Source organism: Pseudomonas sp. 1152_12, assembly GCF_052850675.1.
In genome coordinates this window covers 281,428-336,838 of sequence record NZ_VXCW01000005.1, presented here as the reverse complement: position 1 = coordinate 336,838, position 55,411 = coordinate 281,428, and the positions used below count along the sequence as shown (strand labels likewise).

Genomic DNA, 55,411 nt, shown 5'->3' with positions numbered 1-55,411 from the left:
CCCACCCTTCGATCTCACCTCCAGCGGCCGTGATTATGAGGGCCTAACCGCCGATTACGCAGGGCTGCTGGCCAAAGCCCTGGCCTTGCCGATCAAAGTGCTTCGCTACCCCTCGCGAGAGGCATCGATACGGGCCCTTGAGAGGGGCGAAATTGACCTGCTAGGCACTTCCAACGGCTTTGAGGCCGGCAACCCGAACCTCATCTTGTCGCAACCCTACGCAGTGGATCAACCCGTAATGGTGACCCGCGAGGGCGAAACGCGCAGCCTGAGCGACGGCCTGGCCGGGCTTCGCTTGAGCCTGTTCGACCACTACCTGCCGCTCGACGAAGTGGAAAAATCATACCCGCAAGCGGAAATACAAACCTACCCCTCGTTTCAAAACGCCTTGAATGCAGTGGCTTTCGAACAGGCGGACGTGTTTCTCGGCGATACCATCTCCACCCATTACATGATCAACAAGGGCTACCTGAAGAATATACGTATGGCCAACTTCGGCAAGCATGAAGCCTTTGGCTTCAGCTTTGCGCTGCGTCAGGACGAACACACACTCCTGAGTATCGTCGACGCAGTGCTTGCCGCCGTGCCCATGAATGAGCGAGACAGTATCGCCAAGCGCTGGAGCGCCGGCAGCGACATCTTGTTGACCGATAAAAAACTGCAACTGAGCCAACGCGAAGAGCGCTGGCTGACAGACCACCCGGTGGTGAAAGTCGTAGTCAATGAGACGCTCGCGCCGCTGACGTTTTTCGATGCCGAAGGCAACTTTCGCGGCATTACTGCAGACTTGCTGGAACTGATTCGCCTGCGTACCGGGTTGCGATTCGAGATCCAGCGCAATCGCGAAGTCAACGCGATGATCGAACAACTCGTCACCGGCAAAGCCGATATCATCGGTGCCATCGTTCCCAGCGCCGAGAGGGAAACTCAACTGAGTTTCAGTCGTCCCTACCTGGAAAACTCCTATGTCCTGCTGACGCGCAAAGAGCCCAACGCGCCGTCGAACCTGGAACAAATGGCAGGCATGCGCCTGGCTATCACCGTGGGCAACCCACTGGAAAAAATCCTGCGCCAGGATTTCCCATTGGTTCGCCTGGTGGAAGTCAGTGACACCTTCAAGGCCTCAGAACTGCTGGCGCAGGGAAATGTGGAAGGCGCGGTGAATTCGCTGGTAATCGCCAACTACTTTCTCTCCTCCCTGGTGTTTCAGGACAAGCTGCAAATCAGTTCCAGCATCGGCACCCTGCCCGCCACTTTCGCCCTGGCGACACCACGCCGCGCCGTCGAACTGAGTTCAATACTCGACAAGGCGCTATTGAGCATTGCTCCTGATGAAATAGGCGTGATCAACAGTCGCTGGCGCGGCTACACCGCCGCCTCCGACAGCTACTGGCGCAATTACCACCAACTGATCGCGCAAATCATCATCGGCACGGGGCTATTGCTGCTGATTTCACTGACCTGGAACGCCTACATGCGCCGCCAGATCAAGCACCGAAAAATGGCCGAGCGTGCCCTTAACGATCAGTTCGAATTCATGCGTGCACTGGTCAATGAAACGCCGCACCCGATCTATGTGCGTGACCGAAAGGGCCTGTTACAGACCTGCAACGACAGTTACCTGCAAGTCTTCGGGGTCAAGCGCGAAGAGGTGATTGGCAAGAGTGTGATCCAGATGGACATGGCCTTGGAGCCGGAAGCGGCGCAGTACCACGCCGACTACCAACGCGTGGTGGCCGAAGGTAACCCGTTGATCCTCGATCGCACCCTGCACATCCAAGGAAAACAACTGACGATCTACCATTGGATTCTTCCCTATCGCGATTCGGTCGGCGAAGTTCAGGGCATTATCGGTGGCTGGATCGACATCAGTGAGCGACGCCAACTGTTCGACGAGTTGCGTACAGCCAAAGAGCGCGCCGATGAAGCCAATCGGGCCAAAAGCACCTTTCTCGCCACCATGAGTCATGAAATCCGTACACCGATGAATGCCGTGATCGGCATGTTGGAGTTGACCCTCAAGCGCGCCGACCAAGGCCATCTGGATCGTCCGGCTATCGAAGTCGCCTACAACTCGGCCAAGGACCTCCTGGAGTTGATCGGCGACATCCTGGATATCGCACGCATCGAATCCGGCCGTTTGAGCCTGGCCCCGGAGCGGGTAAATCTGCGCGAGGTGATCGAGTCGGTGGTTCGCGTCTTCGATGGCCTCGCCCGTCAGAAAACCCTCAGTCTGTTGCTTGAGTTTGATCCCGTGATCGACGATACGGCCGTGCTGATCGACCCATTGCGCTTCAAGCAGGTACTGTCCAACCTGATCAGCAACGCCATCAAGTTCACTGAACAGGGGCAGGTGAAGATCAAGGTGAACGTGCAAGCCACCGAAGTGCCGCAGGAAATCCAGATGAAACTGGTGGTCGAGGATACTGGCATCGGCATCAGCCGAGACGACCAATTGCGGCTGTTCGAGCCCTTTGCCCAGGCCGACAACTCCGGGCATCTGGCCAGGAGCGGAGCGGGCCTGGGCCTGGTTATCTGCCGCAGCCTGTGCGCGATGATGGGCGGGCAACTGAGCTTGAGCAGCGTGCCAATGGTCGGCACCCAGGTACACGTCAACCTGAAGATGACACTCCTGCAACCGATCGAAGCGGTGGACGAACTCAAGTCGCAGGCGCCCGCTGCCGCGCCGGTACTCAACGTACTGGTGGTGGACGACCACCCGGCGAACCGTTTGTTGATGTGCCAGCAACTGGGTTACCTGGGGCATCAGTTCACGGCGGCCCAACACGGTGCTGCCGGGTTTCAGGCCTGGCGCCAGGAGCGCTTCGATTTGGTGATAGCCGACTGCAACATGCCCGTCATGAATGGCTACGAGTTGAGCCGTTCGATCCGTGAATATGAGCAACGAGAACAACTGGCGCCTTGTGTGATACTCGGGTTCACCGCCAACGCCCAACCCGAGGAGAAACTTCGCTGTGAACAAGCGGGCATGAACGATTGCCTGTTCAAACCCATCAGCCTCACGGCACTGGAACAGCAATTAGGGCATATCAAGCATCAACCTGCGGACCAGCAAGTGGACCTTGACTGCCTGGACGCGCTGACCGGTGGCGATCCGCAATTGAGCCAACGCTTGCTGAAAGAACTGTTGAGCAGCAGCCGCCAGGACCGAAAGGAACTGGTCGCCCTGCTAACCCGACAGGCTTCGCCGCACGATATTATCGAGCAAGCCCATAAGATCAAGGGCGCCGCTCGCATCGTTCAGGCAAGCTCACTGACGACGCAATGCGAGGCACTGGAGCAAGCCTGTACCCACAGCGATGATCGCACCTTGATCGCAACTTACGTGAAGTCCTTGGAAAAGCTCATGCTCGAACTGGAGAGGACGCTGCATGTGCAGCTCCACAAGCTGGATAGCCAGTAACCGAGGCTCGCCCCCTCCTCGCCGATCAGCAGTCGCTCAAGCGCAGGAAGATCGCCGCCAACTGTTCGATACCCGCCTGGTCCTGAAGGCTGAAACGGGCCAGCGACGGGCTGTCCAGGTCAAGCACGCCGATCAATACACCATCCTTGACCAGCGGCACTACCAGTTCGCTGTTGGACGCGCTGTCACAGGCAATATGACCGGGGAACGCGTGAACATCGTCCACTCGCTGGGTTTGCCTCGAGGCCGCAGCCGCGCCGCATACGCCACGACCAAACGGAATACGCACACAGGCGATCTGGCCCTGGAACGGGCCAAGCACCAGCTCTTCATTGCGATTGAGGTAGAAGCCTGCCCAGTTCAAGTCGTCGAGCTGGTTGTACAAAAATGCAGAGAATTGCGCGCTGTTAGCAATGAAATCACGCTCATCAGCCAGCAGCGACTCCAATTGCGCACAGAGCATGGCATAGCCATCCAGGCCGGTGCCGGCCTGTTGCAAATCGATCATGGTTGACGCTCCAACAATTTAAGACCCACCCAGTAACGGGCGAATTGATACGCGCATCGGCCGTTGCGGTTGCCACGCCCGGTGGCCCAGCGTACGGCAAGGATATCGAGGGCTTCATCACGCTGCCATTGCAGACCGGCTTTGTTGGCCAGCTCGCCGATCCAGTGTTCGACCACATCCAGAAAGTGTTCCTGGCTGAACGGATAGAACGACAGCCACAGGCCAAAACGGTCGGACAGGGCAATCTTGTCTTCCACCGCCTCACTGGGGTGCAGCTCACCATCCACGCGTTTCCAGTTGTCGTTGTCACTCTGGTTTTCCGGTACCAAGTGGCGGCGGTTGGAGGTGGCATACAGCAACACATTTTCCGGCGCCTGTTCCAGCGAGCCGTCCAGAACGCTCTTGAGCACGCGGTAGTCGCCCTCGCCAGCTTCAAAAGACAGGTCGTCGCAGAACAGGATAAAACGCTGAGGCAGTTTGAGCAGTTGTTCGACCACGCGCGGCAGGTCGGCAAGGTGATCGCGCTCGATTTCAATCAGGCGCAAACCGGCCTTGGCGTGCTGGGCCAGCAAAGCGCGCACCATCGACGATTTGCCCGTGCCACGTGAGCCCCACAGCAGCGCATGGTTGGCCGGCAGACCATCGAGAAACTGTTGAGTATTGCGCGCCAGTTGTTCACGTTGCTTGTCTACACCGATGAGGTCGGACAAGCGCATGTCTAGGCTGACTTCCAGCGGCAGCAAAAAGCCACTGCGGCCTTCGCGTTGCCAACGGGCAGCCAGGCAATGGTTCCAGTCGATGGCTTGGCGCGGCGCAGGCAACAAGGGTTCCAAGCGCGCCAATACCGCATCGGCCCGCTCAAGAAAGGCATTCAATCGAGAGTCCACGATTATTCCTCTGGCAACTTCTTGCAAAAGATGGCGTATTGGCAACCCTGCGGCAGACCGCATTAGGCTGCGTAAAAAAACGATTCATGCCGGCCAAGCCAGAGCCTGTGGATGTTCAGCTATGCTTGCCGGGCGAAGGGAAACGTGAAGTGGTTCAACACCCGATGGATATCAAGTTCGCCCACCGCTTGTCTTATAAACAAGCTCGATTGACTGTGCTGGTCGGTTTCGTCTTGGGAACCTTGCTCAGTCTGATCCAAATCGGCATTGATTATGCCAGCGAAGACGCATCCATCAACCGTGAAATACGCTCACTGATCGAAATCAGCCATAACCCTGCTTCACGTATTGCCTACAACATCGACGCCGAACTCGCCCAGGAACTGACCCTGGGCCTGCTTCACTCCCCGGCGATCATCCGTGCGCAATTGCTCGATAACAATGGTGCAGTCCTGGCCGACGTCCACCGCCCGCGCAAGGAGAGTACCTATCGGCCTATCAGCGATTTTCTGTTCGGCGCCAACCGCCAGTTTGAAGACCGGCTATTCCTCAGCCACATGCCTAACGATTCCCTCGGCGTCCTGCGCCTGGACGTGGACACCTACGCCTTTGGCAGCCGTTTCCTGCACCGCGCAGAGATAACGCTGCTTAACGGGTTTGCCCGCAGCCTGCTGCTGACGGGTATCCTGCTGGGCCTGTTCTACGTGATGCTGACTCAACCGCTGGTGCGCATTATCCGGGCGCTGAGCACCAGCAAGCAGGCCCGTCTGGATTGCCCGCCGGGGCACGAAAATGATGAAATCGGCGTGCTGGTCAGTGTCGCCAACCAGCAATTTGAAAACATGGAGACCGAGATCGAACAACGGCGCCACGCCGAGGACCGCCTCACCGAATACCTGGGCCAACTGGAAGATATCGTCTCGGCGCGAACGCTCGAACTCAAAGCCAGCAACCAGCGCTTGAGCCAATCCAACGATGAACTGGAAGCGGCAAAGTTGACCGCTTTGGGCATGGCCCAGGCGCGGGCCGCGTTCCTGGCCAATATGAGCCACGAAATCCGTACACCGCTCAACGGCTTGCTGGGCATGATCGCGCTGTCGCTGGACAGCTCCCTGAACGCCGAACAACGCCAGCAGCTGTCCATCGCCCATGATTCGGGCAAAGTGTTGGTGGAGTTGCTCAACGATATCCTCGACCTGTCGAAATTCGACGCTGGCCAGCTTGAGCTGGAGCACATCCCGTTCGACCTGGGTTCATTGGTGGAAGACACTGCCAACCTGTTGTCCCAGAACGCCGCACCCAGCGTGGAGTTGACCTGCTTGATCGATCCGCTCTTTCCCGCCCAGGTAATAGGCGACCCGACGCGGGTACGGCAGATCGTCAGCAACCTGCTCTCCAATGCGTTGAAGTTCACCCGCTTCGGGCGCGTGGATGTGCGCCTCAGCGCCCTGGCTGACCGGGTCAAAATCGAAGTCTGTGACACCGGCATCGGCATTGCCCAAGACGCGCAGGTCAAGATATTCCAGCCGTTCACGCAGGCAGGCGCGGGTATCACCCGCCAGTTTGGCGGCACGGGACTGGGGCTGGCGTTAACACACAACCTGTGTGACGCAATGAAAGGCCGCTTGAGCATCAGCTCGGAAGTCGGGTTTGGCAGCCAGTTCTGTGTCGATCTGCCGCTGCCCGCACATTTGCCCGCCGCCCGGCAGGCGCCTTTGGCGGGTGAGGTTATTGCCATTACCAGCGCTGGCAGCGGCCTGACGGAATTGCTCACCACCTTACTGCCCCATTGGGGGCTGACACCGCGTGTGTATTCCCAGGACGATGACCTCAGCGGGCAAATGCCCGACCTGCTGATCACCGATTGCCCTGAGTGCCTGTTCCGCTTGCGCCCGGCGATTACCGCGCCAATTCTGGTGGTCACCGCTTATGGCAACTTCATGCCCAGCGAAGAGGTTGCGGCCCTGGCGCCGTTGCAGCAACAGGCCCGCCCGTTGAGCCGCAACGCGCTGTACCAGATCCTGCAACGCAATTTGCGCAGCGACGCGCCACTAATCCTCGACCCGATCCAACTGGAAACCGCGCCCTTTGCGCATCGCGCGCACATCCTGCTGGTGGAGGACAACCCGGTCAATCAGTTGGTGGCCAAGGGCATGCTCAGCAAACTCGGCTGCGACGTGATTGTGGCCGCCCATGGTGGCGAAGCACTCAAGTTCCTCGAGGAACAGCGCTTCGACATGGTGTTGATGGACTGCAATATGCCGGTGATGAACGGCTATGAGGCCAGCCGGCAAATCCGTCGCAGCGGACGCTGGCCGGACTTACCTATCGTCGCCTTGACCGCCAACGCCCTGTCAGAGGAGCGCGAACGTTGCCGGGCCGCAGGAATGGATGATTACCTGGCCAAGCCGTTTCGCCGCGAAGAACTCAAGGCACTGCTGGACCTGTGGGTGCCGCAGACGACAAGCCTTTGATCTGCGCCAGCAACTGGTCCAGGCCTTCACGCAACGCGTCGGCCTGATTCAGGTCGATGCCACTGTCGCACAAGAGGCGAGTCTTCAAGCCACGGGTCTGGTCGCGCAAATGCACACCGGCCTGGGTCAGGCTCAGGTGCACTTCCCGCTCATCCCGCACACTGCGCTGGCGGCATACCCATGTGAGCTGCTCAAGGCGTTTGAGCAGCGGTGTCAGCGTGCCGGAATCGAGCATCAGCCGCTCCCCCAATGCCTTGACCGTCGGTTGCGGCGCAGATACGTCGTGCCACTCCCACAACACCAGCATTACCACGTATTGCGGATACGTCAGGCCCAATTGATCGAGCATCGGCTTATAGGCACGCGTCACCGCGCGGGACGCTGCGTAGAGTTTGAAACACAGCTGATCGTCCAGGGCCAGGGAGACGGTAGGCATCTCGATCATTTGAGCAGGGCTTCGATCTCTTGAGTCAGGTCCTGGGGTTTAGTGGTCGGGGCATAACGTTTGACCACCTGCCCATCACGACCGATCAGGAACTTGGTGAAATTCCACTTGATACCCTTGGAACCCAGCACGCCAGGAGCCTGTTTTTTCAACTGTACGAACAATGGGTGGGCATCGCTGCCGTTGACGTCGATCTTCTTGAACAGCGGGAAGCTGACGCCGAAATTCAGCTCGCAGAACTCCGAAATCGCCCCTTCGTTGCCTGGCTCTTGTTTACCGAACTGGTTGCAGGGGAAACCCAGCACCACCAGGCCCTGGTCTTTGTACTGTTGCCAGAGTTGTTCGAGGCCTTTGTACTGCGGGGTGAAGCCACATTTGCTGGCAGTGTTGACTACCAAAATGGCCTTACCGGCGAAATCAGCCAAGGTCTTTTGCTCACCCTTGATGGTAGTGCACGGGATGCTCAGCAGGTTGTCGCTCATGGCAGTGTCTCGAATGAGGTGTAAGAGGCTGAAAGATAGTAGGCAATTCAATTGTGTGCAATTTAATTGATCGAATTGATGATGCGCACTCGGTTCAAATGTGGGAGCCGGGCTTGCCTGCGATGCAGGCAAGCCAGCCACACAAGTCCACATTGGGTAGGCGTTGCCTGCCCTAGCGCGCGACGAGGTCTAAACACACCGAGTTGATGCAATAGCGCAGGCCCGTCGGCGGCGGCCCATCCGGGAATACATGCCCCAGGTGCGCGTCGCATTTGGCGCAAGTCACTTCGGTGCGGATCATGCCGTGGCTGACGTCACGGATTTCGACCATCGCGCTATCGGCAATCGGCGCGTAGAAACTCGGCCAGCCGCAGCCGGAATCGAATTTGGTTTTGGAATCGAACAGTGGTTTATTGCAGCAGATGCAGTGGTACACACCGTCGGTTTTGGTCTCGTTGTACTTGCCGCTGAACGGTCGCTCGGTGCCCTTGAGACGGCACACGTTGTACTGCTCCGGGTCGAGCATCGCCTTCCATTCATCAACGGTTTTCTGCAACTTATCCATCAATCCACCTCGGCAACTGAAAAAGCCTGATCTGTATCTTTTCCATGGATCAGGCGGCACGTATGATTGCGCCTCTTCAAAACGCCAGTCTGGCACCCGTGCTAACGGCATTCAAACCTATTTATGGGTGCAGGCCTCGCAGGATTCGCAGTACGGTAGTCTCCACGCCGTCTGGATCGTTCATTTTCAGGATCACATCGCCATGCAGGTCAGCAAATCGAACAAGCTCGCCAACGTCTGCTACGACATTCGCGGACCAGTGCTCAAGCACGCCAAGCGCCTGGAAGAGGAAGGCCATCGCATCCTCAAGCTGAACATTGGCAACCCGGCGCCGTTTGGTTTCGAAGCGCCGGACGAAATCCTTCAGGACGTGATCCGTAACCTGCCGACTGCCCAGGGCTACAGTGACTCAAAAGGCCTGTTCAGCGCGCGTAAAGCGGTGATGCAGTACTACCAGCAGAAGCAGGTGGAAGGCGTCGGTATCGAAGACATCTACCTGGGCAATGGCGTGTCCGAGCTGATCGTGATGTCCATGCAGGCCTTGCTCAACAATGGCGACGAGGTGCTGGTGCCAGCGCCTGACTACCCGCTGTGGACCGCCGCCGTAACCCTGGCTGGTGGCCACCCGGTGCACTACCTGTGCGACGAAGGCGCCGACTGGTTCCCGGACCTGGCCGACATCAAGGCCAAGATCACTCCGAACACCAAGGCCTTGGTGATCATCAACCCGAACAACCCGACCGGCGCCGTTTACTCCAAGGAAGTGCTGCTGGGCATGCTTGAACTGGCGCGCCAGCACAACCTGGTGGTGTTCTCCGACGAGATCTACGATAAGATCCTCTACGATGACGCCGTGCACATCTGCACGGGCTCCCTGGCGCCGGACTTGCTGTGCCTGACGTTCAATGGCTTGTCCAAGTCCTACCGCGTGGCGGGTTTCCGCTCGGGCTGGATCGCCATCTCAGGGCCTAAGCACAACGCCCAGAGCTACATCGAAGGCATCGACATGCTGGCCAATATGCGCCTGTGTGCCAACGTGCCGAGCCAGCACGCGATCCAGACCGCTCTCGGCGGCTACCAGAGCATTAACGACCTGATCTTGCCCCAAGGCCGCCTTCTGGAACAGCGCAACCGCACTTGGGAGCTGCTCAACGCGATCCCGGGGGTCAGCTGCGTGAAACCCATGGGTGCACTGTATGCCTTCCCTCGAATCGACCCGAAAGTCTGCCCGATCCTCAACGACGAGAAGTTCGTGCTCGACCTGCTGCTGTCGGAAAAGCTGCTGGTGGTGCAGGGCACGGCGTTCAACTGGCCGTGGCCGGATCACTTCCGCGTGGTGACGTTGCCGCGGGTGGATGACCTGGACATGGCCATTGGTCGCATCGGCAACTTCCTCAAGTCCTATCGCCAGTAACGCACATGTCACTGTACGACCGACGTTAGGTCGTACAGTGAGTATCTGGCAACACTTCTCTGCGCTACAGCCCCTCTTCCCTCGTCGCTGCACACCACGGACCGGTCAGCCCCCGCAATTATGGGAGACTAAGGCCTGAACGCAGTGATCGCAGCATACTTTACAGGTGGGAAAATCCTTTCAAGGCTCTACATTCACGCTGTAGGACACAGTTTGAAATAGTCGCTCGGTTGAATCACCCCAGGCCGCACCTTATATACCCCGCAGTACGCAACATATTAAGCATGAGGAGAACTCTACAACCATGATGCGCATCCTGCTGTTCTTGGCCACTAACCTGGCGGTCGTGCTGATTGCCAGCATCACCCTGAGCCTTTTCGGCTTCAACGGGTTCATGGCGGCCAACGGGGTTGATCTGAACCTCAGTCAGCTGCTGGTCTTCTGTGCAGTCTTTGGTTTTGCCGGTTCGATCTTCTCGCTATTCATCTCCAAGTGGATGGCGAAGATGAGCACCAGCACCCAGGTCATTACCCAGCCACGCACCCGGCATGAGCAATGGTTGCTGCAAACTGTTGAACAGCTGTCTCGCGAGGCCGGTATCAAGATGCCTGAGGTCGGGATCTTCCCGGCCTATGAAGCCAACGCCTTTGCCACCGGCTGGAACAAGAACGACGCGCTCGTTGCGGTAAGCCAGGGCATGCTGGAACGCTTCTCCTACGACGAAGTGAAGGCGGTACTGGCCCATGAGATCGGCCACGTGGCCAACGGTGACATGGTCACCCTGGCGCTGGTACAAGGCGTGGTGAACACCTTCGTGATGTTCTTCGCGCGGATCATCGGCAACTTCGTCGACAAGGTGATCTTCAAAAACGAAGGCGGCCGCGGTATCGCCTACTTCGTGGCGACCATTTTCGCTGAAGTGGTACTGGGCTTCCTGGCCAGCGCGATCACCATGTGGTTCTCGCGTAAACGTGAATTCCGCGCAGACGAAGCCGGTGCTCGCCTGGCCGGTACCGGGGCAATGATTGCCGCGCTGCAACACCTGCGCTCCGAGCAGGGCCTGCCGGTGCACATGCCGGACAGCCTGACGGCGTTTGGTATCAACGGTGGCATCAAGCAAGGCTTTGCACGCATGTTCATGAGCCACCCGCCGCTGGAAGAGCGTATCGACGCATTGCGTCGCCGGGGCTGATAACGGGGAGTGACACTGGAAGGGGCGAACTGATCGCCCCTTTTTTGTGGGTGCTTGAATCGCCATCGCGGACAAGCCCTCCACAAGGACCTGCTCAGGTTCACATAACCTGTGAACGACGCAGTCGCTTAAGAGACGGGCTCGCCTGCGATGGCGTTAGCAGTGTCAGTACTTTGTCAGTTGGTACACACGCTCTTCCAGCCGCGTGACACCGTCCTGCACAAACTTCCAGCTCTCACCCAGGATGTCTTGCTCCTCCACTACCTGTGCAACCCAGTGCGAACCCAGCAACACCTCCACTTCATCATCAGTCACCGCAAAGGGCGGGCCGGCCTTTTGTGCCTGGTCGTAGTCGACAGTGATCAGCAAACCCTGGCAGCCCGGGCGTAACAAGCCATCGAGATGCCCGATGTATTGCGCCCGCATCAACGGCGGCAACGCGATCAATGCCGCGCGATCGTACAGCGCCGAGCAATCGGCCAGCGCCTCGGCGTCCAATGCAAAAAAGTCACCGCACCACACCTCGATCAAGTCTGCCTGGTACACCATGAAGGCACCGCGCCGGCTGATCCTGGGCACGAGCCCTTGCTCACTGAAAAATGCCTCAACCGCCTGCTCAGAGAGCTCTACACCCAACACGCGATACCCGGAACTGGCCAACCACATCAAATCCAGGCTTTTTCCACACAACGGTACTAGCACCTTCGCCCCGTCAGCCAAGCCTAGCCTTGGCCAGTGGCGCTGAAGGTAGGGGTTGACCTCGGGCAGATGAAAACCGATCTGGTTGCGCGCCCAGCGCTCTTGCCAAAACGTTGGCTCCATGGAATCACCCTAAGAATTCGATCAAAAGACGCTAAAACTTATATTAGATTTAGATCAATGATCTGATTGAAGATGAGCTTATGTTAACGCTCAGGACCCCACTTATGCTCCCCAGCCTGTTCATCTCCCATGGTTCGCCCATGCTCGCCCTGCAACCCGGCGCCAGCGGCCCGGCGCTCAAGCGCCTGGCCGCAGAACTGCCACGCCCCAAAGCGATTGTGGTGGTGTCGGCGCATTGGGAAAGCCACGAATTACTCGTCAGCGGCAGCGCCGCCCCGCAAACCTGGCACGACTTCGGCGGCTTCCCGCGCGAACTGTTTGCGGTGCAATACCCCGCACCGGGCAACCCGCAGTTAGCCGCTGAAATTGTCGAATTGCTCAACGCCGATGGCTTGAATGCGCGAATTGATGATCGACGCCCCTTCGACCACGGCACTTGGGTGCCGCTGTCGCTGATGTACCCAGCGGCAGATATCCCCGTGGTCCAAGTTTCCTTGCCCAGCCGTCTGGGCCCTGCCCTGCAGACCCGGGTCGGGCACGCACTCGCCAGCCTGCGCGAGCAAGGCGTGCTGTTGATCGGCTCCGGCAGCATCACCCATAACCTGGGCGAGCTGAACTGGCAGGCCGGACCTGAGAGCATCGAGCCTTGGGCACGGGATTTTCGTGACTGGGTGGTGGATAAACTCGCCGCTAACGATGAAACGGCCTTGCACGATTACCGTCACCAGGCGCCCCATGCGGTGCGCAGCCATCCCAGTGACGAGCATCTGCTGCCGCTGTACTTTGCGCGCGGCGCTGGTGGCGAATTCAGCGTGGCGCACCAGGGCTTCACCCTGGGCGCGCTAGGCATGGACATCTACCGCTTCGGCTGATGGAGATCTACAGGTGGGAGCTGGCTTGCCTGCGATAGCGGTGTATCAGTGAAAGACACGCTTACTGATGTACCTATGGCTATCGCAGGCAAACCAACTCCCCCATTTGATTGAGTGCGGCAAATGTCAGGCAAAAAAATCCCCGAACCAGTCGGGGATTTTTTACGTGCGATCAATCAGCCCAAGGGCGGATCAATCTTCGCGGTAGCGACGCAGTTTCAACTGCTTACCGGCAACGCGAGTGTCTTTCAGCTTGGCCAGCAGTTTTTCCAGACCGTCTTCCGGCAGCTCCACCAGGGAGAAGCTGTCACGGACCTGGATGCGACCGATGGCTTCACGTGCCAGGCCACCCTCATTGAGGATAGCGCCCAGCAAGTTCTTGGCAGCGATACCATCACGCGCGCCCAGCGCGGTACGGCAACGAGCACGACCTTCAGCCAATGGCACCGGAGCACGACGCTCACGATCACCGCGGTCAGGACGGTCGCCGGTACGTTCTGGACGATCACCGCGTGGCGCGTTGTTCGGCACCAGAGGACGCTCTTTCTCAATCGCAGCCAGGGTCAGAGCCTGACCATTGGTAGCCTTGCGCAGCAGAGCTGCAGCCAGGGCACGCGGGGTGCAACCGATATCGGCAGTCAGGCGGTCCAGCAGGTCGCCGTGGGTCGATTCAGCGTCAGCCACCAGCGGCGACAAGCTGTTGGTCAGTTTCTTGATGCGCGCATCGAGAACGGCCTGTGCATCCGGTAGGCGGACTTCGGCAACTTTCTGACCGGTTACACGCTCGATCACCTGCAGCATGCGGCGCTCACGAGGAGTCACCAGCAGCAGTGCACGACCTTCGCGACCGGCACGGCCGGTACGGCCGATACGGTGAACGTAGGACTCTGGGTCGTACGGCATGTCAACGTTGAACACGTGAGTGATACGTGGAACGTCGAGGCCACGGGCAGCAACGTCGGTCGCCACAACGATGTCCAGACGGCCATCCTTGAGGGAGTCGATGACGCGCTCGCGTTGGTTCTGGGCGATGTCACCGTTTAGCGCAGCGGCTTTGTAGCCTTTGGCTTCCAGGGCACTGGCCAGGTCCAGGGTCGCTTGCTTGGTGCGCACGAACATGATCAGGGCGTCGAAGTCTTCGACTTCCAGCAGGCTCAATACAGCCGAGGTCTTCTGGTCAGCGTGAACCAACAGGTGAGCCTGTTCGATCGCGGTAACGGTCTGAGTCTTGGTCTGGATCTTCACGTGTTGCGGATCGCGCAGGTGGCGCTCGGCAATAGCACGGATCGACTGTGGCAGGGTCGCCGAGAACAACACGGTCTGACGGGTTGCTGGCAGCGCCTTGAAGATGACTTCCAGGTCGTCCATGAAGCCCAGCTTGAGCATTTCGTCAGCTTCGTCCAGAACCAAATGGTTCACGGTCGACAGGACTTTCTCGTCACGACGCAGGTGGTCGCACAGACGGCCCGGGGTGGCGACAACGATTTGTGCGCCGTTACGGATTGCTTTCAGTTGTGGGCCCATAGGCGCGCCGCCGTAAACGGCCACAACGGTTACGCCTGGCATTTGCTTGGCGTAGGTTTCAAAAGCGGTTGCTACTTGCAGCGCCAACTCACGGGTTGGCGCCAGGATCAGGGCTTGCGGCTCGCGCTTGGCAGGATCGATGCAGTGCAGGATAGGCAGGGCAAACGCGGCGGTTTTACCGGTACCGGTTTGCGCCTGGCCAATCATGTCTTGGCCGGCCATGATGATCGGGATCGATTGCTGCTGAATAGCCGAAGGTTCTTCGTAGCCGGTCGCGATGACGGCAGCAAGAATGTTCGGATTAAGATTAAAAGCGGCGAAGCCGCCGGTTTCCTGGGTCATGGGTCTGCCTCTAAGTGCATCCGCAAAGACCCATGCTCCAAAGCTGCGCATGCCGTGTTGAGACTCAAGAGTCGCCCTGGCTGCTTTGTCGGCGGGGATTTGCGAAAACGAATGAATGAAAAAGATTCGTCAAGGAAGAGTCCGCTGTACGGACGTGCAGCCGAAGCTGACTTCGGGGAATTGCGCTACCTAAACGCGGCCCGGTTAAAGGCCGGCGCGCACTATACCGGAAATACCTGAAAAAGGGAGCTTTTTTTATCTGAAACTGCCGATAAACCGCGCTGCGTCACAGGCTTTGCGGATACCCGCGCCAGGGTCTATTTTTCAAAGGCCCGGCCCTGTTGGTCAGAAGGCTTAATCGGTTCACCTGTCGAATAAGACCTTTAGTCTGAAACCTAACCCAAGCCCTGAGGGCGCACCCGATGAATCAAGCCAGCAGCAGTCGCGTTAGCCGTGAATTACAGGACCATGTCTTGCTGTTAGGCCTGGACCGAGTAGCCAAGCGCAATGCCTTTGACCTGGACTTGCTCAATGAACTGAGCCTGGCCTATGGCGAATTTGATCGACATGACGAGGCACGGGTGGCCGTGGTGTTTGCCCACGGCGACCACTTTACCGCCGGGCTGGACCTGGCGAATGTCAGCGGCGTGATGTCGGGCGGCTGGCAACCGCCTTTGGGTGGCTGCGATCCGTGGGGCGTGTTTGCTGGCCCCAGGGTCAGCAAACCGGTGATCGTCGCGGCCAAAGGTTACTGCCTGACCATCGGTATCGAGTTGATGCTCGCGGCGGATATCAATATCTGTGCGAGCAACACGCGTTTTGCGCAGATGGAAGTACAGCGTGGGATCTTTCCGTTCGGCGGCGCGACACTACGCTTTCAGCAGGTCGCCGGCTGGGGCAATGCAATGCGCTGGCTGCTCACCGGCGATGAGTTCGACGCCCATGAAGCGCTACGCCTGGGGCTGGTGCAGGAAGTGATGGCCAGCGAAGACTTGCTGCCCCGCGCCATCGAACTGGCTAACCGCATCGCGCGCCAAGCACCGCTTGGCGTGCAGGCGACGTTGATGTCGGCGCGCCAGGCGCGCATGGAGGGCGAGACCGTCGCGGCGGCAGGGTTGCAGACATTGGTGGAGAAGCTACTCAACAGCGAAGATGCCAAAGAGGGTGTGCGGGCGATGATTGAGAAGCGCCCGGGGGTGTTCAAAGGTATTTGAACACCCCCGCGATGGCGCCAGTGGAGACCACTAAGTCGCTGGCCGAATAGCCTTGATCAACGCCTGCAACGAATACCCCAACCGCGGCGCCAGCGCTTCGGCACGGGACGAGAGCGCTGGCAGGTCCAATTCCTGATCAAGCTCCGAAGGCACCAGCAGAATCACATTGCCTTCCTTCACCGGCAGCTCCCAGTAATGCCGGTGATACAAGCCGCGCAATAACGCCGCCCCCAGCGGCTTGCCATCGTCGGTGGCCCACTGGTTGATCACCAGCCACCCGCCGGGGTTGAGCTTTTTCTGGCAGTTCTCCAGGAAGGTCCAGGCCAGGTGGCCGACGCCGGGGCCGACATCCGTATACAGGTCGACGAAAATCAGGTCGGCCGGCTCAGCGGTTTCGAGCAGTTGTAGCGCGTCGCCAATGCGGATGTACAGGCGCGGATCGTCATCCAGCCCCAGATACTCAATGGCCAGGCGCGGCACATCCGGGCGCAGCTCAATGGCTTCGACATCTTCCAGCGGCAGGAACTTGAGGCACGCCTGGGTCAGCGTACCGGCGCCCAGCCCAAGAAACAGCGCGCTCTCCGGCTGCTGATGGCACAACGCACCAATCAACATGGCGCGAGTGTAGTCATACTCCAGCCAGCTCGGGTCGGCGGTAAATACGCAGCTTTGCTCGATGGCGTCGCCAAACTCGAGAAAGCGGTAATCGGCCACTTCGAGCACACGGATCATGCCGAAATCATCATGGACTTCGGCCAGCAGGCGCTCGACACGCTCCTCGCTCATCACTACTCCTAAAGGGTTTACCGCACGGCAAAGGCGCGATTGTCGGCCAACCGGCGGCAACAGGTCACGCACTAATTGCTGATAACATTGGCGCCCGACCGTCAATCAACCAATCGAGTGCATGATGAGCCAACCCTGGAGCCCCGACAGCTGGCGCGCCCTGCCGATCCAGCAACAACCCCAGTACCCGGACGCTGCACACTTGCTGCAAGTGGAGCAGAACCTGGCCAGCTACCCGCCGCTGGTGTTTGCTGGGGAAGCCCGCGAGTTGCGCCGTCAGTTTGCCGAAGTGACCCAAGGCCGCGCGTTCCTGTTGCAGGGCGGCGATTGTGCCGAGAGCTTTGCCGAGTTCTCTGCGGCAAAAATCCGCGACACCTTCAAAGTGCTGCTGCAGATGGCGATCGTCATGACCTTCGCCGCCGGCTGCCCGGTGGTGAAAGTCGGGCGTATGGCCGGTCAGTTCGCCAAGCCACGCTCGGCCAATGATGAAACCATCGACGGCATCACCCTGCCGGCCTACCGTGGCGACATCGTCAACGGCATCGGTTTCGACGAGAAAAGCCGCGTGCCGGACCCGGACCGCCTGCTGCAGTCCTATCACCAGTCCACCGCCACGCTCAATTTGCTGCGCGCGTTTGCCCAAGGCGGTTTCGCCGACCTGCACCAAGTGCATAAGTGGAACCTGGACTTCATCGCCAACTCCGCGCTGGCCGAAAAGTACAGCCAACTGGCCGACCGCATTGATGAAACCCTGGCGTTTATGCGCGCCTGCGGCATGGACAGCTCGCCGCAACTGCGCGAAACCAGCTTCTTCACCGCCCACGAAGCGCTGCTGCTCAACTACGAGCAAGCCTTTGTGCGCCGCGACAGCTTGACCAACGATTACTACGACTGCTCCGCGCACATGCTCTGGATTGGCGACCGTACCCGTCAGCTGGACGGCGCCCACGTTGAATTCCTGCGCGGAGTGAACAACCCGATCGGCGTCAAGGTCGGCCCGAGCATGAACCCCGACGACCTGATCCGCCTGATCGACATCCTCAACCCGGACAACGACCCCGGCCGCCTCAACCTGATCGCGCGCATGGGCGCCGGCAAGGTCGGCGACCACCTGCCCAACCTGATCCGCGCCGTGCAGCGCGAGGGCAAGCAGGTGCTGTGGAGCAGCGACCCGATGCATGGCAACACCATCAAGGCCAGCAGCGGCTACAAGACCCGCGACTTTGCGCAGATTCTTGGCGAAGTGAAGGAGTTCTTCCAGGTACACCAGGCCGAGGGCAGCTATGCCGGCGGGATTCATATCGAGATGACCGGGCAGAACGTCACCGAATGCATCGGCGGCGCGCGGCCGATCACCGAAGACGGCTTGTCGGACCGCTACCACACGCACTGCGACCCAAGGATGAATGCCGATCAATCGTTGGAGTTGGCGTTTCTGATTGCCGAGACCTTAAAACAAGTTAAACGCTGAGTCTTTAGTTACCAGGGCTGACTCCATCGGGGGCTTGCTCCCGATGACGCCCTAGAGGCCACCATCCAAGTTGAGCATTGCGACTCTTAACCGGGCCGCACTCGGCCGTTGGCAATTGAGCTGGACCTGTTCCAGCCCAAGCCAAGTGGCCATTTGCAATAGGCTCAAGGCCAACGCCTGCATCCCTTCCTCATCCAGCCCCGGTTCTTCTTCGTGCACCGCGTGCACCGCCAGACGCCCGTTGGCGCGTTCGGCGCGCAGGTCGACGCGGGCGGCGATCCGCTCATTGTGCAAAAACGGCAGCACGTAATAGCCGTAAACCCGCTTGTCTTGCGGGGTGTATATCTCCAATCGGTAACGAAAATCGAACAGCCGCTCGGTGCGGCTGCGCTCCCAGATCAGTGAATCGAACGGCGACAGCAACGCACTGGCCGGGACCTTGCGCGGTACTTTCGGCTCGGGCAGGCAGTACGCCGGTTGTCTCCAGCCCTGCACCTGGCAGGTCAGCAACTGCCCATCTTCAACCAACTCGGCCAAGCGGCTGCGACTGTCGGCGGGGTCCAGGCGGAAATAATCGCGCAGGTCCTTTTCGGTGCCGACGCCTAAAGCGGTTGCGCTATGTAATAACAAGCCGCGCTGGGCCTCGGCTTCGCTCAAGGCGGTTTGCTGAAGAATGTCGCCGGGGATGACCCGCTCGGGCAAATCATACAGGCGCTCAAACCCGCGCCGCCCCGCGACCGTGACCAGTCCCGCAGCGAACAGCCATTCCAGCGCGTGCTTTTCATCACTCCAGTCCCACCACGGGCCGGCGCGCTCCTCACGGGTCGACAAGCTACCCGCGCCCAGCGCGCCCTGTTGCTCAACGGCGCGCAGTACACGCTGAAGGGTGGCCTGCTGCTCACGTCCGAAACGCGCCATCTGCGAATAGATCCCCTGCCCCAGCTTGGCCCGCTCCATGCGCCAGCGTATCAACGGGTACAGCGCCATGGGCAGCAACGAGGCCTCATGGCCCCAGTATTCAAATAGCGAGCGCCGTCGCCCCTGGCTCCAAGCCGCTTGCTCAAGAATCAACGGGGAATAATTGCCCAAGCGGGAAAACAGCGGCAGGTAATGCGAGCGCACCACCGCATTGACTGAGTCGATCTGCAACACACCCAACCGCTCAATCAAACGATTGAGGTGCGCGGCCTTGACCAGTGCCGGCGCCCGGCGCCCGGAAAAACCCTGTGCTGCCAGCGCCAGACGTCGAGCGTGCTTGAGTGAAAAAGACAGGTTGGCGGACATGGTTTTCTCCGTGTGGGCTCGCCAACCACCCTACTGCATCCTGGGTCACTTTCGCAGCGGGTCTTGCCAGAAATGCAGGTGGCGATCCTGCTCCACGTCGCCGCGATTGAGCCCGATGTCCTTGAGTGCATCGTCGCTCAAGCTCGCCAGTACCTGGCGCTCATGATGCAGCGCCTGCCAACGGGCAACCACCTGAAACAGCCCGAAAAAGGGACGTTTCGCCATCAACACAAAACCTTTCTGACCTTTCATCTTCTCGCCCTCCAGTGGGGATGACGAGAGTGTGGGCCTGGCCTTATGATCAATCCAACGAATGTTTCTTATGCAATACATCTCGGAGATTGATCTATTGTCCGGCTACCCAAGCATCGACACTGAAGTGCTGCGCACCTTCGTCGCCATCGCCGACCAAGGCGGCTTCACCCGCGCCGGCGAGCTGGTCAATCGCACGCAATCGGCGGTGAGCATGCAGATGAAGCGCCTGGAAGAAGACGTACTGCAGCGCAAGCTGTTCGAGCGCGACGGCCGCCAGGTGCGGCTGACGCCCGAAGGCCAGGTGTTGCTCGGTTATGCGCGGCGTATCCTCAAGCTGCACAGTGAGGTGTTCAACACGCTGCGCGAACCACACATGGTCGGGTTGGTGCGCATCGGCACACCGGACGACTACGTGATGCGTTATCTGCCGGGCATTCTCAAGCGGTTTTCCAAGGCCTACCCACTGATCCAGATTGAAATGCACTGCGAGTCTTCCACGGTACTGATGCAGCGCCGGGACCTCGCCTTGACAGTGATCAGCCGTGAACCCGGCAGTGAAATCGGCGAACTGTTGCGCACTGATCGTATGGTGTGGGTAGCCTCGTCGTGTTTCTGCGTGGACGAGCATGAAGCCTTGCCTCTGGCTATTTCCGGCGCAGACTGCCTGTACACCCATTGGGCGCGGACGGCTCTGGAAGCGGCCGGACGCGATTATCGCCTGGCTTATCACAGCTCCAACGTGGCGGCGATTCAGGCGGTGGTCAACGCTGGCCTTGCAGTCATGATCAGCATGGAAAGCCTGGTCACTGAAGACCTGCGAATACTCGGCAGCGGCGAGGGCTTTCCGGCGTTGCCGTCGATGAGCCTGCGGCTACTGCGTAACCCTTCCATGAACTCGCCCATCACCGACTGCCTGGCGGAGTACATCCTCGAGGGCTTCAAACTTTAAAGGTCAGCATCAGCGCACACACCGCCAGAAAGCCGCAGAACAGGCCACGCAATATCCGCTCCGGCAGCGCGTGGGCGACTTTCACGCCCCAACTGATACTCAGCAGGCCACCGACCGCCATCGGCACACCGATCCTCCAATCCACCTCGTGGTGCCAGGCATAAGTCACGAGGGTCACACTGGTGCTGGGCAGCGCCAACGCCAGCGACAAGCCTTGGGCGACCACTTGGGAGGTGCCGAACAAGCTGGTCAGCACCGGCGTGGCAACCACCGCGCCGCCCACCCCAAACAAACCGCCCATGGAACCCGAGGCGGCGCCAAGCACGCCGAGCCATGGCCACGAATAGCGCATCTGCGCAGTCGGCGGCGCATTGCGGGTGAACAGACGCAGTAGGTTGTACGCCGAGAGCGTCAGCAAGAACGCGATAAACCCTAAGCGCATGGCGCCGGCATCCAGGCCGACCGCCCAGATCGAACCGAGCCAGGCAAAGCTGAAACCCATGACGCCCAGCGGCAACGCGTGGCGCAACTCGATACGGTTGCGCTGGTGGTAGCGCCACAAGGCGAGCATCACGTTGGGCACCACCATCACCAACGCGGTGCCTTGGGCGAGCTGCTGATCGAGGCCGAACAACACACCAAGCACTGGGATGGCTATCAGCCCGCCACCAATGCCGAACAGGCCACCCACCGTGCCCAGGGCCGCGCCCAATATCAGGTACATCGCCAAATCCAACACCGCGCGTCACTCCAGAGGCCCAAGCGTTACATGCTACGCAGTCGCCCCTGGCACGGAAACGCACAGCAACGCACAATGGCTTTGCCAATCTCGCATAAGCGCACCTATGAACCCGAATACCCTGACCGATCAACTGAGCCTGTTTCTAGACGTGCTGGAGACCGGCAGCTTTTCCGCAGCCGCCCGCCGTCACCCGCTGACCCCCTCGGCAGTGGCTCGGCGTATCGACAGCCTGGAAAGCTCGGTAGGCAGCCGCTTGTTCCAGCGCAGCACCCACGCCGTGGTGCCCACACCGGCAGGCTTGGCATTTGCCGAGCGGGCGCGGCGGATTGTCAGTGAGTTGCAATTGGCCCGAGCCGAGGCGGTGTCGCTGAGCCATGCACCGGAGGGCCTGATTCGCGTGGACGCGCCAGCAGCGTTTGGCCGACGGCATCTGGCGCCGGTGATCGCCGACTTTCTGAATGTGTACCCGGGACTGGATGTGCACCTGCATTTGATCGACAGCTTCGTCGACATGCAGGGCGCGCACTTGGGCAAGGTCGACCTGGTGCTGCGCGCCGGGCATATCGTCGACACCCGGCTGATCGCCACACCCTTGGCCAGCATCGTGCGCATCGCCTGCGCCAGCCCGGCTTACTTGAAAAGCCGTGGCACGCCGACTCATCCACGCGAGCTGAGCGAACACGACGGCCTCGACTGGGACGGCCTGGCGCCGATGTTCGCCTGGCGCTTTGAGCTGGATGGGCGCCGCGCCACCTATCGCCCGCAGCGCATTCGCATGAGTGCCAATAACGCCGAAGCGCTGCTCTCGGGCGCTCTCGCCGGGCTGGGCATTGCCCACCTGCCCACTTGGCTGGCCAGTGAATACCTAGTGCGCGGCGAACTGCTGCCGCTGTTTTGCGAAAACGGCCTGCCCAGCCCGGAAACCGCTGGCATCTATGCGCTGCGCCTGGAACAACAGGCGAACGCGCGCAGCCGGTTGTTGCTGGAATACCTCAAGTCACGCTTCAGCCCCGTGCCACCGTGGGATCTGGCATTGCAAAGCGGCTTGGTCTGACTCTGCAGACAGAATTATCTGGCGCATTAAAGGTTTGACCGCTAGATTCCAGCCCAGACACGCTTTTTCGAGGCACCGCCATGAGCAAAAACCCCGCCCCGTGCGAAAACCTGATGCTGGACAACCAGCTGTGTTTCGCCCTGCACTCCACGTCACTGCTGATGACCAAGGTCTACAAACCACAGCTGCAAGCACTCGGCCTGACCTACCCGCAGTACTTGGCCATGATGGTGCTGTGGGAAGAAGATGGCTTGACCGTCGGTGAAATCAGCAGCCGCCTGCTGACCGATCCGGGTTCACTGACGCCGCTGCTCAAGCGCCTGGAAGCCGAAGGCCTGCTCAGCCGCACCCGCAGCCGCGAAGATGAACGCGTGGTGGTGGTGGAATTGACCCAGGCCGGCCGTACCCTGCAGGAAAAAGCCATGGGCATTCCCCAGTGCATCCTCGGCGCCAGCGGGCTGGCGCTGGAGCAGTTGCGCAAGTTGCAGTCAGATTTGATCGCCTTGCGCAGTCATTTGCAGGCTGCTGTCTGACGCAGTAGACCGCCAGCATCTATCTAAATTGGGGGAGTGGGCTTGCTCCCTCATTTGGTTTGGCCGCACCTCAAAAACAATCCGTAAATTTATCTTGCGCGCAAAACATTAGAGCTATACATTCACCTCACCAACTACTTAGTGCGCAAATATTTAGCGATAAATAAAAGGACCAACACCATGCAAACTCTCTACACCGCAGTAGCCACCGCCACCGGCGGCCGTGATGGTCGCGCTGTTTCCAGCGACAACATCCTCGACGTCAAACTCTCCACCCCTAAAGAACTCGGCGGTGCCGGCGGCCAAGCCACCAACCCGGAGCAGTTATTCGCTGCCGGTTACTCGGCCTGCTTTATCGGCGCCCTGAAGTTCGTCGCCAGCCAGACCAAACGCAACATACCGGATGACACTTCGATCACTGCTCACGTCGGCATCGGTCAAATCCCCGGTGGTTTCGGCTTGGATATCGACTTGCACGTAAGCCTGCCGGGCCTGGCCCAGGACGACGCGCAAAGCCTGGTCGACGCCGCTCACCAAGTTTGCCCGTACTCTAACGCCACCCGCGGCAACGTCGATGTACGCCTGCACGTGACCGTCTGATTAACAGACGCCCACAAAAACACCCCGTGAAAGCGTAGCCCTCACAGGGTGTTAGGGGTGACCATCTCATTAGCCCGACGCTAGGTCGGGCTTTCTCGTATCGGCGGGGCCAGAATTACTTCTTGGCACGACCCTTGTACGAACCACCTTCGCGGGTGTCGATCTCGATCATGTCGTCGATTTCGATGAAATCGGCCACTTGCAGTTCGGTACCGTTAGCCAGCTTGGCAGGCTTCATCACCTTGCCCGAAGTGTCGCCGCGAGCGGAACCTTCGGTGTAGGCAACCTTACGCACGATGGTGGTTGGCAGTTCTACGGAAACCAGGCGCTCTTCAAAGAAGATCGCTTCGCAGACGTCCTCCATACCTTCTTCAACGAACGGCAGAACGGCTTCGATATCTTCAGCGTTCAGCTCGTACATGGTGTAGTCGGAGGTGTCCATGAACGTGTAGGTGTCGCCGCTGATGAAGGACAGGGTCGCTTCTTTGCGGTCGAGGATCACGTCGTCCAGTTTGTCATCGGCGCTGTAGACGATCTCGGTCTTGTAACCGGTCAGCAGGTTCTTCAGCTTGGTCTTCATGATTGCGCTGTTACGACCAGACTTGGTGAACTCAGCTTTCTGAACCAGCCAAGGGTCGTTTTCGAGACGGATCACTGTACCGGGTTTCAGTTCTTTACCAGTTTTCATTGCGTATATCCGAAATTTGGATGGGGTTTACAAAAATCAAGGTCGCGTATCATATCCAACTTTCATAAAACTGTACCAGCGCCGTCGCAAGATCGGCTTGCAAGCCTTGTTCCAGACACCACGTTTCGGCATGCGCGGTCACCTCCGGCCAGTGCTCCAGCAGCATTTTCCACGGCTGTACCATATCGCCATCAGCGTTCCAGGCTTGCCAAAGTGCGACCAGTGCCGCTTTGGCCGCTGGCGATAACGCGGCGGTGTACAGCGCCAGGAAGGCATCGAGCTTGTCCAGATGGATGTCTTCGTCCTGGCGATAGATGTGCCACAGCAACGGCCGCCCGGCCCACTGGGCGCGCACGAACGAGTCTTCGCCGCGCACGGCGTTGAAGTCGCAGCACCACAGCAAGCGATCATATTGTTTCTGGCGCACGAAAGGCAGCACCTGGACGGTCAGGGCGTCGCGCTGGTGAACATCGCCCGCCGCCAAGCCATCAACGCCGAGCCAACGCTGAACGTCACCGAGGATTCGGCCTTCCGGCACCAACAGATGAGTGGCACGCCCGTCCGTCGCCAACACGTCCAGCCAACCGGCAAGTGCGGTGTTTTCGTAGGCAAACAGCGACATCAACCGCGTACCGGCTGCCGGAAATACGCCCAGTGTTTGCAGGAAGTGTTGCTGCGCAGCGCCATCCTGTTGAAACGCCTGACGCTCTTCCAGTAAGCCAGCCTCACGTAACAAGCCGCCCGTACCGGGGCGAAAGCCGGGAAAGAAGAAGTACTTCTGCACGCCCTTGAACTTCACCGACGGCAAGCGGTGGCACCCCACCACCCAGTCTTCGGCGCTGAGGTAATCCAGGTTCATCCACAACGGTGTGCGTTCGCACGCGGCCATGGCTTCCATGTATGCGGGCGGCAACTGGCAGGCAAACGCGGCGATTACTACGTCAGCAGAGGAACTTTCGCACCACTGTGCCGGCCAGTGACGCACCTCGACGCCCTCCTGCCACTGCTGGTCACGCTGCACCTCGATCTCTGGGCACATGCGCTCGAAGGCCCGCAGGTCATCGACCCACAAGCGCACTTCACACGCGTGCTCCATCACCAATTGCCGGGCCAGACGCCAGGTCACGCCAATGTCGCCGTAGTTGTCGACGACGCTGCAAAAAATATCCCAGCGGGCTTTCATTCCGGGCTCCAACGCTCAAAGGCTCGATTGTCCGCATAAATGCGCCGATGCAGAAGGCTTGATCGCGATTATTCTGCACAGTAGCTGTGCGACAATCGCCACCATGTCGCAAATGCCTGCCAGGAGGCCACTATGGCTGATCGTTCGTTGTCGCTGTTCAAGCTCAGTGTTGCTGTAGCGTTCGGCCTATGGCTAGGGTTTATCGCCATTGTGCTAACCACTTGGCTGGCGTCGCGCTACCTGTTCCCGCAAAGCCTGGCGCCGGTTGCTCAAGCCGTTCAGCAATTGGGCCAACCGGCCGTTGTTGCGCCGCAGCCGCCGAACCGCATGTTCGAGCAATACCAGGAAAACCTTCGCAAGCAGGAACAGCAACAGACCGTGGACCAGGCGCGCAACAACGCGCGCAACCTGTCCAACCCTAAATGCCAGTTCTGGCTGCAACAGGACCAGAACGCGCCCAATGAAAAGAGCAAGGCGAATGTCCTGCAATTCTGTGATTGATGACCATGAATAAGTACGCCGTCCTCCAGTTGATTCTGGACAAACTCAGCGTCGACCTCGACATCGCCCAACGTGCTGCGCAGACCGCTTACGAAACCGCGACCCACGAAGAAAACATCGCCGAAAACAAATACGACACACTCGGGCTGGAAGCTTCCTACCTTGCGGCCGGGCAAGCCAAGCGTGTCGAGGAAATCAAACAATCGCTGGTGCTGTGTCAGAACCTGCAACTACGTGCCTACGATGATCAGCGCGGCATAGAAGTCGGCGCGCTGCTGGGCCTGGAAGACGAGAACAGTCGCCAGCAATGGTTGTTTTTGGCGCCCGATGCGGCAGGCTTGAAAGTTGACGTGGTGGGGCAACCGGTGACCGTCATCACCCCGCGCTCGCCTCTGGGCAAAAGCCTGCTGGGCAAGTTCGAAGGGGATGAGGTGGAGATTCTGGTGGCGGGCGCTCGGCAACACTTTACGGTTACCGAGGCCCGATAAGCCACTCAGTGGACGGGCAATTCTACGCCGTCGAACAGCTCTTCCAGTTCCTGCTTGTTATGGCACTGGATCGCCTTGGCCATGACTTCGCGGGTCAGGTGCGGCGCGAATTTCTCGATGAAGTCGCACATGAAACCGCGCAGGAACGTGCCCCGGCGGAAGCCGATCTTGGTCACGCTGGACTCAAACAGCTCGCTGGCGTCGAGTACCACCAGGTCTTTATCGAGATTAGTGTCGACCGCCATCTTGGCGACAATCCCCACGCCCAAGCCCAGGCGCACATAAGTTTTGATGACGTCGGCGTCAGCGGCGGTGAACACTACTTTCGGTGTGAGACCGCGATGGCTGAAGGCTTCGTCGAGCTTGGAACGGCCGGTAAAACCAAACACGTACGTCACGATCGGGTATTCCGCCAGGGCTTCCAAGGTGAGCTTCGGCAACTTGGCCAGTGGGTGACCTTGGGGCACGACGACGCAACGGTTCCAGCGGTAGCACGGCATCATCACCAGGTCGCCAAACAGCTCCAAGGCTTCGGTGGCGATGGCGAAATCGACGGTGCCGTCTGCGGCCATCTCAGCGATCTGCATCGGCGAACCTTGGTGCATGTGCAGGGCGACGTCCGGGTATTGCTTGATGAAGTCGCGGATCACCGGCGGCAAGGCATAACGCGCTTGGGTGTGTGTGGTGGCGATCGACAGGGTGCCCTTTTTCTCGTTGGAGAATTCCTGGGCGATCTGCTTGATGCTCTCGACTTTACGCAGGATCTCGCCGGCGGTGGTGATAATGCGTTCGCCGGCCGGGGTGACGCGGGTCAGGTGCTTGCCGCTGCGCGCGAACACCTCAACGCCCAGCTCGTCTTCGAGTAGGCGGATTTGCTTGCTGATACCGGGTTGCGAGGTGTAAAGGCTTTGAGCGGTAGCGGAAACGTTGAGGTCGTGGTGCGCCACTTCCCAGATGTAGCGCAGTTGTTGAAGCTTCATATGTGTCCCTCAAAGCAGATAGACGCCACGGGTATCAGCGACGATATATAACTATATTAAAGGTTAGACAGATAAATCTAGAACTTTTTATCGTTTTTACCGATCAGTTGTCCTCACCGCGTCGACGTTGCAACGAAGGCACCATATAAACCGGCACTGTCGCCAGTTGCAGCACCCTCGCCGCCGTACGCCCAAGCGGTGTGGCCGCAGCGGTTGCGTGGCTATGACTACCTACGATCAACAGGTCGACGGGAAGCTTACGCAGTTGGTCGAGAATCACCTCGCACGGGTCCCCCTGGATCACCCGCACCGAACGAATCAATTTCAAGTCTTGCTCCTGCTCCCCTAACTCCTCGCGAAAACTGTCCAGCACGCGCTGCTCGATGGTCGCCATCACCGTGCTCAGCCCCTGGCTTTGCCATTCACTTAAGGCCTTCTCATCAAGGTAGCTCTGCAACACCGATTCGGCGAACAGCCCCATCGGCTCGACCACATGAATCACATACAAATCCGCCTTGAACGTTCGGGCCAGTGCCAGCGCATGTTGCATGACATAGGGCGCATACAGACCGAGGTCCGTGGCGTACAGCATCGAACGAATCATAAAACCTCCTGGACGGCCAGGATGGCGGGGATTGAATGAGCTTAGCAGCGCCTACGGGACTTCGACTTAGCTCTCGGTGTGGATTTTCAACTCATGACTGATGCCATGGGGCACATGCCCGGTGGCGACCACCTCCCTGGCTTTCTCGCAACGACCGGCCTGGTCATCGAAAAACACATCAGCGCCGAACGACTCCAGAAACGTGGATGTATCCAGGCCTGCGAGGAACAGCGATTCATCCAGGCGGATGTCCCACTCGGGCACGGCACGGGTCACCCGCTCGTGGGACGGCGCGTGCCGCCCGACAGAATGGTCGCCGCAGCAAAACCAGCGCACTGCGCACGTCTTGCGCATGGGGCGATAGAAACAGATGGCAACCAAACGCCGCCAGATAAGGATCAAGTCGAACAGTACCCGCGACGAAATCGCCAGCACCAGCTTGTCGCCCAATCCCCTCGCCACGGTGTTTCCCCCGAATCAGCGGTTGCGCCGATCAATAAAACTCAAGGCTTGGTACAGCGCCTGCATACGTGGCAATTCACAGCCCGCCGCCTTCGCAGCGGCCAATGGTCGGGCGTAAATCGCCGCCAGCTCCAGCGGGCGTTTGTGCACATGGTCGTGGAACATGCTGGGCAGATAGTCGTCCATGGTTTCGGTCATGGCGAACATCTGCTCGGCGTAGCTGGCAGGAATTTCATGGCCACAGGCGTGGGCGCCCTTCACCACTTCCGCCATCAATGCCTGGATCAACTCGCGGCTGGATTCATCGGCCATCATTGCCGTGGTACCGGCGCCCAACAACACTGAAAGGCCGTTATACGGCACATTCCACACCAACTTGTGCCAACGGGCCAGGTGCACGCTGGCCATGGCCTGGGAGTCAATGCCGGCCCGGTGAAACAGTGTCGCGCCCTCTTCGACAATCGCCTGCCGGCGCGCCTCATCGTTGGCCGCCATGCCACTGTGATAGCCAAGATTGACCCGGCCCAAGGCTTGATGCTCAACGACGCCCGGTGCGGAGCGGTGCACGCCGATGTAGCACAGGCCACCCAGCAAGTGCAGCGACGGCGGCAAGTGCGCGCGCAGGCTGTCTTCGACGTCAAGGCCGTTTTGCAACAGCACCACTTTAGCGTCCGGCGCGGCGACCTGGGCGAGGGTCGGCGCGAGGTCCACGTTGCCGGTGGATTTAGTGCCTACCAGCAACCAATCGCACACCGGCATATCAGCGGCGCGGGCATAGGCCTGCACCGGGTGCAGGTGCAAGGTGCCATGCAGCGTGCTGTTGAGGTGCAGACCGTGCTCGTTGACCGCTGCGTATTCGCTGCGCAACAGGAAGTGCACATCGAACCCGGCACGCGCCAGCATCATGCCGTAGAACCCACCGATGGCACCGGTGCCGATAATGCCAATGCGTGGGGCGGGGGATGCAACTGTGGTCATGGCAAATCCTCGGGTGTGCGGGTGAGTGCGTCATTCACCGCTTCGGTAAGGTCGGCAAGCGTAAGATGCGTCTGTAATCGCCCAAGGAACTGACCCTCGCACACGAGGAACAACGCGGGCAAATGAAAGATCTGGTAGCGCTCGACCGCACCGCCGTTGTGCCCGGCATCCACCCAGCACACGCGGTCTACCGGCAAGCGCCAACCTGGCAGTTGCTGGCGTGCCCAGCGGCAACTGGAACAGCCGACACTGGTGAACACCAAAAGCGAAATACCTGGCAATCCCAGCAGTTGCTGGTCAATATCCAGGTCGGTCAATTCCAGTTCCTTCACTATACTGCTGCCACTGCCGTCAACTGGACGGTGCTCGGAGTCCGTGTACATGGGTCGTTTTTTACCTCACCCTGATGATGTCGCTGTCGAGTTAATCCAACGTCCCGCTCCTGCCATTCCCCGCCAACGCCTGCACACTATCGGCCTAGGCGGCGTCGCCTGCAATTGCCCGCGTGCGTGGCGCCAGGGTACGGCCGTTGATTTACGCATTCCGTCCCTGGGCGCCAGCGCCCGTTATCCAGGCTATGTAGCCTGGTGCCGCAAAGTCGAGAACAGCTATCGCATCGGTATTTCTTTTACCGATGAACACGCCTTGTTCGGTGCGCGCATGGGCGAGCAAGTGTGCCAGATCGAACGCTACTGCCGCCTGCACGAACACGCTGAGCCGACGCCTACGCAACTCGAAGCCATGGCCCGCGAGTGGGTCTCGCGCCATGCTGGCGAATTCTCCCACGAGGCTTTTGTGGCGCCGGCGCTGGATTAAACCCGGCTTTGCCCATTGTCGCGGGCCCGTATTACGCGCTAAGGTTCCTCCCCCCTGTATTCAAATCATGCTGTGCCCGCCGCACGGGGATGGCTGGCGGCCGGCACCCGTGACCCTGGCGAGTAACACGATGGCTGATTTACCGATCAATGACCTAAACGTCGAATCCAACGAGACCCTGATCACTCCTGATCAGCTCAAGCGCGAAATCCCCCTGAGTGATGCTGCCCTGCAGACCGTGACCAAGGGCCGCGAAGTTATCCGTGACATTCTCGACGGCACCGACCACCGCCTCTTTGTGGTGATCGGCCCTTGCTCGATCCACGACCTAAAAGCTGCCCACGAATACGCCGAGCGCCTCAAGGTGCTGGCGGCGGAAGTGTCGGACACCTTGTACCTGGTGATGCGCGTCTATTTCGAGAAACCGCGCACCACCGTCGGCTGGAAAGGCTTGATCAACGACCCGTACCTGGACGACTCGTTCAAGATTCAGGACGGTTTGCACATCGGTCGTCAGTTGCTGCTGGACCTGGCAGAAATGGGCCTGCCCACCGCCACCGAAGCCCTCGACCCGATCTCCCCGCAGTACCTGCAGGACCTGATCAGCTGGTCGGCCATCGGCGCGCGCACCACCGAGTCCCAGACCCACCGCGAAATGGCGTCCGGCCTGTCTTCGGCCGTAGGCTTCAAGAACGGCACCGATGGCGGCCTGACGGTCGCGATCAACGCGCTGCAGTCGGTGTCCAGCCCGCACCGTTTCCTGGGTATCAACCAGGAAGGTGGCGTGTCCATCGTCACCACCAAGGGTAACGCCTATGGTCACGTGGTGTTACGCGGCGGCAACGGCAAGCCCAACTATGATTCGGTCAGCGTTGCGCTGTGTGAGCAGGCACTGAACAAGGCCAAGATCAAGCCGAACATCATGGTCGACTGCAGCCACGCCAACTCCAACAAGGACCCGGCCCTGCAGCCGCTGGTGATGGAGAACGTCGCCAACCAGATCCTCGAAGGCAACCAGTCGATTATCGGCCTGATGGTCGAGAGCCATCTGAATTGGGGCTGCCAGGCGATTCCGAAAGACCTGGCCGACTTGCAGTATGGCGTGTCGATCACCGATGCCTGCATCGACTGGTCCGCCACCGAAACCACCCTGCGCAGCATGCACACCAAGCTCAAGGACGTATTGCCGAAACGCAAACGCACCTGACCTCAAACTGCGCACACAAAAACGCCGGGCTTAGCCCGGCGTTTTTCGTGGTGCAGCCGATACGTTACAGCTTGGCGGCATGGCGCTGGTGGCGCTCCATGTAGCGCTCTACGTAAGAGCACGAAGGGATCACCGTATACCCGGCCTGTTCGGCGAACTTCAACGCTTCTTCGGTCAACGCCGCAGCAATGCCGCGACCGCGCAACGCATTGGGCACAAAGGTGCGATAGATATCCAGTGTCTGTTTACCGAGGTCCATATAGGTCAGATAGGCACGATGACCGTCCACATTGGTCTCGAACTGATGACCTGCCTGGTCATGGTGGATGGACAACGCCTCGCTCATCACTACTCCTCGCGGGTCTTGGATTTCGACCCCTACCTTACCGATGTTTTTCCGGCGAAGGAACATCTACGCCACCCCGTGCCGGTTTCGACAACGAGAAAACCTATAGCGCTCACAACCAGCACGTAGGGAATAGTAGGCACCAATCCTGCGATTGCTCAAGGCGCACTCGCTATTCCCGCCGCTGGAGGTTACAGAAAGGGCATCGATCACTCTGCGATCAATGCCTGAACATTGCCGGCAATTGAAGCTTGAGACGAACTGCCGCTCTTAAAGTCACCTCTACATGCGCAAAAGATGCAGGGTGAGGTAAAGGCCAAGTAAAAAAAGTGTCAACCTCGATATATAAATTTTTACCCGTTTCCCTGGCTTGACACATGCGGGCCGGACCTTTCAGCACGGATCCAGTTCCCGGCAAAATGAAAAAAACTGGACAGTTTTTATACAATCCTCCAAAGGATTAGCCAAAATAGATACGGCACAAGAATTTTTTTTGCTTCTTGCGCTACGTCAGTTTACTTACTACAAGTAATGAGTAGTATGTACGCCGGCTATCAGCTCACCCTGAGAAAGTAGCCATTTAATAGAAAGTCCTTGAAGGGGAACACGATGAACAACGTTCTGAAATTCTCTGCTCTGGCTCTGGCCGCAGTTCTGGCTACCGGTTGCAGCAGCGTCTCCAAAGAAACCGAAGCTCGTCTGACTGCAACTGAAGACGCAGCAGCTCGCTCCCAGGCTCGTGCAGACGAAGCCTACCGTAAAGCTGATGAAGCTCTGGCTGCTGCTCAAAAAGCACAACAGACTGCTGACGAAGCTAACGAGCGCGCTCTGCGCATGCTTGAAAAAGCAAGCCGCAAGTAATAATCCCTCGGGGTTGTTATCAAGCCGATCCATTCTTGGGTCGGCTTTTTTATTGCCTGCAATTGCGCCCTGAAAACCAAGCAATAAAAAGCCCGCCACAGCGCAAGGCCGAAGCGGGCGTTTGAGTCACAGGCTTATTGCTGCAGATCGACCGGTGCGCTGGACGCAACCGGTGCATTACCACCCGGCACACCAATCTCCGTGGGCAGACCATCTTCGGCCGCGACCACGTCACGCACCTGATCCCAGTTCACCCGCAGGTTGTTGGCCAGGTCTTCGCGTTTGAGCAGGGCGTTGATGACCGCAGTGTGCTTGTCGACCACTGACGGTGTGCCGTCGTCGTTCAACGGCGTATGCGCTTCGAGGTAGACCCTGCCGCCACTGCTGCCGAACTTGTAGGCATCGTTGATGATGCGCACCGACGTGCCGACCGGCACCATGTCGGCCATTTCCAGCACATTGTTGTTGAACATGCGGAAGCAGCCATGGCTTGTACGTGTGCCGATACCAAATTTCATATTGGAACCGTGGATCAAGTAACCCGGCGTGCCCAAGATGAACTTGAACGGCCCCAGCGGGTTGTCCGGCCCGGCTGGCACTACGTTAGGCAGTGGATCGCCATTGGCAGCGTGCTCGGCCTTGATCGACGCGGGAGGTGTCCAGGTCGGGTTGGGAATCTTGCCGGTGATGGTAGTGTGCGCAACTGGCGAGCCCCAGCCTTCACGGCCAATACCCAACGGAAACGTGTAAACCACATTCTGGCCTTTGGGATAGTAGTAGAGCCGGTATTCCGCCAGGTTGATCACAATGCCTTCGCGCGGGCCGGGAGGTAGGATAAACCGTGTGGGCAGCACAATGTCGGTGCCTGCGCCGGGCAACCAGGCATCAACGCCCGGGTTGGCCGCAACCATCTCCGAATAGCCCAGGTCATAAGTGGTGCCCAGGTCAGCAAAGGTGTCTTCGTATTTGGCCTTGATCACCTGGACCTGACCCACAATGTCTTCACCCGGCGGTGGCAGGGGCAACTGCAAGGCTGATGCCGACCCAGCTGCACAGAGGGCAGCGAGAGACAGCCAGCAGGTAACGACGGAAAGGCGCGACAACATCCGGAAAATCCTTCGCAGAACGACGGGTAGGAAAAAACTGATTGTATACGTGAAGCGAGCGTCAAGCATCCACCCGCCCAGCGACTACTCGAAGCGCAGTTCCGGCCAGATCAGCGGCGTGCCGCGCTTTTGCGATTCAAGAATGGCACGGCACAGCGGGCACAGCCGCTGGTCCTGGAAGATCGAGCGATCCACCGACGACCAGCGCGGTTGCGCAGGCAGCAAGGTGCCGCAGAGCGTACGGTCGATGGAGCCACCCAGCTCCAGTTGACGCGCGACCAGATGCACCCGGACTTCCTGGCAGGCGAACAGATCCAGCTGCTCGTCAGGCTCGATCAGTTGGTAGTTGAACAGGGACCAGGCAGGGCGCGACATCGGGGGCTCCAGATCGGGGGGGCGCCACCTTAGCCGAAAGCCTGCCGGTAGAAAAGCGTCATAGCAGCGGTTTTAGCGTCGGCCAGACATTTTCCAGCAACTTGCCTTGCGCGCCGACCGCCGGGTGAAGCTGATCCGCCTGCATCAGTTCCGGGTGGCCACCGACTCCCTCAAGAAAAAACGGCACCCACGGGATACTTTTCTCCTTGGCTAAGGCCCCGTACACCTCGGCAAATGCCGTGGTGTATTTCGGCCCGTAATTAGGTGGCAACTGCATGCCCAACAGCAGCACCTTGGCACCACCGGCCTTGGACTGGTCAATCATCGATGCAAGATTTTGTTTCAATTGGGCCGGCGGCTGACCGCGCAGGCCATCATTGCCGCCCAACTCAAGGATCACGACGTCTGGCTTATGCTCTGCAAGTGCCGCAGGCAGGCGCGCCAAGCCTCCAGCACTGGTGTCACCGCTGATGGAAGCGTTGACCACCTTATCGTCGAAACCTTCGCTCTTGAGCCGTTGTTCCAACAACGCTACCCACCCTTTGCTGGTATCCAGTCCGAAACCGGCACTGATACTATCGCCAACGATCAGGACTGTACCCGCCGCTGCGTTCTGGGCCATGCACATCAAGGCCAGGCCAGCACTCAAAAACCACATTCGCATCGGATTCTCCATGGGCGCAAGCATTCTCACCGCGCGAAACCTTAGCAAAGTGGTTCCCAGCGCGGAAGGTGAACTGACTATCCTGCACGAACTGAGCCTGGAACTGAACAAAGGCGATAGCCTGGCTATCGTCGGCAGCTCCGGTTCCGGCAAATCCACCCTCCTCGGCCTGCTGGCCGGCCTCGACCTGCCCAGCAGCGGCGAAGTCACCCTCGCCGGGCAAGCCTTGAGCACCCTCGACGAAGACCAGCGCGCGCGCATTCGCGCCGAGCACGTGGGGTTTGTCTTTCAATCTTTCCAACTGCTCGACAGCCTCAACGCCCTGGAAAACGTCATGCTGCCGCTGGAGCTGGACGGCCGCAAAGACGCCCGCGAGCGCGCCAGGCACCTGCTGGAACGCGTGGGCTTGGGCCAAAGGCTGACCCATTCGCCACGCCAGCTATCCGGCGGTGAGCAACAACGGGTCGCCATCGCCCGGGCATTTGCCGCCGAGCCGGACGTGCTGTTCGCCGATGAACCCACCGGCAACCTCGACAGCCACACCGGTGAGCGCATCAGCGACCTACTGTTCGAACTCAATAAAGAGAGCGGCACGACCCTGGTGCTGGTGACCCATGACGAGCGCCTGGCCCACCGTTGCCGACGCCTGATCCGCCTTGAAGCTGGCCTGATGGTCGCGCCCCTGGAGCCTTGATGGCACATTTGCCGCTGTTGCGTCTGTTCAGCCTTGCCATGCGTCAACTGCTGCGCGACGCCCGCGCCGGCGAGTTGCGCGTATTGTTCTTCGCCCTGGTGGTGGCCGTGGCAGCCAGCACTGCCATCGGCTATTTTGGCGCGCGCCTCAACAGCGCCATGCTATTGCGTGCCACCGAGTTTCTCGGTGCCGACCTGGTACTCGAAGGCAGCTCGCCGGCCCGGCCCGAGCAAATCAAATCCGGGACCGAATTGGGCCTGGATCACGCACGCATCGTCGAGTTCTCCAGCGTTATCGCCACGGATAACGGCATCCAACTCTCCAGTATCAAGGCGGTCAACGCGCAATACCCGCTGCGTGGCGAGCTGAAAAGTGCCGCAGATCCCTTCGGTACCGAAACCCCCGGAGGTGGCCCCAAACCCGGCGAAGCCTGGGTAGAAGCACGGTTGCTGACGGCGCTGAATCTGAAGGTCGGCGACAGCATTGATGTCGGCATGAAGTCCCTGCATCTGACGCGCATATTGACGTATGAGCCCGACCGCGCTGGCAACTTCTACAGCCTCACGCCAAGGGTGATGATCAACCTGGCGGACCTGGACGCTACCGGCGTGGTTCAGCCCGGCAGCCGCGTGAGCTACCGCGAATTGTGGCGTGCGCCCCAAGGCAGTACGGCGCTGCAAACCTATCGCGAGCTGATCAAACCGGGGCTCGCCGCCAACCAGCGCTTGCAGGATTCGCGTGACGGCAACCAGCAAATCGGCGGAGCACTGGGTAAGGCCGAACGCTACCTGAACATGGCCAGCCTCGTCGCAGTGTTACTCGCCGGGGTGGCCGTGGCACTGTCGGCCAACCGCTTTGCCAGCCGCCGTTTCGACGCCAGTGCACTCCTTCGCTGCCTCGGTTTGTCACGCCGCGAAGCGATGTTGCTGTTCAGCCTGCAACTAAGCGCGCTGGGCCTGGTAGCAAGCCTGGCCGGCGCCCTGCTCGGCTGGCTGGCGCAATTTGGCCTGTTCTATTTCCTGCGTGACTTGCTACCGGCAGACGTGCCACCCGGTGGGTTGCTGCCGGCGGTTGCTGGCATCGGCACCGGCCTGGTCGCCCTTGCAGGCTTCGCCCTGCCGCCGTTGGCGGCGCTGGGCCGGGTGCCACCGTTGCGCGTATTACGTCGCGACCTGCTACCGATCCCTTCCAGTACCTGGATGGTTTACGGCGCGGCACTGTTCGCGCTCGGCCTAATCATGTGGCGACTGAGCCTCGACCTGGTACTGACCTTCGCGTTACTGGGCGGCGGTGTAGTGGCTGCGCTGATCCTCGGCGGCTTGCTGCTGTTGTTGCTGCAAAGCCTGCGGCGCTTATTGGCGCGCGCTACCCTGCCCTGGCGCCTGGGCTTGGGCCAGTTGCTGCGTCATCCACTGGCAGCGGCTGGGCAGTCCCTGGCGTTTGGTTTGATCCTGCTGTCCATGGGCTTGATCGCCCTGCTGCGCGGCGAATTACTCGACACCTGGCAAAACCAGCTGCCCAAGGACGCTCCCAACTACTTCGCCCTGAACATCCTGCCAGCCGACAAGGAGGCCTTTGGCGCCCGACTGCTGGACGTGCAAGCACAAGCGGCGCCGCTGTACCCGGTGGTGCCGGGCCGCCTGATCAGCATCAATGGCGAGCCGGTGCAGCAGATCGTCAGTAAAGACTCCAGCGGTGACCGTGCCGTGCAGCGTGACTTAAGCCTGACGTGGGCTGCCGACCTGCCGCCGGGTAACGTGCTGACCGCAGGTTCGTGGTGGTCGCAGCAACCGAGCGATGACATCCCGGGAGTGTCGGTGGAAGCCAAAGTCGCTGAAAGCTTGAAGCTCAAGCTCAACGATCATCTGGTGTTCACCGTGGGCGGGGAGAACCGCGAAGCGCGCGTCACCAGCCTGCGGACGATCAACTGGGATAACTTCCAGCCCAACTTCTTCATGATCTTCCAACCCGGAACCTTGAAAGACCTGCCCGCGACCTATCTGACCAGCTTCTACCTGGCGCCCGGCCATGATCAGCAGATCGTCGACCTGTCCCGAGCGTTTCCGGCGGTGACCATCCTGCAGGTCGAGGCCTTGCTGGAACAACTGCGCAGTATCCTCGCCCAAGTGACCCTGGCGGTGGAATACGTGTTGTTGTTCGTATTGGCTGCCGGGATGGCGGTGCTATTTTCCGGCTTGCAGGCCACCCTGGACGAACGGATTCGCCAAGGTGCGCTGTTACGTGCGCTGGGTGCAGAACGCAAGTTGCTGGTCAAGGCGCGGCGCATCGAGTTTGGCTTGCTGGGCGCGGTCAGCGGCCTGCTGGCAGCACTGGGCACGGAACTGGTGACATGGGTGCTGTACCGCTATGCGTTTGACCTGGCCTGGCACCCCCACCCGTGGCTGTTACTGTTGCCGGTGATCGGTGCCGTGCTGATCGGCGGTGCCGGAGTATTCGGTACGCGCCGTGCGCTGAATGCCAGCCCGTTGACGGTGTTACGCGAAGGCTGAAACAACCGATGGTCAGCTCGCGTTAACGTGCCGGCCATCGTCTACCTTACATACTCGATACCAGTAATCCACCAGCACACTTCGCCGGTCGGAGTCTGCACGATGGCCTCATCGTCAACTTCCTTACGCAGCAGAGCCCGCGCCATCGGTGAATCGATGGAGATATAGTCCATGCGCTCATAAATTTCGTCATAGCCGACGATACGGAAACGCTTGGTTTCGCCCTGCTCGTTTTCGATATCGACCCACGCGCCGAAGAACACCTTCCCTTCCTGCTCCGGCATGTATTCCACTACCCGCATGTCTTCCAGACGCTTGCGCAAATAGCGCACCCGCCGATCAATCTCACGCAGCAGCTTCTTGTTGTATTGGTAATCCGCGTTCTCGCTGCGATCCCCCAGGGAAGCCGCCCAGGTCACCTTGCGGGTGGTGTCCGGGCGTTTTTCACGCCACAGGTAATCCAGCTCTTTCTTCAGCGCTTCATGACCTTCTTTGGTAATCAGCTTGGTACTCAAACGCTTGCATCCCCAGGCAATGTCCAATGGTGCCGATATGCCGCGGCTTCATGCCTTGGCGTCGGCTGGCGGGGGTTGATGATAAATGAACCTAGGAAAGTAGCCAGGTCGCAGCACACACTGATTCACGCCGGGTTATCCAAGGTCTGATCCAGCTCAAGGAGCATACCCTGCAGGCGCTGGCGCATACTCGACACCTGCGACATCGCCGCCGTCAACTTTTCGGCCTTCTGGCTGACCTCCATTCGATGATTATGCAACTGCGTATCGCGTTGCTCCAACTCACGGCTCTTCTGGTCCAGTTCCCCCTGAGCCTCCTGCAGTCGAGCCTGCCACTGCTCAAGCTCCTCCTCCCGCTCAATGACCACGCGTTTCTGTTGCGTCAGCTCTTGGGCAACCTTGGCGAGGCTGGTCAGTGTGCTGTCAACTTCCAGCAGCGATGCATGCTCCATCGGCGCGGGACGCTTCGGCATCACGGGCTCACCAGGCTCAAATTGGGCTTGAGCGGGCGGCGCGCTGAACTCGGCCGGCTCCATCACCTGCGCAACCTCGTCTATCTGCGTCGCCTGCTCGATTGCAATGGAAGGGTCCGACGGTTCCTCAACGATAGGCTCTGGAGCAGGCTGCTCAGCCGGCCGGAGTGGGTTCGAGATTTTAGGCGGCGAGACCGATTGCGACGAGAAGCGAATGGACGGCACGATCAACGACGCACTTTCTATAGCGGGCAATGCGGACGCAGACATGCCCAAGGTGATCACCTTCATCACCAAGGCCTTCTTGATGATCATTGAATGATGATCCTCCGGCCTTGCGGGCGGCAACTTGCAGCCTTTTAAATCAATGAAATGAAAGGGAATCGAAGTATCGATAACTGCGCCGGTCTTAGTGCCGGAAGCCGCCGCTGTCATCAGAATTTGCTTAAAGACTTGCATGGCTATTTGCAAGTCGTCCTTGGATTCAACACTGCCCAGGAAATACCGTTCGAGCTTCTTGCGTAACGCGGCGATATAGACCCTGGAGTTACCGGGTTCGGTCTCCTCATCCAGGCTGTAGACAAGAAAGTTGGAATCGGTTTGCGCAACAGCAAACCCGCAGAGCAGTGCACCGTTGACCGGAGCGTCCTGACCGCTGTGTTCAAGAGCAAGGGTGCGTAAAAGCATCATGGTATTCAGGCCTCATTCAAAAAAGTAAACCTTACATAAAGATCGGATAACACCCGATTATTAATAAGCTTCGGAAACAACGCAATTGTTTCAGCAAGTAAGGCACCTCGACGTAGGAACTATCTGATAAACATGTCCCCACGTTCCCAATTCAAATGATTGAACGTAACCTTTCAGCACTCAACCGTTGATGACGGGCATATTTTCATACGCTCTGCAAAACTTATTCGGTAAAAAAATGCTCGAGATAAGCAGCCTGACAAAGTACCAGGGCAAAAGAACAGTAATCACCGATCTCTCATTTTTCGCCCAACGCCAGGAATGCATAGGCCTTTTCGGAGAGGATGGTGCAGGTAAAACAACCCTGCTGAATTTGATAGCCGGGTTGATGACTCCCTCTGGCGGGCGTATCAGCATCCAAGGGTTCGATACGCAAACCCATGCACTTCAAGCGCGCAAAGCACTCGGCTATCAACTCCAGGGGGGCCTGAGCCATCACGCGATGTCCGTCAAGGGCGTGCTCAATTTCATGGCGGCCATTCGAGGTTTCAGCGGGGCGGAAAAACGCAGCCGAGTAGATCGGGCAGCCATGCGCCTGGAACTGTCACGTGTGCTCAACGCCCCCATCGATACGCTCTCCCTCGGTTTGAAGCGCAAAGTCGCTATCGCCCAGGCGATTTTGCATACCCCCAGCCTGCTTCTGCTGGATGAACCGACTGAAGGGCTGGCGACAAATCAATTACTAAAGTTCAGGACGCTTATCCAATCCCTGACCGAAGAAATGACCGTGATCATTGCGTCCCGGCACTGCAACGAGCTGTCCAGTATTTGTACGCGCGCGCTGGTTATCGCCGGCGGTCGCCTGATGGCTGACACCCCACTACCCGACTTACAGCGCCACTCCCGGCATTTCCGGGCCGTCACTCTGGCGGCAGAAACACCTCTGGATTTACTTGCATTGGCCGTATTACCCGGCGTTGCGGGAATTGAAGAAGACCGGCATGCACCTGGCACGGTAACGGTTCTCGCCATGCCGGGGCACAACATTTATCCCGCTATAAACGCACTTATTGCCAGCCGTGGCTGGAACATAACTTCACTGAATCTGGAGCCTGGGCGACTGAACGAAGTTGTTCATCATCTGAGCCAAGAGGTATCGCTTTGAAACTGCTGCCCGTCATTTTTAAACGCCAGCTCACCAGTTACGCCTGCACGCCAAGCACGTACCTGAGTGTTGCTGCTTTTCTGGTGCTGTGCGCCACCCTCGGGGTGTATACAAGCCAGTGGCTGGAACGCGACAGCGGCAACTTACAGGTCTTTTTCCAATTACATCCTTGGCTCTACTTACTGCTGATTCCAACGTTATCCACGCAACTATGGTCGGACGAGCGTACTGCCAGCCTACGCGACGTCATGAACACGCTGCCCATTACCACTTTCGAGCGTGTCATCGGTAAATTCCTGGCCGCATGGGTCGTATGCGGTATCGCACTCGCCTTGACTTTTCCTACAGTGATTGTCGCTAACTACTTGGGCCCTGCGGACAATCTCGTTATCACTTCACAGTTGCTGGCCAGCGGGTTACTGGCGGGCAGCTATCTATCTGTCGGCTGCTTCGTTTGCGCGCTGACGCACCGGCGAGTGGTTATTTTTCTATTAACGCTGGGCCTGCTGCTTATCGCCAGTGCGCTTTCCTCAGTTCTGGATTCACTTGAACATCAGGCACCTATCTGGGTAATCGACAGTTTGATGGCGCTCAACCCTATCTCACGCTTCAGCGCTATCGACAACGGTAAACTGACACTGCACGACAGTCTGTTTTTTATTAGCATCATCTTTGCCTTTCTGTCGGCAACGACCGTTACCCTCAATTACAAAACCAGTTGAGAAGGAAGCAACGTATGCGATCCGTCCTTCGTACGGGTATGACACTCGTGGTCATCCTGTTACTTTTCCTGGCATTCAATCTGACTTGGGTAAATAACCTCCCCGATATGCGCTGGGATCTCTCACAACAGAAAGTTCACACGTTATCGCCCTCGGCACGGCAATTACTCACGACACTTGAGCATCCACTGGATCTGTATTACTTCAACTCGAACAATGACCCGAAGAAAAGCCAGGCACTAAAACGCTATGGTGAGCGTGTGGAAGACCTGCTGAAAGAGTACGAAAAAGCCGCCAAAGGCATGATTAACCTGCACGTGGTTGATCCAGCACCTTACTCAGAAGAGGCCTACAAAGCCGGTTTATTCGGTCTTGACGACGCGCACGGATTTCTCGGTCTCATAGGTGCCCGTGCAGGCCAGGCGGCACAACGTATCGACGTATTTCGCCTCGAGGATGAGCCATTGCTTGAGTATGAAATCAGCCACCTTATTTACACCTTGATGCACCCCGAGCGCCCCACTGTCGGCCTTCTATCCGGGCTCACACTGGATAAGTCTGCCGGGCAGGTGTTGGAGCACATGCAGCGCAATTTCAACCTTGTTGAACTGGCGCCGAACACCGAACACATCCCTCCATCGATCGGAACGCTGATGGTGGTGCACCCACGCGCATTGCCCGAGGCGGCTCTGTACGCGATTGAACAGTTTGTATTGGGCGGCGCCAAACTGATGATGTTTATCGACCCTATGAGCGAGATGGAGACGAGCGCTGCGCCGGTAGACTCCAAGCTGGAGGAGCTGCTGACCGCATGGGGCATACAGATGCCGACGGACAAGCTACTGGTCGATAATCTCTACGCCTCATCGGCGTCGTTCGGCCCTGGGGAGCCGACCGTACTGCATCCAGCCCGCTTGAACCTGCCACGGCAGGCAATGACGGAGAATGACATCAGCGCCTGGAAACTGAACTCAGTGATCGTCTCGAGCAGCGGCGCACTCTCGCGGATAAGAAAAAGCCGGACGACGCTCACCCCGCTGCTGCAAAGCTCCAGGCAATCTGCGCTGTTGGCCAGCCAGCGTTTTGCAGCCGCGACCGCGTTCGATTCACTGATCGACGAAACGTCCACTCCCGGGCAACGCCAGGTGATCGCCGCTCGCCTTGATGGGCCGGTCTATTCGGCATTTCCCGACGGCATAAAAGGGCAAACAGGCGATTTGCAAAAAGCTGCAAATATCCAGGTGGTCGTGGTCGCCGACACGGACTTACTGATGGACACCGTCATCAATTCTGCGTCCAACAGCAACCTGCCATTCGTGTTGAATACCCTGGAGAACCTGGCGGCTCCCGATGTTCTCGCGAGCATTCGCCCTCGTGCGATGGGAGGCCAACCGATGAACCCGCTGGAGTACATGCGCGAGAACGCAGCACAGACCTACACGCAAAAGTCAGCTGAACTTGAACGACGGCTTGAGCGAACGGAACAGGAGTGGCAGCGATTGAATCCGCCAAGCGCAGGCTTAGGCACCCAGACGGTAAATAGCAATACCCAGTTGCAAGCGCTCAACAAGGAACGCCTGCGATTGCCCATGGAGCTGCATGCACTCAAAGTCGAGGCTTACAAGCAGGTGCATCAAGCGGAACTCCACCTGAAGCTGCTCATCATTGCTTCGGTGCCGCTGCTGTTATGCCTGATCGCCGGGGCAGTATTCCTGTACCAGTGCCGACGTCGATCACCCACCAGCGCCTTACTTCGCTGATTAATTAGCCACAATAGGTCAACGGCGAGCAATCAACCCTTGCCGGGCAATACGCGTCAGTTGGCGGATCACCTCATCGGCGTCACCGGCACTGGGCGCCTGGATAACCGCCAGATCAAAGCTGTTACTGGCAAAGCGGGCCAGGGATTCGCCATCTTCGACAAATTGGATCAGGAACGCCGAAGGCCGCCCGGTGCGACGTGGCCAGCCGTCCAGATAACGCAATAACGTCGGCTGGTGTTTGCCGCCCAGGAGAATTTTCGGATTGCGTTGAGTCAGGTCCGCAGTGATCGGGGCCAGGCGTATGAGGGGGTGTAGTGCATTCATCGTGTCGTGTCTCTGCCTCAAAAGTCTGCGGGCAGGTGAGAGGCAACACCGAACCAGCGCTTTAGCGGTATTTCGAAGCCCGACTCTGATGAGTACACGCGTCTGTCGGGCTGCATTGAGACCCAGTGGCGCCCCGCAATTAGCTGTTTAAATCGGCGCATGAGCAGCATCCTAGAGAGGCCAGTGGGGCAGTGTCAAGAATCCCGAGCAACGAAAAAGCCCGCTCATGGCGGGCTTTTTCTGAGTTTTATCTGCGTATCAGCGGGCGATGGCACGGTCGACAGACAGTTTGCCCGCCCCTTCCAACATTACCGCCAGCGAGCCGCCAAGCAAGGCCAGTGCGAATTCATAACCGTTGTTGGCCATGAAAAGACCGTTATGGATATGCACCGAGAAGATTGCCACCAGCGACAGGAAGGTCAGCCCCAATGCGGCCGGACGCGCCAGCAAACCGATGATCAGTGCCAGGCCGGCGAAGAATTCCGTACCGCCAGACAACACCGCCATCAGCGTGCCCGGCGTCAGGCCGAGGCTTTCCATGTACTGCGCAGTACCCGCCAGACCGTAGCCGCCAAACCAGCCAAAGAGTTTTTGCGAACCGTGGGCAGCGAAGATGATGCCGACAAAAATTCGCAGGACAGTCAGACCGTAACCGGCGCGGGTGGACAGAACTCGGTTAATCAGTGGGCTCATGCTGCTAATCCTTTTCAAAGTAGGGGTGGGTTGGCCGCTATATTAATCGGATAAGATAATGATAAAAGCGTAAAAAATGCCTAATACCTATCGATAAAAACGATTATTTCCGTGAGGCAATTTTTGCCGTTACCGGCTCCAGCGACGCTCGCTCTCGATCGAACGCCAAGTAGTACTTGTTCACGCTATTAACATAGCTGACGCCGCCCATTCCCACCTGCTCCATGGCAATACGTTCAACCTGGAAGAACCACTGATTGGGGTTGAGGCCCCGACGACGAGCCTCTGCGCGCATACCTTGCACCCGCTCCGGCCCCATGTTGTAAGCCGCAAGCACGAAGGCCATGCGTTCACGCTCGTTGAGTTTGGGGCTGGAGAAGAATTTGCGGCGGATCATCGCCAGGTAGCGGGCGCCTGCCTGCACATTACTGTCGAGGCTCTCGATATTGTTGACACCCACTCGCTGCGCCGCCGATGGCGTGATCTGCATCAGCCCCGTAGGGCCGCCACTGTTGCGCGCGCCCGGGTCAAGCGCTGACTCCTTGAACGCCAGCGCCGCCAGGTTCAACCAGTCCATGCCTTGCTCACGGGCATGCTTTTGCAAGACCGGGCGCAGTTTTTCCAGGCGCCGGCGGTCAGCACGTGCCAACGGGTTGCGGACCTGATAGAGGCGTCGGTAGATACGCTGGAATGCCACGTCCTGATCGGAGGGCGTGTGATACGTCTTGAGGAAACGATCAATACTGGCTCGTAGCATCGAGGCGTCCTGGCGCACGAACCAATACTCATCGCTTGGCTCACTGATCGCCACCTGCCGATCAAAACGCAACTTAGGCAGGATTTTCGACCAGCGCTCGGCAATCGGTTTCTCGACGATGGTGAGGTGAAAGATCCCTGCTTGAACCATCTCCAGCACATCTTCCACGGCCAACGTCGGATCGACCCATTCCACCTTCACCGGCGGCCGCTTGTGCAAGGCCAGTTGCTGGTTGACCTGGTTTATCGCATCCGCTGCCGCACTGCCGGTGGTCAGCGCCAGGGTGCGCCCGGACAGTTGCTCCAGCTTGGTAAAGCGCCGCTCGCCCTTGACGCCCACCAGCCAAAGCGGCACATCGCTGGCTATTGGGTCACTGGTGCTGATCTTGTGCGCGGCCTTTACGTCCAGCAACTCACCGGGGGCAACCAAGTCGCCTTCGCCACGCGCCAGCGCGCCGAGCAGTTGGTCCTTGGCCTTGGGTATGATCTTGAGGTTGATTTCCTCACCGTCACGGGCGCGACCATTGAGGTATTGCTCAAAGGCGCGCAGGCGGTGGTACTCAACACCAATGGCCTGGCCCTGGACCTCACCGGAACTGTTACGGCTTTGATTGACCAGCACGCGTAAGGTGCGGCTGGAGCGAATCTGCGCCAAGTCACGTACCTTGCCGGGCTTGGTCACTTCCAGCGGCCCGTCCAGACGTGCGACCGCCGCCATGGGCAGCAGTAACGCCAGACACAACATAAGCAACGCCGAGGGTCGGATCATCCGCTCTCCGGAAAGAATACTGGCCAGTGCCGTCGTGAAAGACGCGGGACTGGGAGTCAGAAACAGAGCGCTTTATGCGCTGGCAAGGCGCGCAAATTTGGCACGATGGAAGGCGTATGGCCGACCACAATGCCACTTGCGACGTTCAAAGACAGCTATAACTCGTTGTAGTTCTTCGTTTTTCTTATAAATCTACAGCTCTGATATGCTTTCCGGCCGCAGGCGGAGATAGCACCATGCAACTCATTGATATCGGCGTCAACCTGACCAACCCCAGTTTCGACGAGAGGCACCAGGCCGTTCTCGACCGTGCCTATGCCGCCGGCGTGCAGCAATTGGTGCTTACCGGCACCAGCATCGAGGGCAGCGAACAGGCGCTGGAACTGTGTGTACAACTCGATGACAGCGGCCAGCGTCTGTTCAGCACAGCAGGCCTTCATCCCCATTCGGCCAGCGACTGGAACGGCGAAAGCGCGCGCCAGTTACGGGGTTTGCTCAACGAAAACCGCGTGCGTGCGGTGGGCGAATGCGGGCTGGACTTCAACCGGGATTTTTCCCCGCGCCCCCAACAGGAAAAAGTCCTCGAAGAACATCTGGCGTTGGCCGTTGAGTCGAGACTGCCGGTGTTTCTCCACGAGCGCGACGCCAACCAACGCCTGCTGGAGATCCTCAAGGACTACCGCGACCACCTGACCGCCGCCGTGGTGCATTGCTTTACCGGCGAACAGCAAGCGCTGTTCAGCTACCTCGACCTCGACTTGCATATCGGCATCACCGGTTGGATCTGCGATGAGCGCCGAGGGACGCACCTGCATCCGCTGGTCAGGGAAATCCCTCGCGGTCGTCTGATGCTGGAAAGCGATGCGCCCTACCTGCTACCGCGCACCCTGCGACCAAAGCCGAAAAATGGCCGTAATGAACCCGCCTACCTGCCGCAAGTGCTGCGCGAAGTTGCCTTGCATCGCAACGAAACGCTGCAAGACCTGGCCGCACACAGCACCGCCTGCGCCCGCGCGTTTTTTGGTTTACCTCAAGTGGATTGATACGGCGCATTGACCCATGTCAAAACCGGCTTCCTGAGTGGCGGCACAATAATGGCACCTTGCCAATGCTGTTTCCGCTATCAGAGAAAACCTTCCATGGGTGCCTGGCTTAGCAATATCTCGCTGAAATACAAATTCTGGGCCGTCAACGCGGTCGCGTTCATCACCACTCTTGTGCTGGTGCTTTACGCCGTGCAGCTGGAACAACAGGCACGTAGCGATGCATCCCAGGCCTCGGCGCAGGCACAGGCGCGCTTGCTCGGTGCCTGGCCGTCCGACAAACCGTTGCCCAAGAGCGAGCAATGGCTGACGTTTGCGCGCGGCCAAGTCCCACAGCTGGCTGATCAGGATCTGTCAGCCCTGAGCAACGCCAGCGGTTGGGTTGAGCTCAGTCACATGCCGTTGTTCGGTGAACACCCGTTGATCGGTGCCGATGTGATCGCGCGCGCTGACGGTCAACAGATCGCCGTACTGGCCTACGGACACAGCCTGCGCCAGGTATTCGGCGAACGCTTCACCAATTACGCCGTGGCGGTTCTGATCCTGATGCTAGCGATGCTCGGTGCCTCGCAGTTGCTGATCCGCTTCCTGCTCAGCCAACTCAACACGCTTAAGGACGTGATGCTGCACGTGGAGAAGACCGGCGACCTGTCGGCCCGCGTGCCGCTGGCCTGCAAGGATGAAGTCGGCCAGATGGCCAGTGCCTTCAACGCCATGCAAGCCGGCTACCAGCGGGTGGTCAGCACGGTGGCGCGCACCGCCCAGCAACTGGACGATGGCGCCGCGCGCCTGGCCAGCAGCATGAACGAAGTGCAACACGGCATGCTCGGTCAGCAAAGCGAAACCGACCAGGCCGCCACCGCGATCAACGAGATGACCGCCACCGTCTACCACATCGCCCAGCACGCCGGCGCCACTCGCGACCTGTCCCAGACCGCCGATACCCTCGCCGGCAGCGGCCAGGAAGTGGTCGGCCGGGTACAGCGCTCGATTGCCGGCCTGTCCAGCGGCGTGCAACAGACCGCCGAAATGATCCAGAAACTTGCCGAAGACAGTCAGAAGATCAACGGCGTGGTCAGCGTGATCCACAGCATCGCCGAACAGACCAACCTGCTTGCCCTCAACGCCGCCATCGAAGCCGCCCGCGCCGGCGAAATGGGCCGTGGTTTTGCTGTGGTCGCCGACGAAGTACGCAACCTGGCCAAACGCGTGCAAAGCTCCACCGACGAAATCACTCTCATGGTCTCAGCCCTTCAGGCCGGCACCCGCGACGCGGTGGACTTCATGCAGGAAAGCTCGTTCAAGGCCGACGACTGCGTACAGCAAGCCCAGGAAGCCGGTGCGGCGCTCGTCGAAATCACCGGCGCCGTGGCGCAGATGCGCGAGAGCAACACCCAAATCGCCGTGGCGGCCGAACAGCAAAGCCATGTCGCCGAAGAGATGAACCGGGCGGTGGTGAGCATTCGTGATGTGACCGAGAACACGGTGCAGCAGACCGTGGATTCGGCGACGACCAGCAATGAGCTAGCGACCTTGGCTGGAGAGTTGAGCAAGGCGATTGGGCAGTTGAAGCTGTAGAGTTTCTCAACCTGTAATCCCGCTCCTACGATCGCCCTGCGTTTACTCGAGATCTTAGCGAAACGTCCTAGCTATCCTGGCGGATAACGCCGACATATTTACCTGGCAGCCCCCTTCAAAGTCTCTCGCCTGACAGTTCAGTGCGAGGGATCGCCGATGCACTTCTCCGTTAATGCCTGGCCCTATGGGGCTGCCGTTTGATCCCGGTGATTGCCAGGTTTGTCCTGGCCCCCATGGATGCAAAAACGCCGGATGTTGAAGGCGTTTTGCGTGATTTTCGCAACTGCCTGAACACCTTTGACGAATGGGCCGAAAGCTTCTGGAGCGCTTCGGCTCTGGAAGTGGAGCAGGTGTTCAAGGGTGGCGAAGACGTCGCACTGGTAGCACCGCTCTCTTCCAAGTCGCACAGTTGCCACGTGCAAGGCCCAGGGTTCGTTGACCCTGGTGCACATGTTCGAAACTGCGCAGTTCGTGCCCATCGGCAACACGCCGGTGATGCTGCAAGCCATTGCAGCGAATGGCCGCCCGGTTGGGGGCCCTATCCACCACACCATTGGCCGCAGCGGCATTCTTGAAGTCAAAGAATGTGCCCGTGACCAGCAGTACCAGATCACCTTTCATCCCAACGTTTCCAAAGAACACGTCAAGGCGTTGTATGCGTCTTATCAGTCGGTGATAGCGGGGTTGGAGCATCGCATAAATTCGGAAGGATAGATGGGATCGGGGGGCAAAAAACGCACTACAAGGTGCGCGTAATCGGATTGATCCGCTCCCATTGGATCGTGATTATGTAAACAAAGTAGCCATCCACTATAGCCCCCATAGCCAACCCCAATTCGCCACCCCGCCACCCCCAAACCTAAACTCTGCCCAAGCTATTTCAACGGACAGAGGATTCACCATCATGGGCAAACGTCACCCCAATCTCCCCGCCTGGCAATGGCGTAACTACCCACAAAACCAACAACACCCGACCAACTTGGGACTGCAGTTGATTGCCGTACCCCTGTTGATCATCGGGTTTCTGTTGATCGCGTCTGGGGTGTTCAGCCTGAGCCTGGCCAGTTTTGCCGTCGGCATGATCGGTGTATTGGCAGGCGTGGCGCTGCAGCGCCAAGGTCGTAAACTGGAAGCTCAAGGCAGCCAGCGGTTCTGAGGCTCAGGCAAAGACCACCACGGTCTGACGGCTGATGGCGATCAGCTCCCCGCTCGGGCTCCAGAGTGCGGCGGCGGCATGGCCGTAGCCGTCGCGGGCGTGTTCGATATTGACGCAGTACTGGCACCAATCCAACGTGGTCAGGGCTTGCAGCGGCTGGATAAATTCGATGGTCCAGGTCAGCGTGCTGCCCGGTGCCGGTTTGGTCAGGTGCGGGAGCAAGGCCGGGGGCCAGGCGTCGACCAGGGCGAGGATGTGCGACTCGGTCAGTGGCTCTTCCTTCACATCACCGCGCAGGCGCACCCAGCCGCCCATGTCGCGCGATTTATTGCCGGTGAACGGCAGCCCGCCGACGCTCCAGCGCATGGCCAGATGGCGCATGAATTCGGGGGTCACGCCCTTGATATAGGGCAGCTCCTGGCATTCATCCCAGTGTTTGAACGTCGGCGGTGGTTCACTTGCAACATCAATCACTGACTCACGAGGCGCACCAAAGCTGGCCTGTACCAGTGTCGCCACTTCGCCGTTTTGCACCACGCGGCCAAGCAACTGGCTGACGGCCTTGCCTTCACGCAGCACTTCAACTTGGTAACTGGCAGGCACATCCGGCACGACCGGGCCGACAAAGGTCACGGCCAGTGAGCGCAAAGGGCGATCTGTCGGCACTTGGGCGCGCAACGCTTCGTATTGCAGCGCGGCAACCAGTCCACCGAAGGTCGCACGGCCTTGGGCCCACTCGGCGGGAATGGTGACATCCAACGGGTTGGTACGGGCAGCATCGAGCAAATCACTAAAGCGCATGGCGACCTCACCTCAAAAAAACCGATGGGCGATCTTAACCACAGGGCCGGCAAGGTACAGCGCCCATTCCGGCCAAAAACCGGACCGGTTTAGAAACAGTCTGCGCAGAGTTTGTCCAGCACACGGTCCGCTTCGCCTTCCGCCTTGGCCATGGTGCGATGCCATACAGGAACACACGGCTGCAAATCCGGCTGATGCCCGGCCTGGGCCAGCCACTGCCAGCAGTCGTGCCAATCACCCAGGGCACCTTGGGCCTGTTTGAGCCGCGACACGGCTTTGGAAGGCAGTTTGTCCAGCTCGGGGTAGGCCTCGGCGGCGTAGCGCACGCGCTTGATCAGCAGGCGTAGGCGGTGGCGATCATGATTGGGGTCTTTGAGCGCCTCACCGAGCCTATGCCATTGTTTGGCCAGACGCTTTTCAATACGCGGGCGCAGGCCCTTGAGTAATTTCTGGTGTTGGGACGCGCGGATAAAGCGTGGGAATGCATCGAGGATCAGCAGCAGGTGCGCCACTTCCGGGCTTTGCGACACGTCACGATAGGCGTCGGGTTGCAGGCGCAGGCGCCGATCCGCCGCTTCGTGGTAGCCATGCTGATGCAGATACGCCGCCAGGACTTCTCGGTCGCGTAACGGCGTGGTCAATTGGCCGACCGTGCTGGCGGCCAATTCTAGCTGTTCCACTCCCGGCAACCCGCGCAAGGGGCGCAACAAACTGCGCAAGCGCCGCACGGTAGTGCGCAGATCGTGCAGGGCTTCATCGTCGGTGACGGCAGCGAGACGAGCCTGGCAGCTCAGTAACCCTACTTCCAGGCCAATGACCTGAGCGACTAACTGATCGACCAAAGCTGACATCCCTTCCTCCCTTGACGATGAAAAACCCTACTTGCCGCTACAGGTCAACGCCCGGCACGCGACTCGCGAATATAGAACCGCGCCTTTTCGGCTTTGTTGGAACAGCCTTCAAACGCTTCGAACTGCTGCTGGGTCTTGGCACCCGTCAACAAGGACAAGGCTTTAGAGTAGCTCACGGTGCCGGCAAACCCTTCAGCCTTGGCCAAGTCCAGTTCATGCCATGCCGCGTCCAATTGCGTGCCACAGCTATCGCGGTAAGCGGTTTTCCCGGCACAACCGGCCAGGGCCAACACGATCACAGGTACACACATCCAGGCTTTCATCAATGACACCTCAAATAAAGAAAAACAGTCGTACGGTGTAGACGTTGCCTACAAGGAAAAGTGCCTTGTCCGCCGCCTGAAATCAGAAGCGCTTATCGTCAGAGCATACTCGAGCCTACTCTCTATTCAGGAAAAATATTACGCGGCTGCGCGAAGATTGAAGCGGTCCCCTTAAAGGGTGCATTGTGGGCGCCTGCCTTGGGAAGGACATGGACCATGAAAAAGCGTGTTGCCTTGGTGCTGGGCTCTGGGGGAGCCAGGGGCTACGCCCATATCGGCGTGATTGAAGAAATTGAGCGGCGTGGCTATGACATCGCCTGTATCGCCGGCTGCTCGATGGGCGCCGTGGTGGGCGGAATCTATGCCGCCGGCAAACTTGACGAATATCGAAACTGGATCGAAAGCCTCGACTACCTGGATGTGCTGCGCCTGGTCGACGTGAGTTTTCGCCTGGGAGCCATTCGCGGCGAGAAAGTCTTCGGGCAAATCCGCAAGATCGTCGGCGAGATCAATATCGAAGAGCTGCGCGTTCCCTACACCGCCGTAGCGACCGACCTGACCAACCAGCAGGAAATCTGGTTCCAGGAAGGCTGCTTGCACCAGGCCATGCGCGCGTCAGCGGCGATCCCCAGCCTGTTCACGCCCGTGATGCAGGGCAACCGCATGTTAGTCGACGGCGGCCTGCTCAACCCGCTGCCGATCGTGCCGGTAGTATCGAGCCATTGCGACTTGATCATCGCGGTCAACCTCAATGCCACCAACCAAAAACACTACCAGTTGCCAGTGATCCAGCGCCCGCCAGCGTTCAAGAGCCGCTTTAACAGCTTGGCCAAATCACTGGGTTCTCACCTGCCGTTTCGACGCAAACAAGCCGAGCAGTTAATGAAGCTGGAGCAAGAGGCCTTGCAAGCCCAGACCGCCGAGATCAACCCATGGCTGGAATCGGCCGAGCCCGAATCCCAGCAACCCGCCGCTGCACCGGAAAAAGCCGGGGCGCCGAAGTCGGCGACCGGTTCGTTCATCATCGACAATGTCGGCCCGGCGTCCCTGCTGGACCTGATCAACCAGAGTTTCGAGGTGATGCAGACGTCGCTGGCGCAATACAAAATCGCTGGGTATCCGCCTGATGTGTTGATCAACGTGCCAAAGCGGGTGTGTCGGTTTTTCGAGTTCTACAAGGCGCCTGAGTTGATCGCCTTAGGGCGGGAAATTGCCAGGGATACACTGGACAAGTATGAGAGTGAGCAGGGTTGAAAGAGTGGGTGTGGCTGATGGCCTCTTCGCGAGCAAGTCAGTTCCCACACTCGACTGAGTTCCAGCATTGGAATGCGGACAAGTCCGGGTGCGGGCTTACCCGCGAAGGGGCCAGTTCACACGCAGCTCAACTCAAGCATTCAACAACCGATACCCCACCCCCGCCTCGGTCACAATAAACCGTGGCTGAGTCGGGTCATCCGCCAGCTTCTGGCGCAGATGCCCCACCACAATACGCAGGTAGTGGCTGTCTTCAGTGTGGGTCGGGCCCCAGATATCCTTGAGCAATTGCTGCTGGGTAATCACTCGGCCCGGATGCCGCGCCAGTTGCGCCAGCACCGCGTACTCCTTGCGGGTCAACGCCACCTCGACACCGTCCAGCAGCACGCGGCGATAAGCCAGGTCCACCGTCAGCGAGCCAAAACTCAAGGCGGCCTCCTGAGCCTCCCCCGCCGGGGCCTGGCGCAGTAACGCGCGAACACGGGCGAGAAATTCCTGGATACCAAACGGTTTGGTCACGTAATCGTTGGCGCCGCTGTCCAGGGCTTCGACCTTCTGCACCTCGCTGGCGCGCACCGACAGCACCAGCACCGGCACCGTCGACCACTCGCGAAACTCGCGCAGCACCTGCTGGCCATCCATGTCGGGCAAGCCGAGGTCGAGCACCAGCAAGTCCGGTTTGCTCAATGCCGCTTGGGCCAGGCCCTCGTTGCCGGTGCCGGCCTCGATTACCTTGTAGCCCTGGGAGGCCAGGCTGATACGCAGGAATTTGCGGATCTGCGGTTCGTCATCAATGACTAAAATCGTCGCGGTCTGGCTCATGGTGTCCAATCAAAATCCGTGGAAAAAAGAGGGTAGCTCAAGCCTCGCGCTCCAGGCCAGGCTGAGTCGGCAATGGCAGGAACAAGGTGATGCAAGTGCCTCGTCCTTCAATGCCATCGGCGACGCTGACGCGCCCACCATGAGCGCCGACCATGCCTTGGCAGATCGCCAACCCCAGGCCGGTGCCCTGCCCGCCGCGATCACCGCGGGCGGCGGTGTAGAACATATCGAAGATCTTCGCACGCTCGTCTTCGGGAATCCCCGGCCCCTCATCGGCCACCGCAAAAAACAACTGGTCATCCACCACGCCCGCGCTGACATTTAAACGGCCTTGGGCCGGTGAGAAACGTGCGGCGTTTTCCAGCACATTGACCAGCGCCTGCTCAATCAGCGCGGCGTGAACATACAGCAAAGGCAACTGCGCGGGGACGTCAATCTTGACCTGCAACGGAGCCAGCACCGCGCGCAGGCGGCCAAGGGCACTGCCGACAATGTCGCCGGGCGAGACCCAATCGCGCGCCAACTTCAAGGCACCGTGGCCCAGGCGTGTCATGTCGAGCAAGTTCTGGATGTAGCGGTCGAGGCGCTCGGCTTCATCGCGGGTGCCTTCAAGCAATTCGCGGCGATCCTCCCGCGGGATGGCTTCGCCGAGGGCCAACAGGCTGTCGATGCTGCCGCGCATCGAGGTCAACGGTGTGCGCAAATCGTGCGACACCGAAGCAAGCAAGGCGCTGCGCAGTTGTTCGGTTTCACCGTGCAGGCGCGCAGACTCCAGCTCCTGCGCCAGTTGCGCCCGGGCCAAAGCCTGAGCCAGCGGCTGGCTCAAGGCGGTGAGCAGCCGACGACGCTGGCCGCTCAATTCCAGGCCCGGCTTGGGGCTCACGCCTAGCAAGCCCAGTGGCCCCTCCTCGCCCGAGAGCGGCCACCACCACCAGCGCCCAAATGGCAAAGTGCCGGTGCCCATGCCCGCTGGCTGATCGTGCTGCCAGGCCCAGTCGGCGGCGGCGCGTTCGGATTCAGTGAAGTCCAGTGCTGAACCGGTCTCGACCTTCCAGTCACCCTGCCCGTCTCGATTGACCAGGCACAAGTCCAGGTCACTCCAGCCTTCCAGATGATGCGCCGCCGCGCTGATCACCGCCTGGCGATCAGTGGCGGCGGTGAGCTTGCGCGACAGGTCGAGCAACTCGCTGGTTTCTTCCTGGGTATCACGCAACGCCTGCAACTGCCGACGCTGGCGTGCGGCCAGGTTGCCGGTCAGTGCCGCCATCAGCAGAAAGAACAGCAGGGTCAATACATCTTCTTCGCGCTGGATGGCGAAGGAGAATTTCGGCGGGATGAACAAAAAGTCGTACGCCAGGAACGACAGTGCCGCACACACCAGCGACGGCCCCAAACTGCTGCGCACACCGAC

At 59.3% G+C, this 55,411-nt stretch carries 55 protein-coding genes and 3 pseudogenes (2 of these 58 running past the window's edge); 26 read left to right on the top strand and 32 right to left on the bottom strand.

Annotated elements, in window-relative coordinates:
- Positions 1-3,424: the 3' portion of a transporter substrate-binding domain-containing protein gene (locus tag FW764_RS11850; protein WP_446434085.1), read on the top strand. Its footprint begins 212 nt before the window's first position; 3,424 of the gene's 3,636 nt are visible here — the last part of the coding sequence; its start codon lies off the left edge, out of view; the stop codon is at positions 3,422-3,424.
- A 25-nt stretch (positions 3,425-3,449) separates the two neighbouring features.
- Here FW764_RS11850 and FW764_RS11845 read toward each other — a convergent pair whose 3' ends face one another.
- Positions 3,450-3,932, bottom strand: a complete 483-nt coding sequence (locus FW764_RS11845; RefSeq protein ID WP_446434084.1) for a GAF domain-containing protein — start codon at positions 3,930-3,932, stop codon at positions 3,450-3,452.
- Entirely contained in the window at positions 3,929-4,819 is an 891-nt protein-coding gene (locus FW764_RS11840; RefSeq protein WP_446434083.1) for an ATP-binding protein, read from the bottom strand. Before FW764_RS11840 ends, FW764_RS11845 begins: the two co-directional genes overlap by 4 nt.
- 164 nt (positions 4,820-4,983) lie before the next feature.
- Between FW764_RS11840 and FW764_RS11835 the strand changes: the two genes are divergently transcribed.
- Entirely contained in the window at positions 4,984-7,293 is a 2,310-nt protein-coding gene (locus FW764_RS11835; RefSeq protein ID WP_446434184.1) for a response regulator, read from the top strand.
- Here the strand turns inward: FW764_RS11835 and FW764_RS11830 are convergent.
- From FW764_RS11830 to msrB, 3 genes are all read right to left on the bottom strand, one after another.
- On the bottom strand, positions 7,247-7,738 hold the full coding sequence (locus tag FW764_RS11830) for a MarR family winged helix-turn-helix transcriptional regulator (protein ID WP_446434082.1): 492 nt from the start codon (positions 7,736-7,738) through the stop codon (positions 7,247-7,249). The two genes, FW764_RS11835 and FW764_RS11830, sit on opposite strands and share 47 nt — an antisense overlap.
- Positions 7,735-8,220, bottom strand: coding sequence for a glutathione peroxidase (locus FW764_RS11825; protein ID WP_446434081.1), 486 nt, complete (start codon positions 8,218-8,220; stop codon positions 7,735-7,737). Before FW764_RS11825 ends, FW764_RS11830 begins: the two co-directional genes overlap by 4 nt.
- Before the next feature lie 172 nt (positions 8,221-8,392).
- On the bottom strand, positions 8,393-8,785 hold the full coding sequence (gene msrB, locus FW764_RS11820) for a peptide-methionine (R)-S-oxide reductase MsrB (RefSeq protein WP_446434080.1): 393 nt from the start codon (positions 8,783-8,785) through the stop codon (positions 8,393-8,395).
- Between the two features lie 202 nt (positions 8,786-8,987).
- Here msrB and FW764_RS11815 point away from each other — a divergent pair, with 202 nt between their 5' ends.
- Both FW764_RS11815 and htpX read left to right on the top strand, forming a co-directional pair.
- The gene (locus FW764_RS11815) at positions 8,988-10,199 is read left to right on the top strand and encodes a pyridoxal phosphate-dependent aminotransferase (protein ID WP_012723006.1); all 1,212 of its coding nucleotides are present in this window, start codon (positions 8,988-8,990) and stop codon (positions 10,197-10,199) included.
- 304 nt (positions 10,200-10,503) lie between these two features.
- Positions 10,504-11,391, top strand: coding sequence for a protease HtpX (gene htpX, locus FW764_RS11810; RefSeq protein ID WP_446434079.1), 888 nt, complete (start codon positions 10,504-10,506; stop codon positions 11,389-11,391).
- Positions 11,392-11,556: 165 nt separating this feature from the next.
- Here the strand turns inward: htpX and FW764_RS11805 are convergent, their stop codons facing one another.
- Positions 11,557-12,213 carry a thiopurine S-methyltransferase gene (locus FW764_RS11805; protein ID WP_446434078.1) on the bottom strand — a complete coding sequence of 219 codons (657 nt, stop codon included), beginning with the start codon at positions 12,211-12,213 and terminating at the stop codon, positions 11,557-11,559.
- A gap of 104 nt (positions 12,214-12,317) precedes the next feature.
- Between FW764_RS11805 and FW764_RS11800 the strand changes: the two genes are divergently transcribed.
- Positions 12,318-13,085 (top strand): DODA-type extradiol aromatic ring-opening family dioxygenase, encoded by a 768-nt coding sequence (locus FW764_RS11800; RefSeq protein ID WP_446434077.1) that lies wholly within the window; start codon positions 12,318-12,320, stop codon positions 13,083-13,085.
- 192 nt (positions 13,086-13,277) lie between these two features.
- On the opposite strand, the gene FW764_RS11795 is transcribed toward FW764_RS11800, so the two are convergent.
- A complete protein-coding gene (locus FW764_RS11795; RefSeq protein WP_034118863.1) occupies positions 13,278-14,951 on the bottom strand; it encodes a DEAD/DEAH box helicase in 1,674 nt (557 codons plus the stop codon).
- Positions 14,952-15,373: 422 nt separating this feature from the next.
- Here FW764_RS11795 and FW764_RS11790 point away from each other — a divergent pair, with 422 nt between their 5' ends.
- The gene (locus FW764_RS11790) at positions 15,374-16,165 is read left to right on the top strand and encodes a crotonase/enoyl-CoA hydratase family protein (RefSeq protein ID WP_446434076.1); all 792 of its coding nucleotides are present in this window, start codon (positions 15,374-15,376) and stop codon (positions 16,163-16,165) included.
- 30 nt (positions 16,166-16,195) lie between these two features.
- Here FW764_RS11790 and FW764_RS11785 read toward each other — a convergent pair whose 3' ends face one another.
- Entirely contained in the window at positions 16,196-16,951 is a 756-nt protein-coding gene (locus FW764_RS11785) for a spermidine synthase (RefSeq protein ID WP_446434075.1), read from the bottom strand.
- Between the two features lie 124 nt (positions 16,952-17,075).
- Here FW764_RS11785 and FW764_RS11780 point away from each other — a divergent pair, with 124 nt between their 5' ends.
- Positions 17,076-18,422 carry a class II 3-deoxy-7-phosphoheptulonate synthase gene (locus tag FW764_RS11780; protein WP_122759419.1) on the top strand — a complete coding sequence of 449 codons (1,347 nt, stop codon included), beginning with the start codon at positions 17,076-17,078 and terminating at the stop codon, positions 18,420-18,422.
- 51 nt (positions 18,423-18,473) lie between these two features.
- Here FW764_RS11780 and FW764_RS11775 read toward each other — a convergent pair whose 3' ends face one another.
- A complete protein-coding gene (locus FW764_RS11775) occupies positions 18,474-19,706 on the bottom strand; it encodes a winged helix-turn-helix domain-containing protein (RefSeq protein ID WP_446434074.1) in 1,233 nt (410 codons plus the stop codon).
- Between the two features lie 45 nt (positions 19,707-19,751).
- Positions 19,752-19,958 (bottom strand): DUF1127 domain-containing protein, encoded by a 207-nt coding sequence (locus tag FW764_RS11770; RefSeq protein ID WP_446434073.1) that lies wholly within the window; start codon positions 19,956-19,958, stop codon positions 19,752-19,754.
- Positions 19,959-20,028: 70 nt separating this feature from the next.
- On the opposite strand from FW764_RS11770, the gene FW764_RS11765 reads away from it, so the two are divergent.
- Positions 20,029-20,910, top strand: a complete 882-nt coding sequence (locus FW764_RS11765) for a LysR family transcriptional regulator (RefSeq protein ID WP_446434072.1) — start codon at positions 20,029-20,031, stop codon at positions 20,908-20,910.
- On the opposite strand, the gene FW764_RS11760 is transcribed toward FW764_RS11765, so the two are convergent.
- Complete coding sequence (locus FW764_RS11760; RefSeq protein ID WP_446434071.1) at positions 20,900-21,649, bottom strand: sulfite exporter TauE/SafE family protein; 750 nt, start codon at positions 21,647-21,649, stop codon at positions 20,900-20,902. The genes FW764_RS11765 and FW764_RS11760 overlap by 11 nt on opposite strands.
- 106 nt (positions 21,650-21,755) lie before the next feature.
- Here FW764_RS11760 and FW764_RS11755 point away from each other — a divergent pair, with 106 nt between their 5' ends.
- The 3 genes from FW764_RS11755 to FW764_RS11745 all read left to right on the top strand — a co-directional run bounded on the left by FW764_RS11755 (position 21,756) and on the right by FW764_RS11745 (position 23,839).
- Positions 21,756-22,706, top strand: coding sequence for a LysR family transcriptional regulator (locus FW764_RS11755; RefSeq protein ID WP_446434070.1), 951 nt, complete (start codon positions 21,756-21,758; stop codon positions 22,704-22,706).
- 80 nt (positions 22,707-22,786) lie between these two features.
- A complete protein-coding gene (locus FW764_RS11750) occupies positions 22,787-23,239 on the top strand; it encodes a MarR family winged helix-turn-helix transcriptional regulator (RefSeq protein ID WP_446434069.1) in 453 nt (150 codons plus the stop codon).
- A 180-nt stretch (positions 23,240-23,419) separates the two neighbouring features.
- A complete protein-coding gene (locus FW764_RS11745) occupies positions 23,420-23,839 on the top strand; it encodes an organic hydroperoxide resistance protein (RefSeq protein ID WP_446434068.1) in 420 nt (139 codons plus the stop codon).
- 115 nt (positions 23,840-23,954) lie between these two features.
- On the opposite strand, the gene FW764_RS11740 is transcribed toward FW764_RS11745, so the two are convergent.
- Together FW764_RS11740 and earP are read right to left on the bottom strand one after the other, a co-directional pair.
- Positions 23,955-24,527, bottom strand: a complete 573-nt coding sequence (locus FW764_RS11740) for an elongation factor P (RefSeq protein WP_446434067.1) — start codon at positions 24,525-24,527, stop codon at positions 23,955-23,957.
- 49 nt (positions 24,528-24,576) lie between these two features.
- Positions 24,577-25,710 (bottom strand): elongation factor P maturation arginine rhamnosyltransferase EarP, encoded by a 1,134-nt coding sequence (earP, locus tag FW764_RS11735; protein ID WP_446434066.1) that lies wholly within the window; start codon positions 25,708-25,710, stop codon positions 24,577-24,579.
- Between the two features lie 132 nt (positions 25,711-25,842).
- Here earP and FW764_RS11730 point away from each other — a divergent pair, with 132 nt between their 5' ends.
- On the top strand, positions 25,843-26,211 hold the full coding sequence (locus tag FW764_RS11730; protein WP_446434065.1) for a hypothetical protein: 369 nt from the start codon (positions 25,843-25,845) through the stop codon (positions 26,209-26,211).
- Positions 26,212-26,216: 5 nt separating this feature from the next.
- A complete protein-coding gene (locus tag FW764_RS11725) occupies positions 26,217-26,699 on the top strand; it encodes a GreA/GreB family elongation factor (RefSeq protein WP_446434064.1) in 483 nt (160 codons plus the stop codon).
- 5 nt (positions 26,700-26,704) lie between these two features.
- Here the strand turns inward: FW764_RS11725 and cysB are convergent, their stop codons facing one another.
- From cysB to FW764_RS11700, 5 genes and pseudogenes are all read right to left on the bottom strand, one after another.
- Positions 26,705-27,679, bottom strand: a complete 975-nt coding sequence (gene cysB / locus FW764_RS11720; protein WP_003189876.1) for an HTH-type transcriptional regulator CysB — start codon at positions 27,677-27,679, stop codon at positions 26,705-26,707.
- Between the two features lie 103 nt (positions 27,680-27,782).
- Positions 27,783-28,283: a universal stress protein gene (locus FW764_RS11715; protein WP_446434063.1), complete on the bottom strand. Its 501-nt coding sequence runs from the start codon at positions 28,281-28,283 to the stop codon at positions 27,783-27,785.
- A 66-nt stretch (positions 28,284-28,349) separates the two neighbouring features.
- Positions 28,350-28,583 (bottom strand): annotated as a pseudogene (locus FW764_RS11710) (5'-nucleotidase); the annotation flags it as partial.
- A gap of 177 nt (positions 28,584-28,760) precedes the next feature.
- The gene (locus tag FW764_RS11705) at positions 28,761-29,723 is read right to left on the bottom strand and encodes a putative 2-dehydropantoate 2-reductase (RefSeq protein WP_446434062.1); all 963 of its coding nucleotides are present in this window, start codon (positions 29,721-29,723) and stop codon (positions 28,761-28,763) included.
- A complete protein-coding gene (locus FW764_RS11700) occupies positions 29,720-30,106 on the bottom strand; it encodes a thioredoxin (protein ID WP_446434061.1) in 387 nt (128 codons plus the stop codon). Before FW764_RS11700 ends, FW764_RS11705 begins: the two co-directional genes overlap by 4 nt.
- Here FW764_RS11700 and FW764_RS11695 point away from each other — a divergent pair.
- Both FW764_RS11695 and FW764_RS11690 read left to right on the top strand, forming a co-directional pair.
- Positions 30,105-30,539: a PilZ domain-containing protein gene (locus FW764_RS11695; protein ID WP_446434060.1), complete on the top strand. Its 435-nt coding sequence runs from the start codon at positions 30,105-30,107 to the stop codon at positions 30,537-30,539. The two genes, FW764_RS11700 and FW764_RS11695, sit on opposite strands and share 2 nt — an antisense overlap.
- Before the next feature lie 130 nt (positions 30,540-30,669).
- Positions 30,670-31,746 (top strand): 3-deoxy-7-phosphoheptulonate synthase, encoded by a 1,077-nt coding sequence (locus tag FW764_RS11690; RefSeq protein ID WP_446434059.1) that lies wholly within the window; start codon positions 30,670-30,672, stop codon positions 31,744-31,746.
- A gap of 64 nt (positions 31,747-31,810) precedes the next feature.
- Here FW764_RS11690 and FW764_RS11685 read toward each other — a convergent pair whose 3' ends face one another.
- Positions 31,811-32,092 carry a GNAT family N-acetyltransferase gene (locus tag FW764_RS11685; protein ID WP_049709309.1) on the bottom strand — a complete coding sequence of 94 codons (282 nt, stop codon included), beginning with the start codon at positions 32,090-32,092 and terminating at the stop codon, positions 31,811-31,813.
- Positions 32,093-32,701: 609 nt separating this feature from the next.
- Here FW764_RS11685 and oprI point away from each other — a divergent pair.
- Positions 32,702-32,953, top strand: coding sequence for an outer membrane lipoprotei OprI (oprI, locus tag FW764_RS11680; protein ID WP_003172710.1), 252 nt, complete (start codon positions 32,702-32,704; stop codon positions 32,951-32,953).
- Positions 32,954-33,087: 134 nt separating this feature from the next.
- Here oprI and FW764_RS11675 read toward each other — a convergent pair whose 3' ends face one another.
- The 3 genes from FW764_RS11675 to FW764_RS11665 all read right to left on the bottom strand — a co-directional run bounded on the left by FW764_RS11675 (position 33,088) and on the right by FW764_RS11665 (position 35,098).
- Positions 33,088-34,059, bottom strand: a complete 972-nt coding sequence (locus FW764_RS11675) for a L,D-transpeptidase family protein (protein WP_446434058.1) — start codon at positions 34,057-34,059, stop codon at positions 33,088-33,090.
- Positions 34,060-34,143: 84 nt separating this feature from the next.
- Complete coding sequence (locus tag FW764_RS11670; RefSeq protein WP_058414681.1) at positions 34,144-34,434, bottom strand: hypothetical protein; 291 nt, start codon at positions 34,432-34,434, stop codon at positions 34,144-34,146.
- Between the two features lie 58 nt (positions 34,435-34,492).
- Positions 34,493-35,098: an arylesterase gene (locus FW764_RS11665; RefSeq protein ID WP_446434057.1), complete on the bottom strand. Its 606-nt coding sequence runs from the start codon at positions 35,096-35,098 to the stop codon at positions 34,493-34,495.
- Positions 35,099-35,108: 10 nt separating this feature from the next.
- Here FW764_RS11665 and FW764_RS11660 point away from each other — a divergent pair, with 10 nt between their 5' ends.
- Positions 35,109-35,792: an ABC transporter ATP-binding protein gene (locus tag FW764_RS11660; protein ID WP_005786391.1), complete on the top strand. Its 684-nt coding sequence runs from the start codon at positions 35,109-35,111 to the stop codon at positions 35,790-35,792.
- Positions 35,792-38,302 (top strand): ABC transporter permease, encoded by a 2,511-nt coding sequence (locus tag FW764_RS11655; protein ID WP_446434056.1) that lies wholly within the window; start codon positions 35,792-35,794, stop codon positions 38,300-38,302. Before FW764_RS11660 ends, FW764_RS11655 begins: the two co-directional genes overlap by 1 nt.
- Before the next feature lie 41 nt (positions 38,303-38,343).
- Here the strand turns inward: FW764_RS11655 and greB are convergent, their stop codons facing one another.
- Complete coding sequence (gene greB, locus FW764_RS11650) at positions 38,344-38,817, bottom strand: transcription elongation factor GreB (protein WP_446434055.1); 474 nt, start codon at positions 38,815-38,817, stop codon at positions 38,344-38,346.
- Between the two features lie 125 nt (positions 38,818-38,942).
- Positions 38,943-39,980, bottom strand: coding sequence for a hypothetical protein (locus tag FW764_RS11645; protein ID WP_446434054.1), 1,038 nt, complete (start codon positions 39,978-39,980; stop codon positions 38,943-38,945).
- Positions 39,981-40,218: 238 nt separating this feature from the next.
- Between FW764_RS11645 and FW764_RS11640 the strand changes: the two genes are divergently transcribed.
- Genes FW764_RS11640 through FW764_RS11630 form a run of 3 tightly spaced genes read left to right on the top strand, consistent with a single transcriptional unit; the run spans position 40,219 to position 43,627 of the window.
- Positions 40,219-41,145 carry an ATP-binding cassette domain-containing protein gene (locus tag FW764_RS11640; RefSeq protein WP_446434183.1) on the top strand — a complete coding sequence of 309 codons (927 nt, stop codon included), beginning with the start codon at positions 40,219-40,221 and terminating at the stop codon, positions 41,143-41,145.
- Complete coding sequence (locus FW764_RS11635; protein WP_446434053.1) at positions 41,142-41,867, top strand: ABC transporter permease; 726 nt, start codon at positions 41,142-41,144, stop codon at positions 41,865-41,867. Before FW764_RS11640 ends, FW764_RS11635 begins: the two co-directional genes overlap by 4 nt.
- Before the next feature lie 14 nt (positions 41,868-41,881).
- Positions 41,882-43,627, top strand: coding sequence for a Gldg family protein (locus FW764_RS11630; protein ID WP_446434052.1), 1,746 nt, complete (start codon positions 41,882-41,884; stop codon positions 43,625-43,627).
- A gap of 18 nt (positions 43,628-43,645) precedes the next feature.
- On the opposite strand, the gene FW764_RS11625 is transcribed toward FW764_RS11630, so the two are convergent.
- From FW764_RS11625 to FW764_RS11615, 3 genes are all read right to left on the bottom strand, one after another.
- Complete coding sequence (locus FW764_RS11625) at positions 43,646-43,954, bottom strand: class I SAM-dependent methyltransferase (protein WP_446434051.1); 309 nt, start codon at positions 43,952-43,954, stop codon at positions 43,646-43,648.
- Positions 43,955-44,212: 258 nt separating this feature from the next.
- Positions 44,213-44,647, bottom strand: a complete 435-nt coding sequence (locus FW764_RS11620) for a DoxX family protein (RefSeq protein ID WP_446434050.1) — start codon at positions 44,645-44,647, stop codon at positions 44,213-44,215.
- 103 nt (positions 44,648-44,750) lie between these two features.
- Positions 44,751-46,172 (bottom strand): transglycosylase SLT domain-containing protein, encoded by a 1,422-nt coding sequence (locus tag FW764_RS11615; protein ID WP_446434049.1) that lies wholly within the window; start codon positions 46,170-46,172, stop codon positions 44,751-44,753.
- A gap of 236 nt (positions 46,173-46,408) precedes the next feature.
- On the opposite strand from FW764_RS11615, the gene FW764_RS11610 reads away from it, so the two are divergent.
- The 4 genes and pseudogenes from FW764_RS11610 to FW764_RS11595 all read left to right on the top strand — a co-directional run.
- Positions 46,409-47,215 carry a TatD family hydrolase gene (locus FW764_RS11610; RefSeq protein WP_446434048.1) on the top strand — a complete coding sequence of 269 codons (807 nt, stop codon included), beginning with the start codon at positions 46,409-46,411 and terminating at the stop codon, positions 47,213-47,215.
- 96 nt (positions 47,216-47,311) lie between these two features.
- On the top strand, positions 47,312-48,793 hold the full coding sequence (locus tag FW764_RS11605; RefSeq protein ID WP_446434047.1) for a methyl-accepting chemotaxis protein: 1,482 nt from the start codon (positions 47,312-47,314) through the stop codon (positions 48,791-48,793).
- Between the two features lie 197 nt (positions 48,794-48,990).
- Positions 48,991-49,501: pseudogene (locus tag FW764_RS11600) on the top strand (type IV secretion protein Rhs); the annotation flags it as partial.
- Positions 49,502-49,697: 196 nt separating this feature from the next.
- Positions 49,698-49,946: pseudogene (locus FW764_RS11595) on the top strand (terminase); the annotation flags it as partial.
- 6 nt (positions 49,947-49,952) lie between these two features.
- On the opposite strand, the gene FW764_RS11590 reads toward FW764_RS11595, so the two are convergent.
- From FW764_RS11590 to FW764_RS11580, 3 genes are all read right to left on the bottom strand, one after another.
- The gene (locus tag FW764_RS11590; protein WP_446434046.1) at positions 49,953-50,750 is read right to left on the bottom strand and encodes an acyl-CoA thioesterase; all 798 of its coding nucleotides are present in this window, start codon (positions 50,748-50,750) and stop codon (positions 49,953-49,955) included.
- An 89-nt stretch (positions 50,751-50,839) separates the two neighbouring features.
- On the bottom strand, positions 50,840-51,601 hold the full coding sequence (locus FW764_RS11585; protein ID WP_446434045.1) for a CHAD domain-containing protein: 762 nt from the start codon (positions 51,599-51,601) through the stop codon (positions 50,840-50,842).
- A gap of 44 nt (positions 51,602-51,645) precedes the next feature.
- On the bottom strand, positions 51,646-51,924 hold the full coding sequence (locus FW764_RS11580; protein ID WP_010176194.1) for a hypothetical protein: 279 nt from the start codon (positions 51,922-51,924) through the stop codon (positions 51,646-51,648).
- 216 nt (positions 51,925-52,140) lie between these two features.
- Between FW764_RS11580 and FW764_RS11575 the strand changes: the two genes are divergently transcribed.
- The gene (locus tag FW764_RS11575) at positions 52,141-53,178 is read left to right on the top strand and encodes a patatin-like phospholipase family protein (protein WP_083359469.1); all 1,038 of its coding nucleotides are present in this window, start codon (positions 52,141-52,143) and stop codon (positions 53,176-53,178) included.
- 132 nt (positions 53,179-53,310) lie between these two features.
- On the opposite strand, the gene FW764_RS11570 is transcribed toward FW764_RS11575, so the two are convergent.
- Both FW764_RS11570 and FW764_RS11565 read right to left on the bottom strand, forming a co-directional pair.
- On the bottom strand, positions 53,311-54,000 hold the full coding sequence (locus tag FW764_RS11570) for a response regulator (RefSeq protein WP_406998078.1): 690 nt from the start codon (positions 53,998-54,000) through the stop codon (positions 53,311-53,313).
- Positions 54,001-54,037: 37 nt separating this feature from the next.
- Positions 54,038-55,411, bottom strand: partial view of a DUF4118 domain-containing protein gene (locus FW764_RS11565; protein WP_446434044.1) — the 3' portion only. The gene runs 1,278 nt beyond the window's last position; the window shows 1,374 of its 2,652 coding nt (coding positions 1,279-2,652); the start codon falls outside the window, past its right edge — the gene reads right to left on this strand; the stop codon is at positions 54,038-54,040.

Excerpts from the sequence above, each read along its gene's own strand:
- FW764_RS11845 (WP_446434084.1), bottom strand. The coding sequence starts at position 3,932 with ATGATCGATTTGCAACAGGCCGGCACCGGCCTGGATGGCTATGCCATG.
- FW764_RS11835 (WP_446434184.1), top strand. The coding sequence starts at position 4,984 with ATGGATATCAAGTTCGCCCACCGCTTGTCTTATAAACAAGCTCGATTG.
- FW764_RS11830 (WP_446434082.1), bottom strand. The coding sequence starts at position 7,738 with ATGATCGAGATGCCTACCGTCTCCCTGGCCCTGGACGATCAGCTGTGT.
- FW764_RS11825 (WP_446434081.1), bottom strand. The coding sequence starts at position 8,220 with ATGAGCGACAACCTGCTGAGCATCCCGTGCACTACCATCAAGGGTGAG.
- msrB (WP_446434080.1), bottom strand. The coding sequence starts at position 8,785 with ATGGATAAGTTGCAGAAAACCGTTGATGAATGGAAGGCGATGCTCGAC.
- FW764_RS11815 (WP_012723006.1), top strand. The coding sequence starts at position 8,988 with ATGCAGGTCAGCAAATCGAACAAGCTCGCCAACGTCTGCTACGACATT.
- htpX (WP_446434079.1), top strand. The coding sequence starts at position 10,504 with ATGATGCGCATCCTGCTGTTCTTGGCCACTAACCTGGCGGTCGTGCTG.
- FW764_RS11805 (WP_446434078.1), bottom strand. The coding sequence starts at position 12,213 with ATGGAGCCAACGTTTTGGCAAGAGCGCTGGGCGCGCAACCAGATCGGT.
- FW764_RS11800 (WP_446434077.1), top strand. The coding sequence starts at position 12,318 with ATGCTCCCCAGCCTGTTCATCTCCCATGGTTCGCCCATGCTCGCCCTG.
- FW764_RS11795 (WP_034118863.1), bottom strand. The coding sequence starts at position 14,951 with ATGACCCAGGAAACCGGCGGCTTCGCCGCTTTTAATCTTAATCCGAAC.
- FW764_RS11790 (WP_446434076.1), top strand. The coding sequence starts at position 15,374 with ATGAATCAAGCCAGCAGCAGTCGCGTTAGCCGTGAATTACAGGACCAT.
- FW764_RS11785 (WP_446434075.1), bottom strand. The coding sequence starts at position 16,951 with ATGAGCGAGGAGCGTGTCGAGCGCCTGCTGGCCGAAGTCCATGATGAT.
- FW764_RS11780 (WP_122759419.1), top strand. The coding sequence starts at position 17,076 with ATGAGCCAACCCTGGAGCCCCGACAGCTGGCGCGCCCTGCCGATCCAG.
- FW764_RS11775 (WP_446434074.1), bottom strand. The coding sequence starts at position 19,706 with ATGTCCGCCAACCTGTCTTTTTCACTCAAGCACGCTCGACGTCTGGCG.
- FW764_RS11770 (WP_446434073.1), bottom strand. The coding sequence starts at position 19,958 with ATGAAAGGTCAGAAAGGTTTTGTGTTGATGGCGAAACGTCCCTTTTTC.
- FW764_RS11765 (WP_446434072.1), top strand. The coding sequence starts at position 20,029 with ATGCAATACATCTCGGAGATTGATCTATTGTCCGGCTACCCAAGCATC.
- FW764_RS11755 (WP_446434070.1), top strand. The coding sequence starts at position 21,756 with ATGAACCCGAATACCCTGACCGATCAACTGAGCCTGTTTCTAGACGTG.
- FW764_RS11750 (WP_446434069.1), top strand. The coding sequence starts at position 22,787 with ATGAGCAAAAACCCCGCCCCGTGCGAAAACCTGATGCTGGACAACCAG.
- FW764_RS11745 (WP_446434068.1), top strand. The coding sequence starts at position 23,420 with ATGCAAACTCTCTACACCGCAGTAGCCACCGCCACCGGCGGCCGTGAT.
- FW764_RS11740 (WP_446434067.1), bottom strand. The coding sequence starts at position 24,527 with ATGAAAACTGGTAAAGAACTGAAACCCGGTACAGTGATCCGTCTCGAA.
- earP (WP_446434066.1), bottom strand. The coding sequence starts at position 25,710 with ATGAAAGCCCGCTGGGATATTTTTTGCAGCGTCGTCGACAACTACGGC.
- FW764_RS11730 (WP_446434065.1), top strand. The coding sequence starts at position 25,843 with ATGGCTGATCGTTCGTTGTCGCTGTTCAAGCTCAGTGTTGCTGTAGCG.
- FW764_RS11725 (WP_446434064.1), top strand. The coding sequence starts at position 26,217 with ATGAATAAGTACGCCGTCCTCCAGTTGATTCTGGACAAACTCAGCGTC.
- cysB (WP_003189876.1), bottom strand. The coding sequence starts at position 27,679 with ATGAAGCTTCAACAACTGCGCTACATCTGGGAAGTGGCGCACCACGAC.
- FW764_RS11715 (WP_446434063.1), bottom strand. The coding sequence starts at position 28,283 with ATGATTCGTTCGATGCTGTACGCCACGGACCTCGGTCTGTATGCGCCC.
- FW764_RS11705 (WP_446434062.1), bottom strand. The coding sequence starts at position 29,723 with ATGACCACAGTTGCATCCCCCGCCCCACGCATTGGCATTATCGGCACC.
- FW764_RS11695 (WP_446434060.1), top strand. The coding sequence starts at position 30,105 with ATGGGTCGTTTTTTACCTCACCCTGATGATGTCGCTGTCGAGTTAATC.
- FW764_RS11700 (WP_446434061.1), bottom strand. The coding sequence starts at position 30,106 with ATGTACACGGACTCCGAGCACCGTCCAGTTGACGGCAGTGGCAGCAGT.
- FW764_RS11690 (WP_446434059.1), top strand. The coding sequence starts at position 30,670 with ATGGCTGATTTACCGATCAATGACCTAAACGTCGAATCCAACGAGACC.
- FW764_RS11685 (WP_049709309.1), bottom strand. The coding sequence starts at position 32,092 with ATGAGCGAGGCGTTGTCCATCCACCATGACCAGGCAGGTCATCAGTTC.
- oprI (WP_003172710.1), top strand. The coding sequence starts at position 32,702 with ATGAACAACGTTCTGAAATTCTCTGCTCTGGCTCTGGCCGCAGTTCTG.
- FW764_RS11675 (WP_446434058.1), bottom strand. The coding sequence starts at position 34,059 with ATGTTGTCGCGCCTTTCCGTCGTTACCTGCTGGCTGTCTCTCGCTGCC.
- FW764_RS11670 (WP_058414681.1), bottom strand. The coding sequence starts at position 34,434 with ATGTCGCGCCCTGCCTGGTCCCTGTTCAACTACCAACTGATCGAGCCT.
- FW764_RS11665 (WP_446434057.1), bottom strand. The coding sequence starts at position 35,098 with ATGCGAATGTGGTTTTTGAGTGCTGGCCTGGCCTTGATGTGCATGGCC.
- FW764_RS11660 (WP_005786391.1), top strand. The coding sequence starts at position 35,109 with ATGGGCGCAAGCATTCTCACCGCGCGAAACCTTAGCAAAGTGGTTCCC.
- FW764_RS11655 (WP_446434056.1), top strand. The coding sequence starts at position 35,792 with ATGGCACATTTGCCGCTGTTGCGTCTGTTCAGCCTTGCCATGCGTCAA.
- FW764_RS11645 (WP_446434054.1), bottom strand. The coding sequence starts at position 39,980 with ATGATGCTTTTACGCACCCTTGCTCTTGAACACAGCGGTCAGGACGCT.
- FW764_RS11640 (WP_446434183.1), top strand. The coding sequence starts at position 40,219 with ATGCTCGAGATAAGCAGCCTGACAAAGTACCAGGGCAAAAGAACAGTA.
- FW764_RS11630 (WP_446434052.1), top strand. The coding sequence starts at position 41,882 with ATGCGATCCGTCCTTCGTACGGGTATGACACTCGTGGTCATCCTGTTA.
- FW764_RS11625 (WP_446434051.1), bottom strand. The coding sequence starts at position 43,954 with ATGAATGCACTACACCCCCTCATACGCCTGGCCCCGATCACTGCGGAC.
- FW764_RS11620 (WP_446434050.1), bottom strand. The coding sequence starts at position 44,647 with ATGAGCCCACTGATTAACCGAGTTCTGTCCACCCGCGCCGGTTACGGT.
- FW764_RS11615 (WP_446434049.1), bottom strand. The coding sequence starts at position 46,172 with ATGATCCGACCCTCGGCGTTGCTTATGTTGTGTCTGGCGTTACTGCTG.
- FW764_RS11610 (WP_446434048.1), top strand. The coding sequence starts at position 46,409 with ATGCAACTCATTGATATCGGCGTCAACCTGACCAACCCCAGTTTCGAC.
- FW764_RS11605 (WP_446434047.1), top strand. The coding sequence starts at position 47,312 with ATGGGTGCCTGGCTTAGCAATATCTCGCTGAAATACAAATTCTGGGCC.
- FW764_RS11590 (WP_446434046.1), bottom strand. The coding sequence starts at position 50,750 with ATGCGCTTTAGTGATTTGCTCGATGCTGCCCGTACCAACCCGTTGGAT.
- FW764_RS11585 (WP_446434045.1), bottom strand. The coding sequence starts at position 51,601 with ATGTCAGCTTTGGTCGATCAGTTAGTCGCTCAGGTCATTGGCCTGGAA.
- FW764_RS11580 (WP_010176194.1), bottom strand. The coding sequence starts at position 51,924 with ATGAAAGCCTGGATGTGTGTACCTGTGATCGTGTTGGCCCTGGCCGGT.
- FW764_RS11575 (WP_083359469.1), top strand. The coding sequence starts at position 52,141 with ATGAAAAAGCGTGTTGCCTTGGTGCTGGGCTCTGGGGGAGCCAGGGGC.
- FW764_RS11570 (WP_406998078.1), bottom strand. The coding sequence starts at position 54,000 with ATGAGCCAGACCGCGACGATTTTAGTCATTGATGACGAACCGCAGATC.